Consider the following 57,671-nt stretch of genomic DNA (forward strand, 5'->3'; position numbering starts at 1 on the left):
TTCTGAAATGATTGGTGGATAACAAGGTACTTATTCTCGTTGGGAGAATGGAACTTTAGAGCCTAATTTAGACGCCGTTGTCAAATTAGCAAAATTATTTGATACCACGACAGATTATTTACTAGGAAAAACGATTTACAGTACTCTAGATGGTATTTCTCATCCAATCACTAGAATTGATGTGAAGAAGTTAAAAGAGTTTAATAAAACTGAACTTAATGATTTGAAATTTGCGCTTGTTATGAATGGAATAAAAAAACATTTCACTGTATTTGACTATATGGATGAGCTAGTTTCTGAATATAATTTAGACAAAGAAGAACAAGGAATATTGCCGACTCTCTTTAAAGAGGTTTATGATTATTTTAATGCAGATTAATAGTTTATAAGATTAATCCTCAATAGATAGAGAATAATATATTCTTGTTGAGTGATTCTATTTTATGAAGGTTGTTTGTAGTTGAAGGGGGAAATAGATGGACTCTAAAATTGATACAGCTTGGAACTTGTTTCTAGAAGGAAAAATATCAGAAGCTAAAAAGTTAGTTGAGCAAGATTTTTCCATTGATACCTGTACGGATTTTAGTCTTTTAAATTTGATGGGATATTTATTGTTAGCAGAAAAAGACTATGTTTCATGTACCCATATCTTTGAGAAATACATTTTATTGGCGCAACAAAATGAAGATAAAGAAAATGAACACATTGGCTTACATCAATTAGCTATGATCTACAGAGATCAGGGTGATTTTCATAAGGCTTTAAAACTCATTGAAGATGAAGAGAAGATAGTTGAAGAGCATTTTCCAAATGATAATTTAAAGAAAGCTGTGAATAACTACGAACAAGGTTATGTGAGATTAAAATTAAACAACCTTGATGAGGCTCTTACATTCATGAATCTGTCATTGGTACAATCTTTAGAGACGGATGATGTGATTTCTCAAGCTTGTAGCTATAGAGGGTTAGGTGAGATCTATTTAGCCTTGGAAGATACGGAATTATCCAACACACATTTCAAACGAGCTATAGAACTTTTCGAAAATGTTGGAGAATTTGAAGGGATAAAGGAAATTGAGGAATTGATTAATGAATGATTTTTACATTTAGATTTTGTTATTAGTTTGCTTTATCTTAAAGAATGTAGATATGCAATTGACAGTCTAGATAATATTAAAGTGAGAGAGTGATATGTTATTTTGGATTTGTTTAATATCAACAATTATATTGGCTAATTTTGTTCGCCTGAAAGAGTAATCAAAGATACAGGTAATTGGTCTGATTCAATGGGAATGATTTCCAGTTGACGCAAGCTTAAAAAAACGTTATAATAAGAAAGTTGAGAATTGATTTTCAGTAGTCTTAGTCCAGAGAAATGGCGGTGCTGCGAGCCATCTAAGCTAGGAAGTCATGCTACTCAATCATACAATTGCATAAGAATAAGAGAATGACAAGTTCATTGAATGAAGGTGGTACCGCGGTTTTTCGCCCTTCGTGATATGAGCTTGTCTTTTGATTTTTTGGAGGTGTTGATGAAAACATTTCTTGTCAAACAAAAGTTTCGTCTTGGAGGCGAACGCTTCGCTATCAAGGATGACAGGGGAGAAATTGCCTATCAGGTGGAGGGATCATTTTTTAAGATTCCCAAAACTTTTACCATCTATGATGCGACTGGTGAACAGGTTAGTCAGATCAGTAAAGAAATCTTGACCTTGCTTCCTCGTTTTGAGATTCAGCTTCGGGATGGCTCGAGTTTTGTCATTCGTAAGAAGTTGACCTTCTGGCGAGATAAGTATGAGTTTGATAATCTAGGTCTTCGTATCGAGGGCAATATCTGGGATTTGGATTTCAAATTGCTGGATGATCGCGATCAGCTGATTGCGGAAATCAAGAAAGAACTCTTCCATCTGACCTCTACCTATAATGTAACGGTCCTTGAGGACGCTTATGCAGACCTAGTCATTTCCCTCTGTGTCGCGATTGACTATGTGGAAATGCTGGAAAGCCAATCACATTAAACAAGTAAATAAGGAGACAATATGAAACAACTATCTAGTGCACAAGTACGCCAAATGTGGCTTGATTTCTGGGCGACCAAAGGTCACTCGGTAGAACCATCAGTGAGTTTGGTTCCTGTAAATGACCCAACACTTTTGTGGATCAACTCTGGTGTAGCAACCCTTAAGAAATACTTTGACGGGACTATTATCCCTGAAAATCCACGTATTACCAATGCCCAAAAAGCTATCCGTACCAACGATATTGAAAACGTAGGGAAGACTGCACGTCACCATACCATGTTTGAAATGTTGGGGAACTTCTCTATCGGGGATTACTTCCGTGATGAAGCTATCACTTGGGCTTATGAGCTTTTGACAAGCCCAGAATGGTTTGACTTCCCTGCTGAAAAACTTTACATGACCTACTATCCAGACGATAAAGATTCATACAACCGCTGGATTGAAGTGGGAGTGGATCCAAGTCACTTGATTCCAATCGAGGACAACTTTTGGGAAATCGGTGCGGGACCTTCTGGACCTGATACAGAAATTTTCTTTGACCGTGGAGAAGCATTTGACCCAGAAAATATCGGTATTCGCCTGCTTGCAGAAGATATCGAAAACGACCGTTATATCGAAATCTGGAACATCGTTTTGTCACAATTTAACGCAGACCCTGCTGTTCCTCGTAGCGAATACAAGGAATTGCCACACAAGAACATTGATACGGGCGCTGGTTTGGAGCGTTTGGTAGCGGTTATCCAAGGTGCTAAGACTAACTTTGAAACAGACCTCTTCATGCCGATCATTCGTGAAGTGGAGAAATTGTCTGGTAAGGTTTATGACCAAGATGGCGACAACATGAGCTTTAAGGTCATCGCAGACCACATCCGTTCACTTTCATTTGCCATCGGTGATGGTGCCCTTCCTGGAAATGAAGGTCGTGGTTATGTCCTTCGCCGTCTTCTCCGTCGTGCTTCTATGCATGGTCAAAAATTGGGTATCAACGAGCCTTTCCTATACAAACTCGTTCCAACTGTTGGAAAAATCATGGAAAGCTACTACCCAGAAGTACTTGAAAAACGTGACTTTATCGAAAAAATCGTTAAGAGCGAAGAAGAGTCATTTGCTCGTACCCTTCACTCAGGTCAACACTTTGCCCAAGGCATTGTAGCTGATTTGAAAGAAAAAGGACAATCTGTCATTGCTGGTTCAGATGTATTTAAACTTTACGACACTTATGGATTCCCAGTTGAATTGACTGAAGAAATCGCTGAAGAGGCTGGTATGACCGTGGACTGTGAAGGATTTGAAGCAGCCATGAAAGAACAGCAAGAACGCGCGCGTGCATCAGCCGTCAAGGGTGGCTCAATGGGTATGCAAAATGAAACCCTTCAAAACATCACTGTAGAAAGTGTCTTCAACTACAATGCTAGCCAATTGTCTTCTAAATTGGTGGCTATCGTGGTGGACAATGCAGAAGTAGAAGCTGTATCAGAAGGAACTGCCTCACTTATCTTTGCAGAAACACCATTCTACGCTGAAATGGGTGGACAGGTAGCTGACCACGGACAAATCTTGGATGAGTCAGGTAAGGTCGTGGCTACTGTAACAAATGTTCAAAAAGCACCAAATGGACAAGCTCTCCACACAGTTGAAGTCCTTGCACCGCTTGCCTTGAACCAAGAATATACCTTGGCAATTGATACAAATCGTCGTCACCGTGTTATGAAAAACCACACTGCGACTCACTTGCTTCACGCTGCCCTTCACAACATCCTTGGAAACCACGCAACACAAGCAGGATCTCTTAATGAAGTTGAATTCCTTCGCTTTGACTTTACGCATTTCCAAGCAGTAACTGCAGAAGAATTGCGTGCGATTGAACAGCAAGTTAACGAGAAAATCTGGGAAGCTCTTGAAGTGAAGACAGTTGAAACGGATATTGACACTGCCAAGGAAATGGGAGCCATGGCCCTCTTTGGTGAGAAATACGGCAAGGAAGTTTGTGTCGTGACTATCGGCGACTACTCTATCGAGCTTTGTGGTGGTACCCATGTTGGCAACACTTCTGAGATTGGACTCTTCAAGATTGTCAAAGAAGAGGGGATTGGATCAGGAACTCGCCGTATCTTGGCAGTGACTGGTAAGGAAGCCTTTGAAGCCTACCGCGAACAAGAAGATGCTCTTAAAGCTGTCGCAGCAACCTTGAAAGCACCTCAAGTCAAGGAAGTACCTCACAAGGTAGAAGGACTTCAAGAACAACTTCGTCAACTTCAAAAAGAAAATGCTGAGTTGAAAGAAAAAGCCGCAGCTGCAGCCGCAGGCGATATCTTCAAGGATGTTAAGGAAGTCAATGGTCACCGTTACATTGCTAGCCAAGTATCTGTATCTGACGCTGGTGCCCTTCGTACCTTTGCAGATAACTGGAAACAAAAAGACTACTCTGATCTTCTTGTCCTAGTTGCCGCTATCGGTGACAAAGTCAATGTCCTTGTAGCAAGCAAGACAAAAGACCTTCATGCAGGAAACCTTGTCAAAGAATTGGCACCAATCGTCGATGGACGTGGTGGTGGTAAACCAGACATGGCCATGGCGGGAGGAAGCAATCAAGCTAAAATCCAAGAATTGTTGGATGCAGTAGCAGGTAAATTGTAAGAAAATAAAGATCTATCCATTTGGGTAGGTCTTTTTGTGACTACAAAAAAGCCAAATCCGATTGGACCTGGCTTGGTTATTATGAACTATTAGATTGTATTGGCTACCCAGACACTTACCGAAGCAGCTGAGACTGGGAATTGTCCATAACCTTCCTCATCAATTGTAATTTGACCTAGGTGGTTTTTAAGTAAATCTACAAAGGTTTGGTTAGCCCATTCTTGGCCGACAAACATGGATTTGCTGTTTTCTTGGTCATTTGAGATGAGGACTGCGATTGGAGATTGATTTTCAGCACCTGAACGTACCCAACCGATACAGTTAGCATCATCAAAGTAGTCATTTTGTTCTCCATAGGCCAAATCTTTTCGGATGGCTAGGAGGCGGTCAAGGACTTCTTTGAAATCTTGTTGAGCATACTGTCCTGAAATACCATAGTAGTCTCCGTAAAAGACACATGGAAGGCCATCTTGGCGTAAGAGAATGAGGGTATAGGCTGCTGGCTTGAACCATTCTTCAACAGTTGACTCAAGAGCCTGACCACGTTGAGTATCGTGGTTGTCGACAAAGGTTACAGCCTTGTCAGGTTTGAGTTCAACCAAGCTATCTGTGAAAATGCCACGAAGGTCATAGTTTGCGCCAGCTTGACTGGCTTCAAAGAGATTCTGGTGGAGACGAACATCAACAAGGTCAAAGCGTTCTTCCGTTTTTTCAAGATAGTCTAGATTGGCTTCCTTGTCAGGATTCCAAAATTCACCAAAAACATAGAAATCCTCACCGTATTTTTCCTTCATATCACGGATAAAATTGCTCATGAAGAAAGAGTCAATGTGTTTAACGGCATCCAAGCGGAAACCAGCTACACCAGTCGTTTCCATGAACCAGTCAGCCCAGTCATAGATATTTTGGATGACTTCAGGATGTTTAAAGTCTAGGTCGGCATACATGAGGTAGTCATAGTTACCGTTTTCATTATCGACCAATTCCTCATTTGCCCAACCCTTGTTGTCTCCTTGAATCAGATAAATCCCAGACTTTCGGCGTTTGGCATCATAGTCTGTACCGGTGAAGTGGTACCAGTGCCAGTGGAAGTCATTGTAGGTATCTTGGCGACCATCGAAGGTAAAGCTAGTCCAGCCATTGATGGTGAAGGGTTCCCCAAGTTCAACTGTACGGTCTACAGGATCCACTTCGATAACCTGAAAGGCTTCCATGTGATCAGCAGCAGCCTTGTGGTTGAGCACCACATCGGCCATAGGTTGAATTCCCTGTGCTTTTAGAGCTTGAATGGCTTGAAGATAGTCTTCTTTAAAACCATACTTGGTGCGGACAGTCCCTTTTTGGTTGAACTCTCCTAGGTCAAACAAGTCATAGACCCCATAGCCTACATCTTTTTCGTTGGTGGCCTTGAAGGCTGGTGGCATCCAGACATGACTGATACCGAGATCAGCTAGGTATGGAGCATCTTCAGCCAGACGCGTCCAGTGCTGACCGTCGTGGGACAGATACCATTCAAAGTATTGCATGAGTGTTTGATTTTGCATGATTTTTCCTCTTACTTGTCAATCTTGTTCTTTATTCTATCATAAAGTATCGGTTAGCTCAAACGTTTGCGTAAAACTGAATAATAAGTTTTTGACTATTTTATATAAAATGTTGATTTTTAAAATGAAAGCACTATAATTATAGTAAATTACATAGATAAAGAGAGGAGATTTCTCATGATTGAATTTCAAAATGTTAGTAAGTTGTATGGTGATAAAGAGGCCTTGAGCAATCTCAATCTGCAGATTGAAAATGGAGAGATTATGGGCTTGATTGGCCATAATGGGGCTGGAAAATCGACCACCATAAAGTCTCTAGTCAGTATCATTTCACCAAGTAGTGGTCGTATTTTGGTAGACGGTCAGGAGTTATCGGAAAATCGCTTGGCTATCAAACGAAAGATTGGCTACGTAGCAGACTCGCCTGACTTATTTTTACGCTTAACAGCCAATGAATTTTGGGAATTGATTGCTTCATCCTATGATCTGACTAGCTCTGATTTGGAGACTAGTCTAGCTAGGCTATTGAACGTTTTTGATTTTGCTGAAAATCGTTATCAGGTTATTGAAACCCTTTCTCACGGAATGCGTCAGAAAGTCTTTGTAATTGGGGCACTCTTGTCTGATCCTGATATTTGGGTCTTGGACGAACCCTTGACTGGTTTGGATCCTCAGGCTGCCTTTGATTTGAAGAAAATGATGAAGGAACATGCACAAAAAGGGAAGACGGTCTTGTTTTCAACTCATGTCCTAGAGGTAGCTGAGCAAGTCTGTGATCGGATTGCCATTTTGAAAAAGGGGCATTTGATCTATTGTGGTAGCGTAGAGGACTTGAGAAAAGACCACCCAGACCAGTCTTTAGAAAGTATCTATCTTAGCCTTGCTGGTAGAAAAGAGGAGGTTTCAGATGCGTCTCAAGGTCATTAAAAAATTAGTTGATATCAATATCCTCTATTCATCTCAAGAAGCTAATCTGGCTAACCTACGAAAGAAGCAAGCTAAGAATCCTGGAAAAAAAGTAAATGTTTCCGCTAGAGTCCTAAGTTCTTACATTTTTTCCAGTCTTTTATTACTTATCTTTTTTAGTAATATAGCCTTTCGTTTTCCTTTTGAGGAAAGTCCTGTTCATTTTAGTTTCATGGTTGCTATTTTTCTAGTGCTTGCTTTTTCAACTTCTTTCACTGCATTTTACAATGTCTTTTATGAGAGTAAGGACTTGGCATCTTATAGGCCCTATGCTTTTAAAGAATCAGAGATTATAATTGCTAAAGGACTGTCTGTCCTCTTGCCAGCTCTAGCAGGAATTGTACCAATCCTAGCTTATTTTCTAGCCCTCTACATTAGGCTAACTCCTTCTCTTTGGCTGGGTTTTCCTTTGATGCTACTGTCCTTGACCTTATTATTTGTCTCTGTCACTTTAGTGATGGTAGTGGCAGTACATTTCTTGGCTCAGACTACGGTCTTCAGAAAGTATCAGTCTATTTTTTCGAATGTGATGATTGGGATAGGAGTTCTCATACCTTTAATATTTGTCTTCTTTCTACAGTCGACTTCTGGAGTTATAGTTGACAGAGTTAGAGACATTCCACCTCTTCTTTATCCTATTCATCTCTTTTACAAAATAGCAGTGGAGCCTTTTTCGACAGAAGCCATCTTGGGTTTGCTCGCTTGGATAATTCTAACTCTTTTCTTGCTTTACCTGACCAAAAAGAAGGTTTTGCCTCGTTTTTATGATGTGATCCTACTTAATAGTGAGGAGAAGGTCAAAAAAGAACGTCGCAGTAAGGAGGGGCTTTCAACTACTAAAAAGGGATTTTTCCGTATGGTTTTACGCTACCACCTCACCCTTTTAGGACAGGGGACTGGCGTGATTACAGTGCTTTTTACAAGTGCTTTCCTTCCTTATCTCATGATGATCGGTCTGATTTCCAACATCCGAGATTCTCAGATAGTTCCGGACATTCATCCTCCATACTGGTTACCCTTGTTTTTTATAGCTCTTTTTATATCTGTTGTCAATAACAATATTACCAGCCTGCATTCAATAGCCTTATCCTTGGAGAGGGAAAATGTTGATTTTCTTAAGAGTTTACCTTTTGACTTTGCTCGCTATGTGAAAGTGAAATTTTGGATTATATTTGCTGTCCAGTCCTTTTTACCAGTTTTGATTTTACTTGGTCTTTCTCTATATCTAGGCTTGCCCATCCTTTCGATGATTTACCTTCTTGTAGTCTGGACCCTTGCCAGTGTCATCCTTTCTTGCCACCATTATTTTAAGGATGTGAAGAATCTGTCAACCAATTGGAGTAGTATTACTGATCTAGTGAATCGTTCAAATGGTATAGTCAAAATTGTTTTACTCTTAATTTATTGTGGTATCTTGTCGATTTCAGCCCTTGTGAGCATATTCTTGGTTCGGTCTCTATCTACTATCCTTGCCATCAGCTTGGGAGTAGGAGCTCTTATCCTCTTACTTGGTCTTGCTATTTTTAGCTATCGTTACTACCTGTCACGCATATTAGCAGAAGTAGAAAAAAGATGAGCTAGTTGGTCGCTTGCTTGATAAATTCAATACGACAAACGCTTTTATAGTTTGTTAGAATGTGGTTGTAAATGATTAAGATTGGTAATCAAAAATATAGGGAGGAATGTTTTGAATAAGAAATATAACATAGTTCTATTATTGTTGTTTATAGTTTATTTATTTGGATATTTTTCAATTTCAAAAACGTTAATTCCTATAATGTGTCTTTTTCAAGTATTTTTGATAGAACATATATTTAGAGTTCGAAATAGGATTATGCAGATAGGTGAAATTATAATTATTGTTGCTTCTATAATATTATTTATTGATAGTATATTGAGTTTGTAACAAAAGGCTTCTCTATAAAATCAAATTTTCCAGATATCTGATGAAGCTGATTTATATCCTCATATTTCTTCTACTATCTTCGTCACTAAATTTGACAGACATATATTGCTGATACAACCTCTCTACCTACAATCTAGTAGTAGGCTAGTTTCTTCTTTGATTTTCATTGAATTTTATTTTATAAAAAGAAATGCTCCTCCAAGACGGAAGAGCATTTTTTATTGTGATTTTGATTCGGTTTCTGCCGACTCTGGGTGGAGTTCTTGGTAACTTGGAGCTTTGAAAAGGTCAGCACTGGTTTTACCTTGTCGTTGGCTAAAGAGACTGGTTGATTGACTACCTTTTTCCTGCTCAATCTTTTGCAGAATTGGTAAAGAATTGAGGTAAGAAATACTTTCTGTATCAACTTTTCCAAGATGATCTGCTTGGTAGAAACGTATCAAATCACCAGTTTGAATCTGGTCGCTGATTTTCAGCTGTTGAATAGCTGCTTGCCGAACGCTTTCTAGTTCAGTTTGAGCTTGTTCATCAAGATTGCTGATTTCAAGACCGCTCTCAGTATAGTAGGTTCGTCCGTCATAGCTAGTATATTTTGGTGTGACGAAGGAATTGGCAGTCCGAAAGGCAACGATTTCTTGATGATCTGGAGACAGAAGGTCTTGGCCGACTTGAAGGAAGGAATTGGACTCAATACCAAAGAGGTGTTCGAGAGTCGGTAAGATATCGATTTGTCCACCGTAGGTATTGATGATTTGTCCTTTTTCATAGCCAGGCATGACCACCATAAAAGGCACTCGTTGCAACATGGCATTGTCGTAATTCGACCAGTTCTCAGAAGTCTTTCCAATCAAGGGTGCCAGCTCAGGATTGCGGGAATTGGAAATGCCATAATGGTCTCCATAGATGACGATGATGGATTTTTCATAGAGGCCACTTTCTTTGAGATAGTCAAAGAAGGCCTTGATAGCACTATCCAGATAGTTAGCTGTTTGGAAGTAGCCATTGATGGTTTCATCTTTGGTTTTAGCCAGTGGGAAACCAAGCTCATCGCCTGTCAGATTGCTAGCATAGGGATAGTGATTGGACACCGTGATATACTTAGCATAAAAAGGCTGCTGCAAGTGCTCTAGATATTGGATAGAATCTTTCATCATGATTTTATCATTTAAACCATATTGGAAAGAATTGCTACTGTCTTGCTTAGTAAAATAGGAAGCATCAAAGAAGTATTGGTAGCCCCACTGTTTGTAAGTTGTATTTCGATTCCAGAAGGTCCCAATATTACCATGAAAGACAGCACTCGATTGGTAGCCATTTTTTGATAGGATAAAAGGCGCAGCTTGCTGGGTATTGGTCCCACCGTAATTGACCATAAAGGAACCTTGGTCAAGTCCAAACAAACCAGTCTCCAGCATGGTTTCCGCATCTGAGGTCTTACCAGTCTTGACTTGGTTAAAGATATTCGAAAAGGCTAGGGTTGCTTGCGAATGGTAGAGGGAATTAAGGAAGGGAGTGACTTCATGCTCAGTTCCATCTAGGTTGAGTTTATAGTCAAGTAGAAATTGCTGGAAACTCTCCAAGTGGAGATAAATTACATTTTTCCCTTTGGCCAAGCCAAAATAGTCTGGATTAGGCTTAGCAGCATGTTCTTGAATATAGTCTGTGATAGGTTGAAGATCAGTCTCAGAGGCCTTGGCACGTTCTTTGTTGGCACTGTAGGATTGGTTGGCACTATAGCCTAAAAAGGCTGGCAAACTAAGGGCGCGGACAACATAATAATTCGAAAATCCTCGCGATAGGAGATCGGGACGTTCGATTTCAGCCAAGAAAAGATTAGCAGAAAAGAGCAGGGCTGAGAGAGCAGTGATAGCAACACTGGAGCGGAATTTGAAAGGTCTCCTGTCCAGCTGGATGATCTTTTTATAGAGAAGATAAGCCAGCAGTGGGAAATCCATAAAATAGATAAAATCCCAAAAGCGCAGTAACTCTAGTTCCGCAGTACCAACAGATACCTTGCTGACCACTTTCATGGTATTGGCCGTGATAAAGTCACTAAATTCTCGATAGTAAAAGATATTGGAATAAAGCCAAATGAACAAAAGGCTATAAATAGCTATACTCAGGCCATAAAAGATCTTGGTTGACCGAGCATAGAGGGCTAGAGCCAGCAGGAGCAATCCCAAGGGAAGGGGATTGAAAAAAGCGATAAAGGCAAGGTAATTCCCTTGCAGCTTGCCCAATTGAATATCTAAATTAAAGTCAACGGCATAGGCTAATAAGGTTTTGAGCCAATAGAGGATTAAAAGGGTTAGGACAAAACCCAGTCTGGTACCCATGGCTTTTTGGATTTTGTTAAAATTGATTCTCACACAATTACTTCCTAAGTTTTTATTAGTATTAGTATACCATTTTTTAAAACTAGAGTAAAAAAGCAAGGGTAGTTTCTTTTTTGAGAATTGTCACAAAATTTGCTATAATAGGGACTATGAATAAAATAAGAGTCAGCAAAAGGGTTGAAAAAAAGCTTTCAAAGGGACTAGTTTTACTAGAAGCCAGTGATCTTGCAGATGTTCATCTCAAGGATCAGGAAGTAGAAGTTCATAGTCAAGATGGAAACTTTCTTGGTACTGCCTACCTTTCTCAGCAAAACAAGGGCTTGGGCTGGTTTGTTAGCACAGACAAGGTGACCTTCAATCAAGCTTTCTTTGAAGCACTGTTTAGACAAGCTAAAGAAAAGAGAAAAGCCTACTATCAAGACGAATTGACAACTGCCTTTCGTCTCTTCAACCAAGAGGGAGATGGCTTTGGTGGTCTGACAGTGGACCTTTATGGCGACTATGCTGTCTTTTCTTGGTATAACTCTTATGTTTATCAGATTCGCAAGCTTATCTCAGAAGCTTTTAGACAGGTTTTTCCTGAGGTGTTAGGGGCCTATGAGAAGATACGCTTTAAGGGTTTGGACTATGAATCTGCCCATGTTTATGGTCAAGAAGCACCTGACTTTTTCACTGTTCTGGAAAATGGTGTTCTGTATCAAGTCTTTATGAACGATGGCTTGATGACAGGGATTTTCCTAGACCAGCACGAGGTTCGTGGTAGTCTAGTGGATGGGTTGGCTATGGGTAAATCCTTGCTCAATATGTTTTCCTACACAGCAGCCTTTTCAGTAGCTGCGTCCATGGGAGGAGCAAGCCAGACTACTTCGGTTGACCTAGCTAAACGTTCACGAGAATTGTCTCAAGCGCATTTTCAGGCAAATGGAATCAATATAGACGACCATCGTTTTATAGTCATGGATGTTTTTGAGTATTTCAAGTATGCCAAACGAAAAGACTTGACCTATGATGTGATTGTCCTAGATCCGCCTAGCTTTGCTCGGAACAAAAAACAAACGTTCTCTGTGGCCAAGGATTATCACAAGTTGATTTCCCAGAGTCTTGAGATTTTAAATCCGGGAGGGATTATCATTGCTAGTACCAATGCTGCCAATGTTTCCCGCCAGAAATTTACAGAACAAATTGATAAAGGCTTTGCAGGAAGAAGTTACCAGATTTTAAACAAATACGGTCTTCCAGCAGATTTCGCCTATAATAAAAAAGATGAAAGTAGTAATTACCTCAAGGTGATTAGTATGAAGGTTAGTAAATGAAATTAATCGTTTCAGTAATGCCAAGAAGTTTAGAGGAGGCCCAGGCTCTGGATGCCACGAGGTACCTGGATGCCGACATCATTGAATGGCGTGCCGACTATCTGCCTAAGGAAGCGATTTTGCAGGTGGCTCCAGCGATTTTTGAAAAATTCGCAGGTCGTGAGTTGGTCTTCACGCTACGAACTCGCTCTGAAGGGGGAGAAATCGACCTTTCTCCAGAAGAATATATCCATCTAATCAAGGAAGTGGCACAACTCTATCAACCAGACTATATTGATTTTGAGTACTATAGCTACAAGGATGTTTTTGAGGAAATGCTGGACTTTCCCAATCTCGTTTTGAGTTACCACAATTTCCAAGAAACACCTGAAAATATGATGGAGATCTTGTCAGAATTGACGAGCCTAAATCCAAAACTTGTTAAGGTTGCGGTGATGGCTCACACGGAGCAGGATGTGCTAGACTTGATGAACTATACACGAGGCTTTAAAACCCTCAATCCTGAGCAGGAATATGTGACCATTTCTATGGGCAAGGTGGGCAAGGTCTCTCGTATCACTGCGGATGTGACGGGTTCTAGCTGGTCTTTTGCTAGTCTAGATGAGGCAAGTGCTCCAGGTCAGATTTCCTTAGCTAACATGAAAAAAATTCGGGAGATTTTGGATGAAGCTTGATGGCTATACACGTTTAGCTGCCGTTGTTGCTAATCCTATTAAGCATTCTATTTCCCCATTTATTCACAATAGCGCCTTTGAGGCGACAGCTACCAATGGTGCTTACGTGGCTTGGGAGATTGAAGCGGGTGACTTGGCAGAAACAGTGGCCAATATTCGTCGCTACCAGATGTTTGGCATCAACTTGTCCATGCCCTATAAGGAGCAGGTGATTTCTTATTTGGATGAATTGAGTGACGAAGCGCGCTTGATTGGTGCGGTTAATACGGTTGTCAATGAGAATGGCAATTTAATTGGATATAATACAGATGGCAAGGGATTTTTTAAGAGCTTGCCTTCTTTTACAATTTCAGGTAAAAAGATGACCCTGCTTGGTGCAGGTGGTGCGGCTAAATCAATCTTGGCACAGGCTATTTTGGATGGTGTCAGTCAGATTTCAGTCTTTGTTCGTTCAGTTTCCATGGAAAAAACAAGACCATACCTAGACAAGTTACAGGAGCAGACAGGTTTTAAGGTGGACCTGTCTGCTTTAGAAGATGTTCCTGAACTGCAAGCAAGGATTGCTGAGTCGGATTTACTGGTCAATGCAACTAGTGTAGGGATGGATGGTCAATCCTCTCCAGTTCCTGAAAGCATAGTCTTACCAGAAACTCTTTTAGTAGCAGATATCATTTACCAACCCTTTGAAACACCATTTTTGAAATGGGCCAGAAGGCAGGGCAATCCAGCGGTCAACGGTCTGGGAATGTTGCTCTATCAAGCTGCAGAAGCTTTTCAACTGTGGACAGGCAAGGAAATGCCGACAGAAGAAATTTGGCAGTCTTTAACAGAAAAATACCAATAAAGAAAGGGAGATTCTCCTATGAAAATCAGAATCGATATTCCTCATCATCCTTATGATATTCAGATTGAAAAAGGTTGTCTGGCTCAGGCTGGTCAATGGTTGCGAGAACTCTGGCAACCACAAAAAGTGGTTATCATAACAGACAACCATGTAGCCTCTCTCTATGCGGAGAAGGTCAAGCTCAGCCTAGAAGATGCTGGTTTTCAGGTAGCAGTTTTTGACTTTTTAGAAGGGGAAGAAAGAAAGAATTTAACCACTGTCCAGAAAGTCTATGAATTTTTAGTCAAGCAAGGTCTGACTCGTAGCGATGGAATCGTGGCTCTTGGTGGTGGTGTCGTTGGGGACCTGGCTGGTTTCGTAGCCTCTACCTATATGCGAGGTATTCATTTTGTTCAGATTCCGACTAGTTTGACAGCCCAAGTGGATTCTTCTATCGGTGGAAAGACAGGTGTCAACACTCCATTTGCTAAGAATATGGTGGGGACCTTTGCCCAACCAGATGGGGTTCTGATCGATCCGCTTGTCCTTGAAACGCTCGGAAAAAGAGAGTTGATTGAAGGGATGGGAGAGGTCATCAAGTACGGCTTGATTGAGGATCCAGAACTGTGGGCTCTCTTGGCAGAGCTGGATGGTTCTGTGGAGAGCATTCTGGAACATGCAGAGACCTTGATTGAACATTCTTGTCAGGTCAAGCGCAAGATGGTAGTTGAGGATGAGTTGGACAATGGTGTTCGCCTTTACCTCAATTTTGGCCACACTATTGGTCATGCTATTGAAGCGACTGCCGGTTATGGCAAGGTCATGCATGGAGAGGCTGTAGCCATGGGCATGGTTCAGATTTCCAAGGTAGCTGAGGAAAAAGGCCTTATGCCAGCTGGTATTACCCAATCTATCACAGAGATGTGCCAGAAGTTTGGTTTGCCTGTTGACTATGAAAACTGGGATGTAGATAAGCTTTATCAAGCTTTGACTCATGACAAGAAAGCGCGTGGCAATACCTTGAAATTGGTCTTGGTACCAGAGCTTGGTTCAGCGACTATTCACCCAGTTTCTCTGGAAGAGATGAAAGACTACTTGGTAAAATAAGGAGAGTGTATGAGATATTTAACAGCAGGAGAATCACACGGTCCTCGTCTGACGGCTATCATTGAGGGAATTCCAGCTGGACTTCCCTTGACAGCAGAGGACATCAATGAGGATTTGAAACGTCGTCAGGGTGGATATGGCCGCGGTGGTCGTATGAAGATTGAGAGTGACCAAGTTGTCTTTACTTCGGGTGTTCGCCATGGGAAGACTACTGGGGCTCCCATTACTATGGATGTCGTCAATAAGGACCATCAGAAATGGCTGGATATCATGTCTGCGGAGGACATTGAAGACCGCCTTAAAAGCAAACGGAAAATCACCCATCCACGTCCAGGTCATGCCGACTTGGTTGGGGGCATCAAGTACCGTTTTGATGATTTGCGTAATTCCTTGGAGCGCTCATCTGCTCGTGAAACAACTATGCGGGTGGCAGTTGGCGCAGTAGCCAAACGCCTCTTGACTGAGCTGGATATGGAAATTGCCAACCATGTCGTAGTCTTTGGTGGCAAGGAAATCGATGTTCCTGAGAATCTCACAGTTACTGAGATTAAGGAAAGAGCTGCCCAGTCTGAAGTTTCTATTGTCAACCAAGAACGGGAACAGGAAATCAAGGACTACATTGACCAAATCAAACGTGACGGTGATACCATCGGTGGGGTTGTGGAGACAGTCGTTGGAGGTGTTCCAGTTGGTCTTGGTTCCTATGTCCAATGGGACAGAAAATTAGATGCCAGACTTGCCCAAGCAGTTGTCTCTATCAATGCCTTTAAAGGGGTAGAATTTGGTCTTGGCTTTGAAGCAGGTTACCGTAAAGGCAGCCAGGTCATGGATGAAATTCTCTGGTCTAAAGAAGACGGCTATACTCGCCGTACTAACAATCTGGGCGGCTTTGAAGGTGGTATGACCAATGGACAACCTATCGTTGTTCGTGGCGTTATGAAGCCCATTCCTACTCTCTACAAACCACTCATGAGTGTGGATATTGAAACCCACGAACCCTACAAGGCAACTGTTGAAAGAAGTGATCCGACCGCTCTTCCAGCTGCAGGTGTAGTTATGGAAGCTGTTGTGGCAACGGTTCTGGCACAAGAAATCCTTGAAAAATTCTCATCAGATAATCTAGAGGAATTAAAAGAAGCGGTAGCTAAACACCGAGACTATACAAAGAACTATTAAGGAGTTCCTATGGCAAAAACAGTCTATATCGCAGGTCTTGGATTGATTGGAGCCTCTATGGCCCTCGGGATTAAACGCGATCATCCAGATTATGAAATTTTAGGTTATAATCGCAGTCAAGCTTCGAGAGATATTGCCTTGAAAGAAGGCATGATTGACCGTGCAACGGATGATTTTGCCAGTTTTGCTCCTTTGGCAGATATCATTATCCTTAGCTTGCCAATCAAACAAACCATTTCCTTTATTAAGGAATTGGCCAACTTGGACTTGAAAGAAGGCGTCATTATTTCAGATGCTGGTTCGACCAAGTCAGCTATTGTGGATGCAGCGGAACAGTATTTGGCTGGCAAATCTGTTTGCTTTGTCGGGGCCCATCCCATGGCTGGTAGTCACAAGACAGGGGCTGCTTCTGCAGATGTCAATCTCTTTGAAAATGCCTATTATATCTTTACACCTTCGAGTCTGACGGGTCAGGACACGCTTGAGGAAATGAGGGACTTGCTTTCAGGTCTTCATGCCCGTTTTATCGAGATTGATGCCAAGGAGCATGATCGGGTGACTTCTCAGATTAGCCATTTTCCTCATATTCTGGCTTCCAGTCTCATGGAACAGACCGCGGTCTATGCTCAAGAACATGAGATGGCAAGGCGCTTTGCGGCAGGTGGTTTTCGAGATATGACTCGGATTGCGGAAAGCGAGCCAGGTATGTGGACGTCCATTCTCTTGTCCAATCGTGAGACTATTCTAGACCGCATTGAGGATTTCAAGGAACGTTTAGATGAGGTTGGACAAGCTATCAGCAAGGGAGATGAAGAGCAGATTTGGAACTTTTTCAACCAAGCGCGTGAGCAACGGCAGGCCATGGAAATTCATAAGCGTGGTGGTGTGGATAGCTCTTATGATCTCTATGTTGACGTTCCCGATGAAGAAAACGTCATCCTGCGGATTTTGGAACTGCTACGTGGAACTTCCTTGGTTAATATTCACATCAATGAGGAAAACCGTGAGGATATTCACGGGATCCTACAAATTTCATTTAAAAACGCTCAAGACTTGGAAAGAGCCGAGCATCTCATAACAGAAAATACCGACTACACAGTCGTTGTCAAATAAGGAGAAAATCATGTCAAATATTTACGATAGTGCAAACGAACTTAGTCGCGGTCTACGCGAATTACCAGAATACAAGGCTGTTAAAACAGCTAAAGATGCGATTTCAGCAGATTCTGAGGCAAGCAAAATCTTTACAGAATATGTTGCTTTCCAAGAGGAAATTCAAAGACTAGCCCAGACAGGTCAAATGCCAGACGCTTCCTTTCAAGCTAAGATGGAAGGTTTTGGTAAACAGATTCAAGGAAATAGCCTCTTATCAGAATTCTTTACTAAGCAACAACAATTGGCCATTTATCTTTCTGACATTGAAAAAATTGTTTTCGAACCAGTTTCAGAATTGCTAAAATAAGAACATTATTTTGTTCATTACTTATAGGTATTTTCTTAAGCGTATGATTATTATTGATAACTACTGTATTAGTTAGAGTTATTAGCGTGGTTCGTTTAAGAATGACTGTGGGGATGAATGTCTTTACTAATAAACAAAATACAAAACAAATTAAATAGGCTATTGAAAATCATAACTATAATACAAAATGAATTTGAAAGTTTATAACTGTTATTTTCTACTTCAATTGATAAGTTAGAAATTGTTGATGAGATAATAAATATAGAAACAATTATGAAAGAGAATGAAATTTTTATTATCGATAAATAGTAGATAAATGATGAACAATAGAAAATAGGAAAAAATATGTCAAAAAAATTAATTGCTCTAATAGGAATTCCTGTAGGAATTATCTTCATCAGTATTATAGTGTTGGCAGGTTCGTACAATAGTCTTGTTAGCAAAGAGGAATCTGTGAAACAGGCTAACTCGAAGATTGAAGTGGCACTTCAACGTAGAGCTGATTTAATTCCAAATGTTGTAAATTCTGTAAAAGGATATATGAAGCACGAAGAAGACATCTTTACAAAGATTGCGGATGCTCGTTCTAAGATTGGCTCAGGAAATAAAGAAACAAAAAGTGAAGGGGAGAGCGAATTAACGTCAGCTATTTCTCGATTGCTAGTTGTTCAAGAAAATTATCCGGAGTTAAAAGCTGATACACAAGTGTCTTCTCTAATTTCAGAGCTTGAGGGAACTGAAAATCGTTTGTTTGTCGCTCGTAAAGATTATAACGATACTGCAACAGAATATAATAAGACCATTAGACGTTTTCCTACTAGTGTGATAGCTAGTTTGTTTGGTTTCCAAAGAGCTGAGTTAATTGAAGCAGAGAAAGATGCAAAGGTTGTCCCTAAAGTCAATTTAACTGATTAGTCTTGTGGGGTATCCCTATGAAAAAGTTACTTTTACTCTTAATTGCCCCTTTATTCTTTTTTATGCCTCTTGTTGCGGCTAATATAGCTGTTCCAGATCGTCCTTTAAATGGTATTTACGATCCTAACGGTTATTTAACCACTAGTGTTGCAGAAACGTTAGAGAGTATGAATGCTGGAAGTGAAACCCAAGTAGGTATTTACATTGTAGATACTCTGGACGGTTCCAGCATCGAAGAGGTAGCCAATGAGGTTGCACGCAAATGGAAAGTTGGGAAACAAGATTCCAACAGTGGAATTCTAATTGCTATTGCTATAAAAGATAGGAAGTTTCGTATTGAAACATCCAACGAAGCAGCAATTTGGCTTACTGACTCTAAGGCCAGTTCCTTACTAAATGATTCTAAGCCATACATGAAAGAAGGGAAATATACTGATGCCCTTAACAGAATTCTAGTAGGCATTTCTAAAGCGGAGTCTAGAAAAGCTGAAATCATAAACAAGAAGGAAAATAAGAATAAAAATACTCGGCTTCCAGAAAGTTTAACTCGGCTTCCAAAAAGTTTACAATATGTAGTAATAATTTTGAGAATCCTTAAGGTATGCTTTAAGTACATGATGTTATTTTTCTTGGTTTATGCACTTTTAGAAACTTGGTTCCATTACTTAAAAAGACGCCGCTTTTCTAAGTATGATTACGAGGGAAAGGGCAAGTTGTATCCAGATTTTCTTGACTTTGTACCTAACGATACGTGGACTGAAGAACGTAAATCTGACTATAAAAAAAATAAGCGTTTAATTAGGTCTCGATATCAGTACGAAGGATATAACAAGCTATATCCAGACTCAAAAGGTTTTCTACCTAATGACACTTGGACTCCATTACTTATAGAAGCATACTACGCAGAAGTTGAAAGAAAGCAACTAGATAGGCTCAATCGCTCTCAATACTCTTATAATGGGAAGGGGAAACTCTACCCAAACGATAACGATTTTGTGAGGAATGCTTCTTGGACTTCCGAGCTCACAAAAAGCTACTATGCTTCACAAAGAGCACAGTCAGATTCTTCTTCCTCTAGATATGATTCTGGTAGTTCTAGTTCATCTTGGTCTTCAGATGATTGGGGTGGCGGTGGATTTGATGGTGGTGGTTCTTCAGATAGTTGGTAAATTGAAAATGAAAAAGAATTGCTAAAATAAGAAAATAACAATCCTAAAGTCAGGAATTTTTAAGGAATTTCTGGCTTTTTATGATAAAATAGGTAAAAGTATTGCAAGTATGAGGTCTAGTATGAAACTAAAAACAAACATTCGCCACTTACACGGCAGTATCCGAGTTCCAGGTGACAAGTCTATTAGTCATCGTTCCATTATCTTTGGAAGTTTGGCTGAGGGTGAGACCAAGGTTTATGATATATTACGTGGCGAAGACGTCCTTTCGACCATGCAGGTTTTTCGTGACCTTGGTGTTGAAATTGAGGACAAAGATGGGGTTATTACCATTCAAGGTGTAGGCATGGATGGCTTAAAAGCGCCGCAAAATGCCCTTGATATGGGAAATTCTGGAACCTCGATTCGTCTGATTTCAGGTGTCCTTGCTGGTGCAGATTTTGAAGTAGAGATGTTCGGAGACGACAGTCTTTCCAAACGTCCTATGGACCGTGTGACTATTCCACTGAAAAAAATGGGCGTCAGCATTTCAGGGCAAACTGCACGAGACCTGCCTCCTTTGCGTTTGCAAGGGACGAAAAACCTAAGACCTATTCATTATGAGTTGCCAATTGCCTCTGCCCAAGTCAAGTCAGCCTTGATGTTTGCAGCCTTGCAGGCCCAGGGGGAGTCCGTTATTATCGAAAAAGAATGCACCCGTAATCATACTGAAGATATGTTGCAACAATTTGGTGGTTATTTAAGTGTGGACGGCAAGAAAATCACAGTCCAAGGGCCTCAAAAACTGACTGGACAAAAGGTGGTCGTACCAGGAGATATTTCCAGTGCAGCCTTTTGGTTGGTCGCAGGTTTGATTGTTCCAAACTCTCGTGTGGTGCTTAAAAATGTGGGCATCAACGAAACGCGTACAGGTATCATTGATGTCATTCGCGCCATGGGTGGAAAATTAGAAGTTACTGAAATTGACCCAGTCGCTAAATCTGCAACCTTGACTGTTGAGTCTTCTGACTTAAAAGGAACAGAGATTGGTGGCGCTTTGATTCCACGCTTGATTGATGAATTGCCCATTATCGCTCTACTTGCGACCCAAGCTCAAGGTGTAACAGTTATTAAGGATGCTGAGGAACTTAAAGTCAAAGAAACAGACCGCATTCAGGTGGTGGCAGATGCTTTAAATAGCATGGGTGCGGATATCACACCTACAGCAGATGGAATGATTATCAAAGGAAAATCAGCCCTTCACGGTGCTAGAGTCAATACTTTTGGAGACCATCGTATCGGCATGATGACGGCTATCGCGGCCCTCTTGGTTGCTGATGGAGAAGTGGAGCTTGATCGTGCAGAGGCCATCAATACCAGCTATCCTAGCTTCTTTGATGATTTGGAGAGCTTGATTCATGGCTAAGGTATTACTAGGATTTATGGGAGCTGGCAAATCGACTATTGCAAGAGGCTTGGACCCTAATTACCTTGATATGGATGCTCTGATAGAGAAGCGCCTAGGTATGTCCATTGCGAATTTTTTCGCTGAAAAGGGCGAAGTGGCCTTTCGTCAGGTAGAGTCAGAAATCCTAGCTGAGTTACTACAAAGAGACAAAGTTGTGTCAACTGGTGGAGGAGTGGTTATTTCTCAGCGAAATCGTGACTTACTAAAGACAAATTCTGATAATATCTATCTGAAAGCTGATTTTGAAACCCTCTACCAGCGCATATCAGCAGATAAGGACAATCAGCGTCCGCTTTTTCTAAATAATAGCAAGGAAGAACTTGCAGCTATTTTTCAAGAAAGACAGGCTTGGTATGAGGAAGTAGCTAATCGGGTTTTGGATGTGACCGAGTTAAGCCCAGAGGAAATTATAGAGGAACTGAGATGAAAATTGCTTATCTAGGTCCCAAGGGATCATTTTCACACCACGTTGTGCAGACAGCTTTTCCTCAGGAGGAATTGCAGGCCTTTGCCAACATTACAGATGTCATCAAGGCCTATGAGCAAGGCTTGGTGGACTATTCTGTGGTGCCAGTTGAAAATTCTATTGAGGGTAGTGTTCATGAAACCTTGGACTACCTTTTTCATCAGGCTCGCATTCAAGCAGTTGCAGAAATCGTTCAGCCTATTCATCAGCAGTTGATGGTGGTTCCAGGCCATACTAAGATTGAAAAGATTTTTTCTCATCCACAGGCCTTAGCTCAAGGAAAGAAATTCATCGATGAACAATATCCAGAGGCTCAAATCGAGGTAACAGCTAGTACAGCTTATGCGGCCCGTTTTATTTCCGAACATCCAGACCAGCCCTTTGCAGCCATTGCACCTAGAAGTTCTGCTGAAGAATATGGCTTGGAACTGATTGCCGAGGATATTCAGGAAATGGAAGCCAATTTCACAAGATTCTGGGTTTTGGGAGCTAAAAAGCCTTCTATTCCCTTGCAAGCACAAAGGGAGAAAATGAGTTTGGCCCTGACCTTACCTGACAACCTTCCAGGTGCACTTTACAAGGCTCTTTCGACCTTTGCTTGGCGAGGAATTGACCTGACAAAAATTGAAAGTCGTCCACTCAAGACAGCACTGGGTGAATACTTTTTCATTATCGATGTGGATTATGCCGATAAGGACTTAGTCCACTTTGCCCAAAAAGAATTAGAAGCCATCGGAATCCAGTATAAGGTTCTGGGTGCCTATCCTATTTATCCAATATCAGACCATGGAAAGGAGAGAAGATGAGTAAAGAAAATCCTTTAAGTCATCACGAGCAGTTGCGTTATGACTATCTCTTTAAGAATATTCATTACCTTAATGAGCGAGAGAAAAAAGAGTTTGCTTACCTGCAAGGTAAGTTAAATATGGCTAGTGGTAGTGAAGCTTCACCAGAAATTCATAGTGAAAATCATGATATGGAAGAGTCTTTCATGGAACCAATCAATCAGTCTCCTCTTCCATCCTATGGTAACCGTAGTCGTGCAAAAAAATACCAGAAAAGCCATTCTCTTCCAAAGGTTAAGTCCAAGAAACGTAAGATTCGTTGGGGGCGCATTTTTGCAGGATTGCTTGCTCTTCTAGCCTGTGTTGGTTTTGGTATGATTTTTATGTTCCTAAAAGGTTATTCAAATGCGGATCCAACCAAACCTGCCAATGCTAAGGCAGCTCAAGTAGAAGTTTTTCATGGTCAAGATACCAAGGATGGGGTCAATATTTTGATTATGGGGACGGATGGACGGATTGGCCAAAACAGTGCTGAGACGAGAACAGACTCTATTATGGTATTAAATGTTGGAGGCTCAGATAAGAAAATTAAGCTGGTCAGCTTTATGCGTGACAATTTGGTTTATATAGATGGTTATAGCCAAGTCATTAACGGTAGAAAGCAGTCTGATAATAAGTTAAATGTGGCCTATGAACTAGGGGAACAAGAAGGCCAAAAAGGGGCTGAAATGGTCCGAAAAGTCCTAAAAGACAATTTTGACTTGGATATTAAGTATTATGCCTTGGTTGATTTCCAGGCCTTCGCAACTGCTATTGACACTCTCTTCCCTGATGGCGTGACGATTGATGCAAAATTCTCAACCTTAGAAGGTCAACCTTTAACCGAAGCTACAGTCGGAGATGATTTACATGCTACGGAAACAGAGTCACCAACCCAGACTATTAAAGTTGGGAAACAGCAGATGAACGGTTCAACCTTGCTCAATTATGCACGTTTCCGTGATGATGATGAAGGTGATTACGGTCGTACCAAGAGACAACAGCAAGTGCTGACAGCTGTTCTGCAGCAACTCAAGGATCCAACCAAACTCTTTACTGGATCAGAAGCACTTGGTAAGGTCTTTGGCATGACCTCTACGAATGTTCCTTATAGTTTCTTATTGACCAATGGTTTATCCTTCCTAGATGGAGCGCAAAATGGTATTGAGAGATTAACAGTTCCAGAACTAGGTGATTGGGTCGATGCCTATGATGTTTATGGAGGACAGGCACTCTTAGTAGACCAAAATAAATATCAAACCAAGCTATCTCAAATGGGAATGAGATAAGATAGAAAAATCAAAGTTTGAAGGCTATTTATCCAGCAGTCAGGCTTTGATTTTTTACAGTCTGCAATAGATTTTCATCCCTTATTTGTGGTATAATGGAACGATACGATAGAAAGAATAATGAACAATATGACTGATTTAAAAGCAATTCAGGCTCGAAGTCTGGAGATGGCTGAATATTTTGTTGCTTTTTGCAAGGAACATGATTTGCTTTGTTATCTCTGTGGAGGAGGTGCTATTGGCGCCCTTCGAAACAAGGGGTTTATTCCTTGGGACGACGACCTAGACTTTTTTATGCCCCGTAAGGACTATGAAAAATTAGCAGAATTATGGCCTCGTTATGCAGATGAGCGTTATTTCTTGTCAAAGAGTAATAAGGATTTTGTCGACCGCAATCTTTTTATTACCATTCGTGACAAGGAAACGACCTGTATCAAACCTTATCAGCAGGATTTGGATTTGCCACATGGTCTGGCCTTGGATGTTTTACCTTTGGATTATTATCCTAAAAATCCAGCTGAGCGGAAAAAGCAGGTTCACTGGGCCTTGATTTATTCTCTTTTTTGTGCGCAAACTATTCCAGAAAAACATGGCGCACTTATGAAGTGGGGAAGTCGCATTTTACTCGGTTTGACGCCGAAATCTCTTCGTTATCGCATTTGGAAAAAAGCTGAAAAAGAAATGACCAAGTACAGTCTAGCTGAGAGCGATGGAATCACGGAATTATGCTCGGGTCCTGGTTACATGAGAAATAAGTACCTAATCGAATCTTTTGAAGATAATCTCTTCTTGCCATTTGAAGAGACAGAGATGCCTATTCCAGTCGGCTATGATGCTTATCTCAGCACTGCTTTTGGGGATTATATGACACCTCCACCAGCAGACAAGCAAGTACCACATCATGATGCTGTCATCGCTGATATGGATAAGTCTTATACAGAATACAAGGGAGAATATGGTGGCTAAGAAAAAAATATTATTTTTTATGTGGTCTTTTTCTCTCGGGGGTGGAGCAGAGAAGATTCTATCTACCATTGTTTCAAATCTAGATCCAGAAAAGTATGATATTGATATTCTTGAAATGGAACATTTTGACAAGGGGTACGAATCTGTGCCCAAGCATGTAGGCATTTTAAAATCCCTTCAGGATTATCGCCAAGCCAGATGGATTCGAGCTCTTTTGTGGAGAATGAGAATTTATTTTCCAAGATTGACTCGTCGCTTGCTTGTAAGAGATGACTATGATGTTGAAGTTTCTTTTACTATTATGAATCCTCCACTTTTGTTCTCTAAAAGAAAAGAAGTCAAGAAAATCTCCTGGATTCATGGAAGTATCGAAGAATTTATTAAGGATAGCTCCAAAAGAGAATCACATAGACGCCAGTTGGATGCTGCGAATACCATTGTAGGAATTTCGAATAAAACCAGCAATTCTATCAAGGAAGTCTATCCAGACTATGCTTCGAAATTACGGACAGTTTACAATGGATATGATTTTCAGAGCATTCTAGAAAAATCTCAAGAGAAGATCGATATCGAGATTGCGCCTCAAAGTATCTGTACCATTGGACGGATTGAGGAAAATAAGGGTTCTGACCGTGTGGTGGAAGTGATACGACTATTACACCAAAAAGGAAAAAACTACCACCTTTACTTTATAGGTGCTGGTGATATGGAAGAGGAACTGAAAAAACGGGTCAAAGAGTATGAACTTGAGGACTATGTTCATTTCCTTGGTTATCAAAAAAATCCTTATCAGTATTTATCTCAGACGAAAGTTCTCTTGTCTATGTCTAAACAAGAAGGGTTTCCTGGAGTGTATGTGGAAGCCTTGAGTCTGGGACTTCCTTTTGTCTCTACGGATGTTGGAGGGGCTGAGGAATTATCCCAAGAAGGACAATTTGGACAAATCATTGAGAGCAATCAAGAGGCAACTCAGGCAATTACGAACTACATGGCCTCTGCCTCAAACTTCGATGCCAATGAGGCTAGCCAATTCATTCAACAATTCACAATTGCCAAACAAATCGAACAAGTAGAAAAACTATTAGAGGAGTAGCATGGAAACTGCATTAATTAGTGTCATTTTGCCAGTCTATAATGTGGCGCAGTACCTAGAAAAATCGATAGCTTCCATCCAGAAGCAGACCTATCAGAATCTGGAAATCATTCTTGTGGATGATGGAGCAACGGATGAAAGTGGTCGCTTGTGTGATTCAATCGCTGAACTAGATGATAGGATGTCAGTGCTTCATAAAAAGAATGAAGGTTTGTCGCAAGCACGAAACGATGGAATGAAGCAGGCTCACGGAGATTATCTGATTTTTATTGACTCAGATGATTATATCCATCCAGAAATGATTCAGAGCTTATATGAGCAATTAATTCAAGAAGATGCGGATGTTTCGAGCTGTGGTGTCATGAATGTCTATGCTAATGATGAAAGCCCACAGTCAGCCAATCAGGATGAGTATTTTGTCTGTGATTCTCAAACATTTCTGAGGGAATACCTCATAGGTGAAAAAATACCTGGAACGATCTGCAATAAGCTAATCAAGAGAGAGATTGCAACTGCCCTATCCTTTCCAAAGGGATTGATTTATGAAGATGCTTATTATCATTTTGATTTGATCAAGTTGGCCAAGAAGTATGTGGTTAATACCAAACCCTATTATTACTATTTCCATAGAGGAGATAGTATTACGACTAAACCCTATGCAGAGAAGGATTTAGCCTATATTGATATCTACCAAAAGTTTTATAATGAAGTTGTGAAAAACTATCCTGACTTGAAAGAGGTTGCTTTTTTCAGATTGGCCTATGCCCACTTCTTTATTCTGGATAAGATGTTGCTAGATGATCAGTATAAACAATTTGAAGCCTATTCTCAGATTCATCGTTTTTTAAAAGGCCATGCCTTTGCTATTGCTAGGAATCCAATTTTCCGTAAGGGGAGAAGAATTAGTGCTTTGGCTCTATTCATAAATATTTCCTTATACCGATTCTTATTACTAAAAAATATTGAAAAATCTAAAAAATTACATTAGAACGGGGGTGAGCAAGTGATTGATGGAAAACGATTATTATTTAGTTTGACCATAGTCAGCTATGCCTTGACACTAGTAAGTGGAATTGTGTATCTGTTTAATAATAACAATGTTAGCTTGCTTTCTACTTTATTGTTCTTACTGGTTAGTAGCTTAATTGCTTGTTGGAATGATATCAAGTATTACTTAATCCATTTTATTTTCTTTTTAACTATTTTTGTATTTCTGGTATCAAGGCCGACCATTGATTATTTTAGGGATGGTGCTTTAGATACCTATCATCCCATAGCCTATCGCTTTGCCTTTATAGTCGTCATGGTTTCGATATTGGGATTGACCACAGGGGGGCTCCTAGCTCGCTATTTTATAGCTAGAAAGAAAATACAAGTACCCAAGATAGGAAGTTCTCTAAAAGAGGTTTACATCAAGCGGTTGCGCTTTGTATCGCTAGGAGTTTTTCTTCTAACCTATCCTTTCTATTTCATTCGCTTATTTGAACGACTCATGTATCGCTTGCAGACTTCCTACTATACCTACTATGCAAACTTTGAAAGTAAACTGCCCTATTTTACCTATATCTTATCAACATTTACGGTCTATGCAATGTGTATGTATTTGGCAACCAAGCCAAAGAAATGGCAGGCAACAGCAGTGCTTGTCTCCTTTATTGCAGCTAATACCATTCATTTGGCAATCGGAACACGAAATCCCTTTATTTTAAGTATTTTATTTGCTTTTGTTTATTACTTTATGCGGGAGCAAACTGAAAAGGGAAAATGGATTGGGTTTAAAGAGAAGTTAGCGATTTTTGTAGGGTCTCCTATTCTCATGTTAGCGATGGGAGTGCTCAATTATGTACGGGATAATGTCCAGGTTTCCCATACAGGTTTCTGGGATATCCTGCTCGACTTTATCTATAAACAAGGAACCAGTTTTGGTGTTTTGGCTCGAGGCTTTCTATTTAACAGTAGCCTCCCTTACCGAGATTTACGCAATTTTACTTTTGGTCCTGTCCTTGATTATTTTGCAAGGGGAAGTTTAGGGGCCATTTTCGGAGGAAAAGCCTTTGAACATACAACCAATAGTGTGGAACTAGCTATTGATAGTAATAGTTATGCCCATAATCTATCCTATCTTGTCTTGAACAAGGAATACTTGAAAGGACATGGTATCGGAAGTAGCTATATTATGGAGTTGTATACCGACTATGGTATGATAGGAGTCTTTCTACTTAGTCTCTTGCTAGGTATGTTATTCATAGCCATGCTACAAGTAGCCTATCGTTCAAGAACAATCCTATTTGCCTTGTCCCTACTCATCTTGAATAATCTATTCTTTATGCCAAGAAGTAGCTTTTCAGAAAGTTTCTTCAATTTATTTACAATGCAATTCTGGGGAATTGTTCTTGTGATTATATTCGTAGCGAAAATGCTTACAAAAGAGAACCAGTATCTACTAAACAAAGGAGAAAAAAATCATGTTTGAACATTATTCAGTAGCGGATTTATTTGCAAATCTATACAAAAAACGAAAAGCAAATATTCTAGCTCTCATCGCTTTATTTGCTCTCATTGCTGTACCATTTACAATTAAAGCAGTTAAGAATAAAAATACTGTCAAAGACACAACAAGTTATTCAACTTATATCAGCTATAAAATCACCCCTCCAGAAGATTCAGCTAAAACGATTTTGAATCATCAAATTGGTGGTTATAGTGATTTCTACGGAAAATTGATTGATGGGAATTTGAATGGAGCTTATCTTTTCAATGATGTAGAACCGAGTGAGTTGAAAAAAATTGCCAGTGAATTGGATACGACAGAGACAACCTTGAAAAATTCTACAAGTGACTATTGGTGGAAAAAACTGACTGTCTACTATATGATTGACGATGCAGGGGTTGGTGTGAAAATTTTGACACCAAGTAAAGATGCTAATGACTTGTTGGAGCGAAAAATTGATGGATTGATTGAGAAATTTAAACACACTTATGCAAATGTAAAAATTGAAAAATTGGAAACCATCAACTCTAAAGAATTGAATGCAAATGGTGAGACAGCGCTTGGATTGAATGTGAAAAACTTGATTCTACGTTTAGCTGTTATTGGAGTAGTCTGTGTGATTTTGGTTGTGATGGGAAATGTATTGGTTTATCTCTTTAATCCAACAATCAATAGAGCAGGTGATTTTTCTCAGTATCAAATTGATTTTGTAACAGAGATTACAACAATTGCCAACCTAGCAGATATTCTATCATACAAAAATGCTGGACAAGAATTGACTATTGTTAGCTCAAATAAAGCTATCCTAGATAAATTAAAACAAAATCAAGAGGCTTTGAAAGGAATGCATTTTGTAGATTTACAAGATGTACCATCTCTTTTAGAAAGAGATACCGTCCTTCTTGTTGAAGAATACGGAGTGACTCGTTATAAGAAATTTGAGCAAAGTCTTCAAATTCTCAGAAACTTAAATCGTTCTATCCTCGGTGTAGCAACCTTTAAACTATAAGCTTTCTGATGTATTAGGTCTTCAAAGTTGGCTAAGAGCCGATTTTGAAGGCTTTTTCTATTTGTCTGCAGAAATTTTCTTTTATACTAAATGAAAATCAAAAAGCAAACTAGGAAGCTAGCCGCAGGTTGCTCAAAGCACCGCTTTGAGGTTGTAGATAAAGCTGACGTGGTTTGAAGAGATTTTCGAAGAGTATTAGAGTCTTCTAGAGAAGTTACCTTATGGAAAATCTATCCCGACAGAGGAGCCTTCTTTTGATAAAATCGTAAAAATCTAGTATAATAGATAGAACTGAAAGTATGAGGTTACTAGCAATGAAAATGAAACAAATCAGTGATACAACTTTAAAAATCACGATGTCTTTAGAAGATTTGATGGATCGAGGAATGGAGATTGCTGACTTTCTCGTTCCTCAAGAAAAAACAGAAGAGTTTTTTTATGCCATCTTGGATGAGTTAGAGATGCCTGAGAGCTTTTTGGATACAGGCATGTTGAGCTTCCGTGTGACTCCAAAACCTGATAAGGTAGATGTCTTTGTAACCAAATCAAAGATTGACCAAAATCTAGATTTTGAAGACTTATCGGATTTACCAGATATGGAAGAATTAGCCCAAATGTCGCCAGATGAATTTATCAAAACCTTGGAAAAAAGCATCGCAGACAAAACTAAGGATGATATTGAAGCGATTCAATCTCTAGAGCAAGTAGAAGCCAAGGAAGAAGAGCAGGAGCAGGATGAACAAGAAGTTGAAGGCAAGAAGAAAGAGCCTTACATCTACTACATCCTTTCTTTTTCTAAGTTGGCTGATTTGGTGTCTTTTGCCAAGACAGTGACTTTTGAGATGGAAACTTCTGAACTCTACAAGATGAATGAGCGCTATTATTTGACTATTTTAGTGGATATTGAAAATCATCCAAGTCCATATCCAGCTTGGCTCTTGGCACGTATGCGCGAGTTTGCAGACGATAGTGATATCAGTCGCTCAGTCTTGCAGGAGTATGGTCAAGTCTTGATGAATCACGATGCAGTGCTCAATCTGCAAAAGATTGGATAATCCTTTCTGGAAAGCTATTTCCAGATTTTAAGAAGAGCGAATCATCTGATTCGTTTTTTCTTTTTTAGACTGAAATAGTGATTTACTATAATAGGAATTTTCACAAAATTCTGTTATAATGGCTATATTAGAAAATTTCGAGGAGATAAACATGACAGTTAAAATTGCTTTACTAGGATTTGGTACCGTTGCAAGTGGTGTGCCTTTCCTCCTAAAGGAAAATGGAGAAAAAATCAATCAATCAGCACATTCAGAAATTGAAGTTGCTAAAGTATTGGTCAAGGATGAAGATGAAAAGAATCGCTTGCTTGCAGCAGGGAATGACTTTAACTTTGTAACCAATGTGGATGACATTTTATCAGACCAAGACATTACGATTGTAGTGGAATTGATGGGGCGTATCGAACCAGCTAAGACCTTTATCACTCGTGCCTTGGAAGCTGGAAAGCACGTTGTTACTGCTAACAAGGACCTTTTGGCTGTCCATGGTGCAGAATTGTTAGAAATCGCTAAAGAGAATAATGTAGCACTTTACTATGAAGCAGCAGTAGCTGGTGGGATTCCAATTCTTCGCACTCTAGCAAATTCCTTGGCTTCTGATAAAATCACGCGTGTGCTTGGAGTAGTCAACGGAACTTCCAACTTCATGATGACCAAGATGGTGGAAGAAGGCTGGTCTTATGATGATGCTCTTGCGGAAGCGCAAAGACTTGGTTTTGCAGAAAGCGATCCGACAAATGATGTAGATGGGATTGATGCAGCCTACAAGATGGTTATTTTGAGCCAATTTGCCTTTGGTATGAAGGTTGCCTTTGACGATGTAGCCCACAAGGGGATTCGCAATATCACACCAGAAGATGTGGCTGTAGCCCAAGACCTTGGCTATGTAGTGAAATTGGTCGGTTCTATCGAAGAAACTCCTTCAGGAATTGCTGCAGAAGTAACTCCAACCTTCCTACCCAAAGCACACCCACTTGCTAGCGTGAATGGCGTGATGAACGCTGTCTTTGTAGAATCTATCGGTATTGGTGAGTCTATGTACTACGGACCAGGTGCTGGTCAAAAACCAACTGCAACAAGTGTTGTAGCAGATATTGTCCGTATCGTTCGTCGTTTGAATGATGGTACCATTGGCAAAGACTTCAACGAATATAGCCGTGACTTGGTCTTGGCAAATCCTGAAGATGTCAAAGCTAATTACTACTTCTCAATCTTGGCTCCAGACTCAAAAGGTCAGGTCTTGAAATTGGCTGAAATCTTTAATGCCCAAGATATTTCCTTCAAGCAAATTCTCCAAGATGGAAAAGATGGTGACAAGGCGCGTGTTGTTATCATCACACACAAGATTAATAAAGCCCAGCTTGAAAATGTTTCAGTTGAATTGAAGAAGGTTTCAGAATTCGACCTCTTGAATAGCTTCAAGGTGCTAGGAGAATAAGATGAAGATTATTGTACCTGCAACTAGTGCCAATATCGGGCCGGGTTTTGACTCGGTCGGTGTAGCTGTAACCAAGTATCTTCAAATTGAGGTCTGCGAAGAACGAGATGAGTGGCTGATTGAACACCAGATTGGCAAATGGATTCCTCATGACGAGCGTAATCTCTTGCTCAAAATTGCTTTGCAAATTGTACCAGACTTGCAACCAAGACGTTTAAAAATGACTAGTGATGTTCCCTTGGCACGTGGTTTGGGTTCTTCCAGTTCTGTTATTGTTGCTGGGATTGAACTAGCCAACCAACTGGGCCAGCTCAACTTGTCAGACCATGAAAAATTGCAGTTAGCGACCAAGATTGAAGGGCATCCTGACAATGTGGCTCCAGCCATTTATGGTAATCTCGTTATTGCAAGCTCTGTTGATGGACAAGTTTCTGCTATCGTAGCAGACTTCCCAGAGTGTGATTTCCTAGCCTACATTCCAAACTATGAATTGCGTACTCGCGACAGTCGTGGTGTCTTGCCTAAGAAATTGTCCTATAAGGAAGCTGTTGCAGCTAGTTCTATCGCCAATGTGGCGGTTGCGGCCTTGTTGGCAGGAGACATGGCGACTGCTGGACAAGCAATCGAGGGAGACCTCTTCCACGAGCGCTATCGTCAGGACTTGGTGAGAGAATTTGCGACGATTAAGCAAGTAGCCAAAGAAAATGGTGCCTATGCAACCTACCTCTCTGGTGCTGGGCCGACAGTTATGGTCTTGGCTTCTCATGACAAGATGCCAACGATTAAGGCAGAATTGGAAAAGCAACCCTTCAAAGGAAAGCTTCATGACTTGAAGGTTGATACCCAAGGTGTCCGTGTCGAAGCAAAATAAAGAATAGAAGATAGGATGGGGAAACTCTCGACCAGAGGGCTTCCTATCCTTTTTTTGAAAAGAATTCGAGTTAAAAACTTGATAAAGGAGAAATAAAGATGGCAGAAATTTATCTAGCAGCTGGTTGTTTTTGGGGTCTAGAGGAATATTTTTCACGCATTTCTGGAGTGCTAGCAACCAGTGTCGGCTATGCTAATGGACAAGTCGAAACGACCAATTATCAGCTGCTCAAGGAAACAGACCATGCAGAAACGGTTCAAGTGATTTACGATGAGAAGGCAGTGTCACTCAGAGAAATTTTGCTCTATTATTTCCGAGTCATCGACCCTTTATCCATCAATCAACAAGGGAATGACCGTGGACGTCAGTATCGGACCGGAATTTATTACCAAGATGAAGCTGATTTGCCAGCTATCTACACAGTGGTGCAGGAGCAGGAGCGCATGCTTGGAAGAAAGATTGCAGTAGAGGTGGAGAAACTACGTCATTACATTCTGGCTGAAGATTACCATCAAGACTATCTTAAGAAGAATCCTTCAGGTTACTGTCATATCGATGTGACCGATGCTGAGAAGCCATTGATTGATGCCTCTAACTATGAAAAGCCTAGTCAAGAAGTGTTAAAGGAAAGCTTAACTGAAGAGTCCTATCGTGTCACCCAAGAAGCTGCTACAGAGGCTCCATTTACCAATGCCTATGACCAAACCTTTGAAGAAGGGATTTATGTAGATATCACGACAGGTGAGCCACTCTTTTTTGCCAAGGATAAGTTTGCCTCAGGTTGTGGTTGGCCAAGTTTTAGCCGTCCGATTTCCAAAGAATTGATTCATTATTACAAGGATCTCAGTCATGGAATGGAGCGAATTGAGGTTCGTTCTCGGTCAGGCAATGCTCACTTGGGTCATGTTTTCACAGATGGACCGCGTGAGTTTGGTGGCCTCCGTTACTGTATCAATTCTGCTTCCTTGCGCTTTGTGGCCAAGGATGAGATGGAAGAAGCAGGCTATGGCTATCTACTACCTTACTTAAACAAATAAATCAGAGATGGTGGGTGCTTCCCACTTTCTTCATTTCTAGAAAACGAATAGAAGGGATTTATGAAACACTTACTATCTTACTTTAAACCCTACATCAAGGAATCAATTTTAGCACCCTTGTTCAAGCTACTTGAAGCTGTGTTTGAGCTCTTGGTTCCCATGGTGATTGCTGGGATTGTTGACCAATCCTTGCCCCAAAGAAATCAAGGTCATCTCTGGATGCAGATTGGCCTGCTCCTTATCTTTGCAGTAATTGGTGTTGTAGTGGCCTTAATAGCCCAGTTCTACTCAGCTAAGGCTGCGGTAGGTTTTGCCAAGGAATTGACAAACGACCTCTATCGTCATATTTTGTCTTTACCTAAGGACAGCAGAGACTGTTTGACAACTTCTAGCTTGGTGACTCGCTTGATTTCGGATACCTACCAGATTCAGACTGGTATCAATCAATTCCTACGTCTCTTTTTGCGAGCGCCTATTATCGTTTTTGGTGCCATTTTTATGGCCTATCGAATCTCAGCTGAGCTGACTTTCTGGTTCTTGGCCATGGTTGTCATTTTGACCATTGTTATTGTAGGCCTTTCTCGGTTGGTCAATCCTCTCTACAGCAGTCTGAGAAAGAAAACGGACCAACTAGTTCAGGAAACACGCCAGCAATTACAAGGAATGCGGGTTATTCGTGCTTTTGGACAAGAAAAACGAGAGTTACAGATTTTTCAAACTCTTAACCAAGTTTATGCCATATTGCAAGAAAAAACTGGCTTTTGGTCCAGTTTATTAACACCCCTGACCTATCTGATTGTAAATGGAACTCTCCTCGTTATTATCTGGCAAGGCTATATTTCTATTCAAGGAGGATTGCTGAGTCAAGGTGCTCTCATTGCCCTTATTAATTATCTTTTACAGATTTTGGTGGAATTGGTCAAGCTCGCCATGCTGATCAATTCTCTAAACCAGTCTTACATCTCTGCTAAGCGAATCGAGGAAGTCTTTGCTGAGGCTCCAGAAGATATTCATTTAGAATTAGAGAAAAAGCAAGTTACCAGCAATCAGGTTTTACAAGTTCAAGAACTGACCTTTACCTATCCTGATGCGGCCCAGCCTTCTCTGAGAGACATTTCCTTTGATATGCAGCAAGGGCAAATCCTTGGTATTATTGGGGGAACGGGTTCTGGTAAATCAAGTTTGGTGCAACTCATTCTTGGACTTTATCCAGCAGACAAGGGGAGCATAGACCTTTATCGAGATGGACGTAGTCCTCTTAATTTGGAGCAGTGGCGGTCATGGATTGCCTATGTGCCCCAAAAAGTCGAACTTTTTAAGGGAACTATTCGTTCCAACTTGACTCTAGGTTTCAATCACGAAGTAAGAGACCAAGAACTTTGGCATGCCTTGGAAATTGCTCAAGCCAAGGATTTTGTCAGTGAAAAGGAAGGACTTTTGGATGCTCCAGTTGAGGCAGGAGGACGAAATTTCTCAGGTGGTCAAAAACAAAGACTGTCTATCGCTCGAGCAGTCTTGCGCCAGACTCCGTTTCTCATCCTAGATGATGCAACTTCGGCGCTGGACACCATTACCGAGTCTAGACTCTTGAAAGCTATTCGAGAAAATTTGCCAAATACGAGCTTAATCTTGATTTCTCAACGAACATCGACTTTACAGATGGCAGACCAGATTCTCCTCTTAGAAAAAGGAGAGCTCCTAGCTATCGGCAAGCACGAGGACTTGATGAAATCCAGTCAAGTTTATCGCGAAATCAATGCATCCCAACATGGTAAGGAGGACTAGTATGAGACGACAAACTGCAAACCAGACGCTCAAACGTTTGGCCAAAGATTTAGCAAGTCATCCCTTCCTCCTTTTCCTAGCCTTTCTAGGAACTATTGCCCAGGTTGCCTTATCAATTTATCTTCCTATCTTGATTGGGCAGGTCATTGACCAAGCCATGGTGGCTGGTTCTTCATCAGTTTTTTGGCAGATTTTTCTCCAAATGATCTTGGTGGTCATAGGAAATACCCTTGTGCAGTGGGTCAATCCTCTCCTCTATAATCGCCTAATCTTTTCTTATACCAGAGACTTGCGAGAGCGAATCATCCATAAGCTCCATCGTTTACCGATTGCCTTTGTGGATCGACAAGGAAGTGGAGAAATGGTCAGTCGTGTAACCACGGACATCGAACAGTTGGCAGCTGGCTTGACCATGATTTTTAACCAATTTTTCATTGGTGTCTTGATGATTTTTGTTAGTATTCTAGCCATGCTTCAGATTCATCTCCTCATGACTCTCTTAGTCTTGCTGTTGACGCCACTGTCTATGGTAATTTCACGTTTTATTGCCAAGAGATCCTATCATCTCTTCCAGAAGCAAACAGAGACGAGGGGGATTCAGACACAATTAATTGAAGAATCGTTGAACCAGCAGACCATTATCCAGTCCTTTAATGCTCAGGAAGAGTTTATCCAAAGGCTGCACGAGGCTAATGCCAATTATGCAGGTTATTCTCAGTCAGCTATCTTTTATTCTTCAACAGTTAATCCTTCAACTCGCTTTGTAAATGCGCTCATTTATGCGCTTCTAGCTGGAGTGGGAGCTTATCGTATCATGATAGGCTCTACCTTGACTATCGGGCGTTTAGTGACTTTTTTGAATTATGTCCAACAGTACACTAAGCCCTTTAACGATATTTCCTCAGTTCTAGCCGAATTGCAAAGTGCTCTTGCTTGCGCAGAGCGTGTCTATGCTGTCTTAGATAGCACTGAGCTGGCTGAAACTGGTAAGGAAGTCTTGACCAGTGACCAAGTTAAAGGAGCTATTTCCTTTAAACATGTCTCTTTTGGTTACCATCCTGAAAAGATTTTGATTAAGGATTTATCTATTGATATTCCAGCTGGTAGCAAGGTGGCTATCGTTGGTCCGACAGGTGCTGGCAAATCAACTCTTATCAATCTCCTCATGCGTTTTTATCCTATTAACTTGGGAGATATCTTGCTAGACGGGAAATCCATTTATGACTATAGTCGTGCCTCTTTACGACAACAGTTTGGAATGGTGCTCCAAGAAACCTGGCTTAAGCAAGGGACTATTCATGACAATATTGCCTTTGGTAACCCTGAAGCCAGTCGGGAGCAGGTGATTGCTGCTGCCAAAGCAGCCAATGCAGACTTTTTCATCCAACAGTTGCCACAGGGATACGATACCAAACTGGAAAATGCAGGTGAATCTCTCTCTGTCGGTCAGGCCCAGCTTTTGACTATTGCCCGAGTCTTTCTGGCTATTCCCAAGATTCTTATCTTAGACGAAGCAACTTCATCCATCGATACGCGGACAGAAGTGCTGGTTCAGGATGCCTTTGCAAAACTCATGAAGGGGCGTACAAGCTTTATCATTGCCCACCGCTTGTCAACCATTCAGGATGCGGATATGATTCTAGTCTTAGTGGATGGTGATATTGTTGAGTATGGGAACCATCAGAAACTCATGGCTCGAAAGGGCAAGTATTACCAAATGCAGCAAGCTACAGCTTTTAGCTCTGAATAATCCTTTCTACTTTGAAATCTTATGGACAAAAAAAGTTGCCTTCGGGTGACTTTTTTGTTACAATAGCTAGAAAAATTGTTCACTGTAATATTCAATGAAAATCAAAGAGCAAACTAGGAAGCTAGCCGTAGCTTGCTCAAAGCACTGCTTTGAGGTTGTAGATAAGACTGACGAAGTCATTAACCATATATCTACGGGAAGGTGAAGCTGACGTGGTGTGAAGAGATTTTCGAAGAGTATAAATGATCTTTTAGAAAAGGAGCCTGTAATGAAAGTCTTTCAGCATGTAAATATCGTGACTTGTGATCAAGATTTCCATGTCTATATAGATGGAATCTTAGCTGTTAAGGATTCTCAAATCGTATATATCGGTCAAGAGAAGTCAGAGATTTTAGAGCAAGCTGAGCAGATTATAGACTATCAGGGAGCCTGGATCATGCCTGGTTTGGTTAATTGCCACACTCATTCTGCTATGACAGGTTTGAGAGGGATTCGAGATGATAGCAATCTCCATGAATGGCTCAATGACTATATCTGGCCAGCAGAAGCTGAGTTTACTCCCGACATGACTACCAAGGCGGTCAAAGAAGCTCTGACAGAGATGCTCCAGTCAGGAACAACAACCTTTAATGATATGTATAATCCCAATGGTGTGGATATTGAGCGGATTTATCAGGCAGTGAAAGATTCTAAGATGCGTTGTTATTTCTCACCGACCCTCTTTTCTTCAGAGGCAGAAACAACTACTGAGACCATTACTAGAACACGAGGCATCATCGAGGAAATCTTAGGATATGAAAATCCAAATTTCAAGGTTATGGTAGCTCCTCACTCTCCTTACAGCTGTAGTAGAGATTTGCTGGAAACGAGCTTAGATATGGCGAAAGAACTGAATATTCCAATCCATATCCATGTTGCGGAGACCAAGGAGGAATCAGGCATTATCCTGAAACGATACGGTAAACGTCCACTCGCCTTTCTAGAAGAACTGGGTTACTTAGAGCATCCGTCTGTCTTTGCTCACGGGGTCGAATTAAACGAGCGAGAAATTGAACGTTTGGCAACCTCTCAAGTAGCTATCGCCCACAACCCTATCAGTAACCTCAAACTGGCCTCAGGAATCGCTCCAATCATCCAACTCCAAAAAGCGGGAGTGGCAGTAGGAATTGCGACAGATTCAGTTGCTTCCAACAACAATCTTGATATGTTTGAGGAAGGACGGACAGCAGCACTACTACAGAAAATGAAGAGTGGAGATGCCAGTCAATTTCCTATCGAAACAGCTCTCAAAGCTCTAACGATAGAAGGTGCTAAGGTTCTTGGAATGGAAAATGAAATAGGAAGTCTGGAAGTTGGCAAGCAAGCAGATTTTCTGGTCATCCAACCACAAGGGAAAATCCATCTTCAACCCCAAGAAAATATGCTCTCTCACCTAGTCTATGCAGTCAAATCCAGCGACGTTGATGATGTTTATATCGCTGGAGAACAGATTGTTAAGCAAGGTCAAGTCCTGACAGTAGAACTTTAAAAGAAAAATCACGAAAAAATTTTAAAAAAAGTTTGCAAAAATCTTGCATTCTTTTTTTGACTATGCTATACTTATATACGGTTTGAAAAAACTGCCTAAGACAGTAGGGGAGCTCGACTCATAAGTATCCTACCGAGGACAAAACGTATCATGTAAAAAGAAGCGTATTGTACTTTCGTGTCTAGGTTTGGGCGCGTTTTTCTTTTGGAAAAATTCCCCAAGCAAAATAATAACGGAGGTGAACACACTAATGAGTGAAGCAATTATTGCTAAAAAAGCGGAACTAGTTGACGTAGTAGCTGAGAAAATGAAAGCTGCTGCATCTATCGTCGTTGTAGACGCTCGTGGTTTGACAGTTGAGCAAGATACAGTTCTTCGTCGTGAGCTTCGTGGAAGCGAAGTTGAGTATAAAGTTATTAAAAACTCAATCTTGCGTCGTGCAGCTGAAAAAGCTGGTCTTGAAGATCTTGCATCTGTATTTGTTGGACCATCTGCAGTAGCATTTTCTAACGAAGATGTTATCGCACCAGCGAAAATCTTGAACGACTTTTCTAAAAACGCTGAAGCACTTGAAATCAAAGGTGGTGCAATCGAAGGCGCTGTCGCATCTAAAGAAGAGATTCTTGCTCTTGCAACTCTTCCAAACCGCGAAGGACTTCTTTCTATGCTCCTTTCTGTACTTCAAGCGCCAGTGCGCAACGTTGCTCTTGCAGTCAAAGCGGTTGCAGACAACAAAGAAGACGCAGCTTAATCTTAAGCTACGCAGCGTAGCCTAGCTACGAAAATCTATTATAAATTTAAAACATATTTGGAGGAAATAACAATGGCATTGAACATTGAAAACATTATTGCTGAAATTAAAGAAGCTTCAATCCTTGAATTGAACGACCTTGTAAAAGCTATCGAAGAAGAATTTGGTGTAACTGCAGCTGCTCCTGTAGCTGTTGCTGCAGCTGGTGCTGCTGACGCTGGTGCTGCTAAAGATTCATTCGACGTTGAATTGACATCTGCAGGCGACAAAAAAGTTGGCGTTATCAAAGTTGTACGTGAAATCACAGGTCTTGGACTTAAAGAAGCTAAAGAACTTGTTGACGGTGCACCAGCACTTGTTAAAGAAGGCGTTGCAACTGCAGAAGCTGAAGAAATCAAAGCTAAATTGGAAGAAGCTGGAGCTTCAGTTACTCTTAAATAATAGAGCGACTACATTAGTAGCTTAAAAACATGATTAAACCGCTATTCTTAGGAGTAGCGGTTTTATCTGTTTAGAATGGTAAATCTACCTATAAATTATGCTCTGAACGAAAGTTCTAGGGTAGGGTGTCTTTTTTCTAACAGTTACTAGAATCTTGTTATAAATTCAATTTTCTTCTTGACTCTGACCTTAGGTAAGGGATTATACTAATAGTAGATAAGAAAGGAGATTATTATGCAAATCAATATGATTCGTTCAGATAAAGTTTATCAAGAGATGCTCGAGCTACCTTTAGAAAAGAGAGAAGGTTGCTTTCGAGCTAAAATATTAGCACCTTTTGCAACCAAATATCAAACTCAACACATTCCTCTGAAAGCAAAGTATCCTGGAGGATTTGATGCTCTTTTCCTACTTGGCTTTATGAACCAGTTACCCTCAACTCTCTCAGAAAAGGATAGACCAGCTATCGACTCTCTGAGCTCTGATCAACTCTGGCAGGACTGCCAGGATACCATCAAAAGGAGTATTGGGCTTTTTGAGCAGGCTGGCTATGACTTAGATGTTGAGGATTACCATTTTACTATTTTATTGGGCAATCCAGAAAAACCTATGCTACAGCTCAATAAGGGTTATAGCGGAGATGGCGGAATTCCAGGCTACCTCATGCTTAGTCTGCTACCAAATGACTATACTTTACCACGTGTGCAGGCTGCGTTGGCTCACGAGTGCAATCACAATGTCCGCTTTCAATTTGTCAAATGGAATCAGCAGACGACACTAGCAGACTGGGTAGTCAGTGAAGGCTTGGCAGAGTCTTTTGCTGCTGAACTCTATGGTAAGGAGCTCATCGGACCTTGGGTCACTTCAACCAGTCCAGAGCAATTAGAGAAGATTAAGCCCATCATCTCAAGTCAGCTTCAGCTAACAGGGATGGCGGAAATGGCTCCTTATCTCTACGGTGATGAAATTGCCGAGATTCAAGGTCAAATACCAGTCGGTATGCCTTATGCTGCGGGCTATGCTTATGGCTATCATCTGATACAAGCCTATCTGAAAAAGACTGGCAAGAGCATTATTGAAGCGACAGTAACATCGACAGAAGAGATTTTAGAGGCGACAAAAGACTTTTGGCAATGACATATTTTTGCTTGCAAATCTGCCAGAGTTTGATATAATGAAAGTAATTTTTGGAGGTGACTATATGCACTATAAAAGAGTTGAATTAAAGGTCACAAATCAAGGTATACATGAACGCAAGATCTTTCAAGGTGTTAAGATTTTCAGTCGTAGCAAGTTATCCAAAGATCAGAAAAGCATTCTAACACAGAAGCTTTACCTGACTCCGAAGCACAACATTGTTTACTATCAACGTACAGACGTCAACTATGACCAGAACTGGCATCATAATAAGGACTATTACGAATTAGCTTATGGTCAGATGGATAGAGAGACGGTTTTTAAGGTTTGCCAAGAATTTGATGAACTAAGTTCTTTTCTGGAAAATGAGCTGCTGAAGAAGCTAAAAGAAAAGCTGGTAGCAGGAAAATTTTTTGAAAAATTAGATATATAAAAATCCGACTGCTTTCATAAGCAGTCGGATTTCTTCTAGTTTGATAGTGCTGAAACAATACCTTTACTATCATAGCATTGGCTACATTTTTAAAAGTTGTTTTAGCTGTGTTGAGGATCTTGATTCTGATATCCTCGAGACGACCAGAGTATACTAACATCTATTCATCTGATGAGAGGGATTTTATCATCCAGATATTCATAGCAGGGTGGCCGGCGGCGTTAGAAAGTGGTTCTTGCAGTAATGTAAAACCGTAGTGTTGATAGATGGCCACGGCCGTAGCCAGTTCAGTAGAGGTTTCTAGATAAAGTTGTTCATAACCTGCTAGGCGGGCTTCATGGATTATCCGCTTTATCAACCTGCTGGAATAACCTTTGCCACGGCAATTTTTAGTGACATACAGTTTTTGTAATTCAGCAATCTTATCGGACACAGGTGCAAAGCCACCACAGCCAACCAGCTGCCCTTCATCTTCCAGAACAAAGTAAGCTGCTCTCTCTTGCTGTTGATAATAGTCGGCCAAATGATCTAGATGAGAATCAAAGTAGACAGTTCCTGGTTTGTCAAGCCCAAATTCCTCTAAGCTAGCTCGAATGAGCTGCGCTACAGCTGGATTATCTCTTACTTCCATTGGCCGTAAGTTCATCATTTGTCCTCTGATAGGATGTATCGACTAATTAAACAATACCTTGGGCAATCATAGCGTTTGCTACGTTTTCGAAGGCAGCGATATTTGCTCCTGCAAGGTAGTCGGTACCAAGTCCGTATGTTTCAGCAGTTGTTTTAGCTGTGTTGAAGATGTTGGTCATGATGTCTTTGAGGCGTCCATCAACTTCTTCACGAGTCCATGAGAGGCGAAGACTATTTTGGCTCATTTCAAGAGCTGAAACGGCTACACCACCAGCGTTGGCAGCTTTGGCAGGTCCGTAGAAGATACCATTTTCTTTGTAAACTTTGATGGCATCAAGATCGCTTGGCATGTTGGCACCTTCAGAGACACAGATAACGCCTTGAGCAACCAAGCGTTTAGCTGCTTCACCATTGATTTCGTTTTGAGTCGCACATGGAAGAGCGATATCGTAGTTACCAGCGTAAGTCCATACAGAACCTTCATGATAAGTAGCAGTCGCTTTCTCAGCAGCATACTCAGTCAAACGAGCGCGACGTTTTTCTTTAACATCAACCAAAAGATCGAAGTCGATACCATTTTCATCGATGACATAACCGTTTGAGTCAGATACAGAGATAACAGTAGCACCGAGTTCAGTTGCTTTTTGGAGAGCGTATTGGGCAACGTTACCAGAACCTGAAATAACCACTTTCTTACCAGCAAAGCTGTTACCGTTAGCTTTGAGCATTTCTTCAGTATAGTAAACCAAACCGTAACCAGTTGCTTCTGGACGAATCAAGCTACCACCAAATCCAAGAGGTTTACCAGTCAAGACACCAGCATCAAATTGGTTAAGGCGTTTGTATTGACCGTAAAGATAACCGATTTCACGTCCACCAACACCGATATCACCAGCAGGTACGTCTAGTGATGGTCCGATGTGTTTTTGCAACTCAGTCATGAAGCTTTGGCAGAAGCGCATCACTTCAGCATCTGTTTTACCTTTAGGATCGAAGTCTGATCCACCTTTACCTCCACCGATAGGAAGTCCAGTCAAGACGTTTTTAAAGATTTGTTCAAATCCGAGGAATTTCAAAATCCCTTGGTTTACAGTTGGGTGGAAACGAAGTCCGCCTTTATATGGTCCAACAGCTGAGTTGAATTGAACACGGTAACCGCGGTTGACTTGAACTTTTCCATCACGGTCAACCCAAGGAACACGGAAAGAAATCACGCGCTCAGGCTCAGTAATACGTGCTAAGATATTTTCTTCAATATACTCAGGGTGTTTTTCAAATACAGGTTCCAAAGTGTTGAAAAATTCTTCAACAGCTTGGAGGAATTCAGCCTCGTGCCCGTTACGAGCTTTTACAGTTTCAAACACGCTTTGGATATATTCTTTAGCAGATGTCATATCGTTCTCCTTAAATTCTAATTTAATTATGTGTGTCATTATAGCAGAATTTTTTTTAACTGTAAAGAGAAAAACAAAAATTTTCTAAAAATTCTTTCAATTTGATTTTTGGGGTTGTTTGAAATTGGAATTTTTTGAAATTGGATAAAAAACGAACGTTTTTCTTATAAATGACTTTCTTAAAGAGAAAAGCTGAAAATATGGTATAATATTAGAAATAAATGGAATCCGGAGGATCAGAATCATGGTATCAACGAAAACACAAATTGCTGGTTTTGAGTTTGACAATTGTTTGATGAATGCAGCAGGTGTGGCTTGTATGACGATAGAGGAGCTGGAAGGGGTTAAAAACTCAGCGGCAGGAACTTTTGTGACCAAGACAGCGACCTTGGACTTTCGTCAGGGAAATCCTGAGCCACGCTACAAAGATGTTCCACTTGGTTCCATTAACTCTATGGGCTTGCCGAATAATGGCTTAGACTACTATCTGGACTATCTTTTGGACTTGCAGGAAAAAGAGCCAAACCGAACGTTCTTCCTATCTCTAGTCGGCATGTCTCCAGAAGAAACCCATACTATCTTGAAAAAAGTCCAAGAGAGTGATTTTCGTGGTCTGACTGAGCTAAACCTTTCCTGTCCAAATGTTCCAGGTAAACCTCAGATTGCCTATGATTTTGAGACAACAGATCGGATTTTGGCAGAGGTGTTTGCCTACTTCACTAAACCTCTGGGAATTAAATTGCCACCATATTTTGACATTGTTCACTTTGACCAAGCGGCAGCTATTTTCAACAAGTATCCGCTCAAGTTTGTCAACTGTGTCAACTCTATCGGAAACGGCCTTTATATAGAAGATGAGTCCGTCGTTATTCGTCCTAAAAATGGTTTCGGTGGCATTGGTGGAGAATATATCAAACCGACTGCGCTAGCCAATGTTCATGCCTTTTATCAACGTTTAAATCCTCAAATCCAAATCATCGGAACAGGTGGCGTTCTGACTGGTCGTGATGCCTTTGAACATATCCTCTGTGGAGCAAGTATGGTGCAGGTAGGAACAACTCTTCATAAAGAAGGTGTTGGAGCTTTTGAACGCATTACTAATGAACTGAAAGCAATCATGGGGGAAAAAGGGTACGAAAGCCTAGAAGATTTCCGTGGGAAATTGCGCTATATTGATTAAATTCATAAAAAAATCAGAAGAAAGGAAAGAAGATGCTAGCCATTGAAGAAAGTCAGAAGTTGACTTTATCAAATTTACCGAGCCTGAGCCTATTTACAGGGACAGATCAGGGTCAGTTTGAAGTTATGAAGAGTCAAGTATTGAAACAGATTGGTTATGATTCTGCTGACCTCAACTTTGCCTACTTTGATATGAAAGAAGTAGTATACAAGGATGTGGAACTGGAGTTGGTCAGCCTTCCTTTCTTTGCGGATGAAAAAATCGTGATATTAGACCATTTTGTCGATATAACGACTGCTAAAAAGCGCTTTTTGACAGATGATGAGCTCAAGTCATTTGAGGAATACCTTGACAATCCTTCACCAACAACCAAGTTGTTAATCTTTGCAGAAGGAAAGCTGGATAGCAAAAGACGGTTGGTTAAATTACTTAAGCGTGATGCCAAGGTTTTTGACGCAGTAGAGGCCAAAGAACAAGAACTGCGCCAGTATTTCCAAAAGTGGAGTCAGAAACAAGGCCTGCAGTTTGCTAATCATTCTTTTGAAAATCTCCTCATCAAGTCGGGTTTTCAATTTAGCGAAATCCAGAAAAATCTCCTTTTTTTACAATCCTATAAGGAAGACTCTGTTATAGAGGAAGAGGATATTGTCAACGCTATTCCCAAGACCTTACAGGACAATATTTTTGATTTAACTCAGTTTATTCTGACTAAAAAGATGGACCAGGCGCGTGATTTGGTTAGAGACTTGACCTTGCAAGGTGAAGATGAAATCAAACTGATTGCAGTCATGCTAGGACAATTTCGGACTTTTACTCAGGTGAAGATTTTGGCGGAGTCTGGGCAAACAGAATCGCAGATTGGAAGTAGTTTAGGTAGTTTTCTCGGACGCAATCCTAATCCCTATCAAATCAAGTTTGCGCTGAGAGATTCAAAAGGACTTTCCTTTAGCTTTTTGAAGCAAGCTATTTCTTATTTGATTGAGACAGACTATCAGATTAAGACTGGTCTTTATGAAAAAGGTTTCCTTTTTGAAAAGGCACTCCTGCAGATTGCTAGTCAGGTCAATTGACATTTTTTGAAACTAAAACCCGCGTCAGGATTATCTTGTCGTGGGTTTCTTAGTGATTTGCTTATTCTATACTCAATGAAAATCAAAGAGCAAACTAGCCGCAGGCTATACTTGAGTACGGCAAGGCGACGTTGACGCGGTTTGAAGAGATTTTCGAAGAGTATTATTAGAAAGTATTTCAGTGATTTCTTCATCTATAAGCAAAAAACTTGAAAAAAGTGAATGTTTGCGTTATCATTTTCATATAGAAAGAAAAAGAGGTATTACAGATGGCTATTATCTTACCAGATCTTCCATATGCATACGACGCTTTGGAACCATACATCGATGCGGAAACAATGCACTTGCACCATGACAAACACCATCAAACTTATGTCAACAATGCTAATGCAGCTCTAGAAAAACACCCTGAAATCGGTGAAGACCTTGAAGCCTTGCTTGCTGATGTAGAATCTATTCCAGCTGATATCCGTCAAGCGCTTATCAACAATGGTGGTGGACACTTGAACCACGCTCTTTTCTGGGAATTGATGACTCCTGAGAAAACAGCTCCATCAGCAGAACTTGCAGCAGCAATCGATGCAACATTTGGTTCATTTGAAGAATTCCAAGCAGCCTTCACTGCAGCAGCAACAACTCGTTTTGGTTCAGGATGGGCATGGTTGGTTGTCAACAAAGAAGGGAAACTTGAAGTGACTTCAACAGCAAACCAGGACACACCAATCTCAGAAGGCAAAAAACCAATCTTGGGCTTGGACGTTTGGGAACATGCTTACTATGTGAAATACCGCAACGTGCGTCCTGACTACATCAAAGCTTTCTTCTCAGTGATCAACTGGAACAAAGTAGATGAACTGTACGCAGCTGCTAAATAATGATAGTTGGAGGGAAGAATTGTTCTTCTCTTTTTAAGGTTATATTATTTTGGTCTGACAAAATCGTCAGACTTTTTTCATTTTTATGAGAAACGTGCTAACTGCTAGAAATTATGGTAGAATAAAGTATTAAGTAATCGTGGAAAAAGGATATCTATGCGAAAAGAAATTGCACCTGAATTATACAACTATAACAAGTTTCCTGGTCCTGAGTTTCATTTACACGGGGACAAGGTCGAAACGGAAGGGATAGCTTTTTCCTTGGTGGAAAATAGCAAAGATGCCTTTGATGTGACGGCTTTTAATCAGCGTTTTTCAGAAGTCTTAACCAAGTTTGATTATATCGTGGGAGACTGGAGCAATGAACAGCTTCGCCTACGAGGGTTTTACAAGGATGACCGAACAGATGAAAAACTTGAAAAAATCAGTCGTTTACAAGACTACCTTTTAGAGTATTGTAGTTATGGTTGTGCCTATTTTGTCTTAGAAAATGAAGCCCCTAAGCGAGCGTCATTTGACAAGAAAATGCGTAAGAAGGAAGAAGAACAGCCTTCTAGAAAAGGAAAGAAACCGGCTCAAACTAAACGAAAACCGAATGCAGATAAGAAAAATAGACGTCGTCAGAAAGATCAGCATTCTCAGAAAGAGGACAAGGGACAACGTCATTTTGTCATTCGTCAGAAGTGAGTAGAGAATAAGGAGAAGAAATGAAACCGTCAATTTATAGTTTAACACGTCAAACCATGCAGGAATGGGTTTTGGAGCAGGGAGAAAAGAAATTCCGTGCAGATCAAATCTGGGAATGGCTCTACCGTAAACGTGTCCAGTCATTTGAAGAAATGACCAACCTTTCCAAGGATTTGATTGCTAAGCTTAATGACCAGTTTGTGGTTAATCCATTGAAACAGCGAATCGTGCAAGAATCTGCTGATGGGACAGTTAAATATCTTTTTGAATTGCCAGATGGAATGCTGATTGAGACAGTACTCATGCGTCAACACTACGGTTTATCTGTCTGTGTGACCACTCAGGTCGGCTGTAATATCGGTTGTACCTTCTGTGCCTCTGGTTTGATTAAGAAACAACGTGACCTCAATAATGGGGAAATCGTAGCGCAAATCATGCTGGTTCAGAAATACTTTGATGAGCGTGGTCAGGATGAGCGTGTCAGTCATATCGTTGTCATGGGAATTGGTGAACCATTTGATAATTACAACAATGTCTTGAATTTCGTTCGTACTATCAATGATGACAAGGGAATGGCCATCGGTGCTCGTCACATTACGGTTTCAACCTCAGGTTTGGCCCATAAAATTCGTGATTTTGCTAATGAAGGTGTTCAGGTCAATCTTGCCGTTTCCCTTCACGCACCTAATAATGAACTGCGCTCAAGCATCATGAAGATTAACCGTGCCTTTCCGATTGAAAAACTCTTTGCTGCTATTGAGTACTATATCGAAACAACCAATCGTCGTGTAACCTTTGAGTATATCATGCTCAATGAAGTAAATGACGGTGTAGAACAAGCCTTAGAATTGGCTGAATTGCTCAAGAACATCAAGAAATTGTCTTATGTCAACTTGATTCCTTATAACCCAGTTAGTGAGCATGACCAATATAGCCGTAGTCCTAAAGAGCGCGTCCTGGCCTTCTATGATACGCTTAAGAAAAAAGGGGTCAACTGTGTTGTTCGTCAAGAGCATGGTACAGATATTGATGCAGCTTGTGGACAATTGCGCTCTAACACAATGAAACGTGACCGCCAGAAAGCAGTCGCAGCAGTCAATCCTTAATGATGAAGAAAACTTATAATCATATTTTGGTTTGGGGAGTCATTTTCTATAGCATTTGTATCGTCTATTTTTGCTTTACTCCTCAAGAACATTCTCCCGTGGGAGTGGAAACTCCAGGTATTCAGCATCTTGGACGCCTGGTTTTTCTTTTGACTCCTTTCAATTCTCTCTGGAAACTGGGCGAAGTGAGTGATGTAGGACAATTATTTTGGATTTTTTTACAAAATATCCTCAATGTCTTCTTGCTTTTTCCTCTTGTTTTCCAACTCCTTTATCTCCTTCCAAACTTGCGGAAAACAAAAAAGGTGCTACTTTTTAGCTTTCTAGTGAGTCTTGGAATTGAGTGTACGCAGTTAGTCTTGGACTTTGTCTTTGATTTTAATCGCGTCTTTGAGATTGATGATTTGTGGACTAATACCTTGGGTGGCTATTTGGCTTGGTTCCTCTATAAACAATTACATAAAAACAAGATAAGGAATTAAAATGAGTATTTTAGAAGTTAAAAATCTGAGTCATGGTTTTGGTGACCGTGCAATTTTTGAAGATGTGTCCTTCCGTCTCCTCAAGGGAGAACATATCGGCCTGGTCGGTGCCAATGGTGAAGGGAAATCAACCTTTATGAGTATTGTGACTGGTAAGATGCTGCCAGATGAAGGGAAGGTTGAGTGGTCTAAATATGTGACTGCTGGTTACTTAGACCAACACTCTGTCCTTGCTGAAGGGCAGTCGGTACGTGATGTTCTCCGTACAGCCTTTGATGAGCTTTTCAAAGCAGAAGCCCGTATCAATGACCTTTATATGGAAATGGCTGAAGACGGAGCGGATGTTGATGCTCTCATGGAAGAAGTGGGCGAACTCCAAGACCGTTTGGAGAGTCGTGATTTTTATACCTTGGATGCAAAGATTGACGAAGTAGCGCGTGCCCTTGGTGTTATGGATTTTGGTATGGATACGGATGTAACCTCTTTATCAGGTGGACAAAGAACCAAGGTTCTTTTGGCTAAACTCCTCCTTGAAAAGCCCGATATCTTGCTTCTGGACGAGCCGACCAACTACTTGGATGCTGAGCATATTGATTGGCTTAAGCGCTATCTCCAAAACTATGAAAATGCATTTGTCCTTATTTCACATGATATCCCATTCCTGAACGATGTGATTAATATTGTCTACCATGTGGAAAATCAACAGTTGACACGATACTCTGGTGACTACTACCAGTTCCAAGAAGTCTATGCTATGAAGAAATCTCAGCTAGAGGCTGCCTACGAACGTCAGCAGAAAGAGATTGCGGACCTCAAGGACTTCGTGGCTCGAAACAAAGCGCGTGTTGCAACACGAAATATGGCCATGTCTCGTCAGAAGAAATTGGATAAGATGGATATTATCGAACTCCAAAGTGAGAAACCAAAACCATCCTTTGATTTCAAACCGGCTCGTACGCCAGGGCGCTTTATCTTCCAAGCCAAGGATTTGCAAATTGGTTATGACCGTCCTCTTACTAAGCCTTTGAATCTTACCTTTGAACGCAATCAAAAGGTTGCTATTATCGGTGCCAACGGTATCGGGAAAACAACTCTCTTGAAGTCTCTCTTGGGGATTATTCCGCCAATTGCTGGGGAAGTTGAACGCGGTGATTATCTAGAACTTGGTTATTTTGAACAGGAAGTAGAAGGCGGTAATCGCCAAACACCACTAGAGGCTGTCTGGAATGCCTTTCCTGCCCTTAACCAAGCAGAAGTCCGTGCAGCCCTTGCTCGTTGCGGTTTGACAACCAAGCATATTGAAAGCCAAATTCAGGTCTTGTCAGGTGGGGAACAAGCCAAGGTTCGTTTTTGTCTCTTGATGAATCGTGAAAACAATGTTTTAGTGTTGGACGAGCCAACCAACCACTTGGATGTGGATGCCAAGGATGAACTCAAACGCGCTCTAAAAGAATACAAGGGATCGATTCTTATGGTCTGTCACGAACCAGACTTCTATGAAGGCTGGATGGACCAAATCTGGGATTTTAACAATCTAACTTAAAAATGAAGATAAAAGAAATACAGTACCGAATGTGGATACTGTATTTTTTTGGTTTTTAAGATTTAAAATCGTAGTCTTTCACCACTTCGATGCTATCGATAGTAATAGCAGTCGTTGGCTTTTCTTTTTCATCTTTTTCGGCTTTAGCAATCTTATCTACAACATCCATACCGTCAATCACTTGACCAAAGACTGGGTGTTTACCATCTAGACTAGGATTTCCCCCTTCTTTGTAGGCTTCGATGATTTTCTTTGGATACTTGCTTGTAGGGAGCTTAGCAGAGGTATCAGTAGAGTTTTGGTTGATAAAGAACTGGCTGCCGTTGGTGTTTGGTTGACCAGTATTAGCCATAGCAAGAGCACCACGGATGTTATAGAGATAAGGAGTAATCTCGTTCTTGAAACCAGTTCCCTTGTCTTTGGTTTTATCCTTGTCATGCCAGATAGATTGACCACCTGTACCGTCCCCTTTTGGATCTCCAGTTTGGACCATAAAGCCATCGATGACACGGTGGAAGGTAATACCGTTATAGTAGCCTTCTTTGGCATGAGTGAGGAAGTTTTCAACCGCTAGAGGAGCGAGTTTAGGGAAGAGTTTAATACGGATATCCCCTTGACTTGTGTGGAGAATTACTTCAGCCTCGTCTACAGCAACTTCTTTAGATAGTTGTGGGAAATTTGCATTTTCGTTTGTCAAAGCATCGTTTAACTCCTTGGCAGATTGGGCTGCTGCTTTGGAACTTTCTTCAGCAGCCAAGCTAGAATCTACATAGTCATCGCCACGCAAACTACGTTGGATGTTGCTACATCCAGCTAGGGCTACAGTGGATAGTAAAAGAAGGGTTGCTAGTTTTTTCATTCTATTCCTCTCAAAAATTCATTTCTACCATTGTACCCTAAAAGGAAGTGGATTTCAAATGTTAGTGACAAGACAGTTTAAGAGGAAGTCAACCTGAAGGTCGCTTGTTTAGAGGTATCAATACCATAAGTGTACTCGAAGTATTTAGGAAACCAGGTCTTAAGAAAGCTCGTAAAGCTTCACAATTCTCAAAACGTTAATCAATACGATACTATCAACGTTTCAAAGCACTCAAGAGTTTACCTCATGGGTGCTTTTTTTATGTTTTTTGAAAAAGTTCACCTCAAAGTTTACCTTATTTTCACCTTATTGTTTTAGAGACCTTAAGGCAAATTCACCGACTGCCATAGGGACTACATTAGAAGTATTGACATAAATCTGTGTTGTACCTGTGTCGCTATGTGTTAGAGCTTCGGAAATGGCTTCTAAGCTCATTCCAGCCTGTTTAGCGAGCGTTGCTCCTGTATGTCGCAGTTTATGTGGTGTAGCGTGTGCTAGTTCTTTATGTCGCTTTCTAATACTTTTCATTTTATTGTTCAGATAGTCAGCATGTAAAGGCTTGTTGATGTTTCCTTTTGTGTCGATATATGTAAAAACAAATTGTTCTGGATTACTGATGATGCCGAACTTTGCTAATTCATATCTTTGTTGTTCTTTCCAATTTTTGAGCAATTGGAGTAAGTCACCTGAAACAGAAAAGACAGTTTTCTTGTTGCTTTTTGTTGATTTTACTTCTCCATATCTATCTAATGCTTGGAGTAATTGAATTTGCGATTTATCAAAGTCGATATGTTTCCATTGAAGAGCATAGGTTTCAGATTTTCTATCGCCTAAGAAAAAAGTAAGATAAAATAGGACATAATCTTTAAGGGTTATTTTATCATTGTCTAAATCTTCTTGAAATGCTGAGAACCATTCTTGGAGTTGTTCATGAGTTAGATATAAATCTTCCTCTCTCTTGGACTCTGCAAGTTGAATCTTTTTAGTGGCCTTTATTCTTCTTAATATTTTTGCAACTTTATTAGCTTCTATATATTCAAGTTCTTCTGCCCAATCAAAAATGGAAATCACATAGCTACGTAAAGATTTGAAGTTCGCATATTCATCAGCTTTAGATGTCATTAGATTTAGGATAACTTGCTTATTTTGATTTAGAAACTGTATCGTATAGTTTCCAAGAAGTGGTAGTATATGTTTTTCAAAACAGGTTTTGGTATTTGCAACTGTTGACCTGCTTGGTGGCTTAGAAGTAGATGTAGTTTGTCCTGCTTTATAAGAGTCCCACCAGATATTGTTATAGAAGTCTGAGAAAAGAATATCTCCTTTTGCAAGTCCTGAAAATTCATTATCTTCTATTTGATTTAACTTGGTAAGCAAGTCTATCTCAGCTTGTCTTGCCTCCTTTCTAGTTTTAAATCGCTTATCGTAATAGTTGCTATTGACAATTCCAAGTGGCATTCGTGCTTCAATTGGGATATAGATTTTTAAGCGATAAGTTCCGTTTTTTGTTTTAGTGATAGTCATGATATTCTCCTTGTGTATCGAACCAGAAAATATCATGACTATTATAAAACAAAAATCTTGATATTTCTAGTTATGTAAGTTTAGCCATTGATCGATAGCGTCTTTATGGAATCGAATCGTTTTACCGATTTTGATTTTGGGTAAGCCTTTTACAATCCAAGAATCCAGTGTATTATTTGATATACCTAAATAGTTACAAGCTTGTTGTTTGTTCAAATAGGGACTATCGATACCGCTCTTGTCTAATTGCTCTCTGATTTCTTTCTTTATAAGATTAGAGAGTAAAAGTTGAATTTGATGAATTTGTTCATCTGGTAAGATTACTTGCATAGCTTTTCCTCCGTTATACTTCTATTAAAGTAGAGTCTGATATGATGTCTCTAGTTTTATTAGGAGTATTCGTCAAGGGAGCTTTTGATGAAGTTATTTTGCTTTTATCTGTACTATACCTTCGTGAATCTAAATACTTGGCAAAAAAGTAAGTTTTATCTACGATAAGTCTTAATAAGGTCGGATTTTCTTCTCTCGCATACCTAACCAGATGATTAAATTCAGTGAAATTATTCTTGTCTATCACGTCAATAATAGTTGATAGAAAATCATCGTTGTTATGGTTTATGAGGAATTTATCCAATTCAAATCCGCATCCAATTTCTATATCTTTGATATCGTACGGACTTTTCTCAGGATTCTCCGCATGGACAAAGTAGTCATACATCCCTTTTGGAGACATAATAGGTTCTACATGAGCAGGTCCCTTTAATTTATCCTTGATGAGTTCAGATACTTGAGAATAACTTTTGAGTGAATCGAAGAAAAAGGCGCCATGCTTATGAGCTTTTTTAAGTTCCCCTGTTCTTCTATTAACGTCTTTATCGTGCCAAGGGGATAAGATAAAGGGAATATGAAGGTCTTCAAGGATTTCTAAATAGTTTTCTGGGGCGCTCTCTCTGTAGAAAAGAAAAGCCCACTTGTTGGAACGTTGTTCTTTTGACATATACAACATACCTCGCTTTCAAATTGTATTTCTATCTATAAGGAGATTTAGAAGGGTTCTTTCGGAAGGTGGAAGACGCTTTTTTGATATTTCTGTGATTATTGATTATTGGACTAACGGGGTCGTAGTAACCCGTTAGTCCATATACCAAGCAGACGGGCGCTAGGTGGCGCTTACTTCGTGCGCCATAGCGCCCGTCCTATTATTTACGTCTTGTTCCGATAAAGTAGAAGTCCATGCCCTTTCTTTCAGGTCTTGAAAAATAATAGTCAGGATTGCGACTAGAAATTTCTTCACTGATGATTGTTTCCAAATCTTTTAGAATTCTAATGGCTTGTTGCGATTTGGGGACAGGAATAATCAATGTTGTGCTTTCCTCTCGTATATCTACAAGCACTTTCTGAATCGCTTTATTGAACTGTTTGTTGATAGGGTTGTATCTCTTTGTGTTTCCTTGCTCGCTTGTGCTTACAGTTTCTGAGTACTCTCTTTGAATCAGAAATAGACGAAGAGAAAAGGTCTGTGTAATGGACTTAAAGAGGTTTGATATTTTATCTTCTCTGTGGCGTATCTTAATTTCATAGCCAACTAATCCAAGTAATAAGAGAAGGGACAATAAAGAAATAGATGAGCTGATAAAGTGAAGCAAGCGCAGGAAATCAAACAGAGATGTGAAATAGATACTGTTTTCCAAGGGATTCATTCCAAGCCTCAATAAGATTGAAATAAACATAGATAGGATTCCCATTATAAAAAAGGTAGTTGCTGGATGAATGGTTTTTTGAAAATTCGTTTTTCTCATAGTCTATAAAATTCCTTTCTTGGTGTAATAGGTGGGACAGAGGAGGGGGAAAACTTGATAAGGATGTTCGTTATCAATAATCTGTATAAGTCCTGTTCCTTTGCCTATCGGAATAACGATGCCCTCAGGGTCGAGGTCGGGAAACAAAAACTGTGTGGTCTTTTTATTAATGTTTCCAATCTGTATCAGAACATTCAATTGTTCCCGAACGGATACGGGGATAGTTGTATGGTCAAAGCGTTGACTGACTAGAAGTAAATGAACACGTGTAGCTCGTCCCAGTAGTGCGATTTGAGACAATAAAGAGAAGAAAGAATCTTTGATGGTTCTGTTGACTCCTTCTGACAAGGCTAGTACTTCATCAATAACAATGGTTAGATGTTTAAATTCATGACGTGGATTTTCAAACAAGATGGCTTGCCTTTTATGAATGATGGTCATACACTTGCTCAGGTTTTCATTAATTTCTGAAACAAAATCAGATTTAGAGCGGTTTTCATGGGGGTGAATAACGGGAGTTTGGTGTTCTCTTGCCCAGCGTGATGGTGTATCAAACTTAGGGTCAATAATAATTAGGTCAGAAATGTTTTTCAGGACACTAAGTAGATAAGTCAAAGCGTAACTTTTCCCACTACCGGAATTACCAGCAATAGCCAAAGAAGTTACCTTATCATAGTTAATGGCTAGATTTTTCATGATAGGAATATTATTACCCTTTAGAGACGAGGTAAATATCTCAAGGTCTGGAATGACCAAGCGCTCCGAAACTCCTTTTTTCCATGGAAAGAATAAGCCACGCTGAACATGAATATCCTCTGACTTTAAGGCGATAAAGTAAGCAGAGTTTTGTTTCAATAGCGTATATTGAGGATAGAGGGAGGCGTTTGCGATTAGAAAAATCTTCTGATACAAGTCATCATCAATGATAAAGCCACATGGTAGACGAGGGACAAAGATAAAGCCGTCTTCTCGGACAAGAATGTTAAAAGAGTTGGTGTAGGATGTTTCACCCTGTAATACAGAGCCCAAACCCATATTTAGGCTCTGTAACAGGTATTGTTCCAACTCTCTTTGTGTGAGAGTTGAAACCATTAGTTCACCTCTTTCAATCCGTCAGCTTTGAAGTAGACATTGTAGTTAACTTCGCATGCCATTAGACCTTCAAATGAAACCAGAGATAGGTAGTCTGGCAGTTCAGGTGCTTCTGTAAATTTCACTTGAAAAGGCGGAAGTCCTTTTTGTCCGAACCAAGGCTTATAAGCGACAATTTCCCCTGTTGGTTTGTTGTTTTCGTACTTTTGTTGGGGTTCGAGTTCGTCACTCAGTAAGTAGATAGGAGCGTTGAGGTCAACGTATTGTTGAGCGATATGGTTTGAGTAACCGCCTTTTCGGTGTTGTGGTTTGATTTTCATATGGATATACCTTTCTATATGAAGCTTAAAAACTAAGAAGAGACAAGCTCGGTTTGAGGTCATGAGCTGGACTTTTAAAACTACCTCCTAATTAATGGACAAAATTAAGGGTAGTTGAACCATTTTTGAGCAAAAAAGGCCTAATTTTTTTGTTCAATTATTCTGTGAGTCTTTCTTTTATATAAGACATTATTTTCGGTATCTTACGTTGGATTTTACGATAGTCCTCATTTAATCTTCTACCCATTTCTCTGAAAGAAAGTTTCTTGTAGTTTATATAGGTTTCCCCCCTATACGTATATTCATATTCTTCAAATGAATGGCAAAGTAAGATAATGTCTCTGTCAAGTTCATCTAATTCAGATAGAACCTTTTTTAATCTTGGCAATTGAGCTAAGGTAAATTCTTCATCTTCTGTCTGAATGAGAAAGTCAAGAGGATTAGGGGAATCATCTATAAACAAGTCAAGTGGAGTTGTTTCGTTATTTGTTCTTCCATTGTTTATTTTGGAGTTTAGACTTATTTCTTTACGACGACATTGGCGAGCATAACTATTTTCATGTCTATCACTCTCATTTAGCCATTCAAGCCAGAAAGATTGCTCTTCTGGAGTTAGAGATTTAACGAGTTTTTCATTTAATTTCTTTTTAGAAATTTCTTCATATATATTATTCATGTTGGTTCCTTTCTGTCCTTAGGACGGAAAGAAACTTCAATGAGCCATACTGAATACCGATAGATGTGAAAAGGGCACACCAAATAAACGGATAAACAGATATATGCAGAACTCGACCGTTATCGTCTGAGTTTTCATATTCGTTTCAATCCGTCCATTTGATGGCCATCAATTAGGACTAATATTATTATTCTGAAGAAAACGCTTGTGAAATTTGATATAATAGAATCAAATATACATTTGCCTTATCTTCAAACTTTATTATGAAGTAGATGGAGTTACTTGTAAATGTAGATAAAGTAGATAAAGTTACCAAATAAAGTAAGAGGAGTTAAAAAATGTCATCTAACGTTCCACGCCTAACAGGAGGGATACTCTTTGGGCTTATTCTTGAAGCTAGAAATACTAGAAGAAGAGTACGTAGTACAAGAGTACGTGGTGTTGTAACTGATAAAAGTGATGGTTTAAATGAAGATGATATGATGTTATCGTTCATCGAGAACTTTACAGGGGAATCCCTTTTAAAAGTTAAAGGGACATCATTTAAAAAGAATGTGTCTGAATATAAAAAATG

At 40.3% G+C, this 57,671-nt stretch carries 55 protein-coding genes and 1 other annotated feature (1 of these 56 cut by a window edge); of the genes, 43 read left to right on the forward strand and 12 right to left on the reverse strand.

The features are described from left to right. Positions 1-181 precede the first annotated feature (181 nt). The 4 genes from STYK_RS10325 (at position 182) to alaS (ending at position 4,658) form a co-directional block, all read left to right on the forward strand. Positions 182-379 carry a hypothetical protein gene (locus STYK_RS10325; protein WP_253275431.1) on the forward strand — a complete coding sequence of 66 codons (198 nt, stop codon included), beginning with the start codon at positions 182-184 and terminating at the stop codon, positions 377-379. A 97-nt stretch (positions 380-476) separates the two neighbouring features. Continuing rightward, entirely contained in the window at positions 477-1,097 is a 621-nt protein-coding gene (locus tag STYK_RS03745; RefSeq protein WP_261015236.1) for a tetratricopeptide repeat protein, read from the forward strand. Between the two features lie 435 nt (positions 1,098-1,532). After that, a complete protein-coding gene (locus tag STYK_RS03750; RefSeq protein WP_125431121.1) occupies positions 1,533-2,018 on the forward strand; it encodes an LURP-one-related/scramblase family protein in 486 nt (161 codons plus the stop codon). A 21-nt stretch (positions 2,019-2,039) separates the two neighbouring features. Beyond that, positions 2,040-4,658 carry an alanine--tRNA ligase gene (alaS, locus tag STYK_RS03755; protein WP_261805266.1) on the forward strand — a complete coding sequence of 873 codons (2,619 nt, stop codon included), beginning with the start codon at positions 2,040-2,042 and terminating at the stop codon, positions 4,656-4,658. Positions 4,659-4,747: 89 nt separating this feature from the next. Here alaS and STYK_RS03760 read toward each other — a convergent pair whose 3' ends face one another. Then, positions 4,748-6,202 (reverse strand): alpha-amylase, encoded by a 1,455-nt coding sequence (locus STYK_RS03760; protein ID WP_261805267.1) that lies wholly within the window; start codon positions 6,200-6,202, stop codon positions 4,748-4,750. A gap of 177 nt (positions 6,203-6,379) precedes the next feature. Between STYK_RS03760 and STYK_RS03765 the strand changes: the two genes are divergently transcribed. Together STYK_RS03765 and STYK_RS03770 are read left to right on the forward strand one after the other, a co-directional pair. Beyond that, positions 6,380-7,129, forward strand: coding sequence for an ABC transporter ATP-binding protein (locus STYK_RS03765; protein ID WP_084923975.1), 750 nt, complete (start codon positions 6,380-6,382; stop codon positions 7,127-7,129). Continuing rightward, on the forward strand, positions 7,110-8,744 hold the full coding sequence (locus STYK_RS03770) for a hypothetical protein (RefSeq protein WP_125411208.1): 1,635 nt from the start codon (positions 7,110-7,112) through the stop codon (positions 8,742-8,744). Before STYK_RS03765 ends, STYK_RS03770 begins: the two co-directional genes overlap by 20 nt. Before the next feature lie 548 nt (positions 8,745-9,292). On the opposite strand, the gene STYK_RS03775 is transcribed toward STYK_RS03770, so the two are convergent. Beyond that, positions 9,293-11,410, reverse strand: a complete 2,118-nt coding sequence (locus STYK_RS03775) for an LTA synthase family protein (protein WP_261805377.1) — start codon at positions 11,408-11,410, stop codon at positions 9,293-9,295. Positions 11,411-11,559: 149 nt separating this feature from the next. Between STYK_RS03775 and STYK_RS03780 the strand changes: the two genes are divergently transcribed. The 29 genes from STYK_RS03780 to STYK_RS03920 all read left to right on the forward strand — a co-directional run bounded on the left by STYK_RS03780 (position 11,560) and on the right by STYK_RS03920 (position 41,860). Then, positions 11,560-12,723 carry a class I SAM-dependent rRNA methyltransferase gene (locus tag STYK_RS03780; RefSeq protein ID WP_261805268.1) on the forward strand — a complete coding sequence of 388 codons (1,164 nt, stop codon included), beginning with the start codon at positions 11,560-11,562 and terminating at the stop codon, positions 12,721-12,723. Next, positions 12,720-13,397: a type I 3-dehydroquinate dehydratase gene (aroD, locus tag STYK_RS03785; protein WP_000767765.1), complete on the forward strand. Its 678-nt coding sequence runs from the start codon at positions 12,720-12,722 to the stop codon at positions 13,395-13,397. Before STYK_RS03780 ends, aroD begins: the two co-directional genes overlap by 4 nt. After that, complete coding sequence (locus tag STYK_RS03790; protein WP_261011189.1) at positions 13,387-14,241, forward strand: shikimate dehydrogenase; 855 nt, start codon at positions 13,387-13,389, stop codon at positions 14,239-14,241. Before aroD ends, STYK_RS03790 begins: the two co-directional genes overlap by 11 nt. An 18-nt stretch (positions 14,242-14,259) precedes the next feature. Further along, positions 14,260-15,327 carry a 3-dehydroquinate synthase gene (gene aroB, locus STYK_RS03795; RefSeq protein WP_049542903.1) on the forward strand — a complete coding sequence of 356 codons (1,068 nt, stop codon included), beginning with the start codon at positions 14,260-14,262 and terminating at the stop codon, positions 15,325-15,327. A 9-nt stretch (positions 15,328-15,336) separates the two neighbouring features. Then, complete coding sequence (gene aroC / locus STYK_RS03800) at positions 15,337-16,503, forward strand: chorismate synthase (RefSeq protein ID WP_261805269.1); 1,167 nt, start codon at positions 15,337-15,339, stop codon at positions 16,501-16,503. 9 nt (positions 16,504-16,512) lie between these two features. Further along, the gene (locus STYK_RS03805; protein WP_261805270.1) at positions 16,513-17,616 is read left to right on the forward strand and encodes a prephenate dehydrogenase; all 1,104 of its coding nucleotides are present in this window, start codon (positions 16,513-16,515) and stop codon (positions 17,614-17,616) included. 10 nt (positions 17,617-17,626) lie between these two features. Further along, positions 17,627-17,965: a YlbF/YmcA family competence regulator gene (locus tag STYK_RS03810; RefSeq protein ID WP_261805271.1), complete on the forward strand. Its 339-nt coding sequence runs from the start codon at positions 17,627-17,629 to the stop codon at positions 17,963-17,965. A gap of 345 nt (positions 17,966-18,310) precedes the next feature. Continuing rightward, positions 18,311-18,880, forward strand: a complete 570-nt coding sequence (locus tag STYK_RS03815; RefSeq protein ID WP_070527092.1) for a LemA family protein — start codon at positions 18,311-18,313, stop codon at positions 18,878-18,880. Between the two features lie 17 nt (positions 18,881-18,897). Further along, complete coding sequence (locus tag STYK_RS03820; protein WP_070527096.1) at positions 18,898-20,049, forward strand: TPM domain-containing protein; 1,152 nt, start codon at positions 18,898-18,900, stop codon at positions 20,047-20,049. Positions 20,050-20,170: 121 nt separating this feature from the next. Next, positions 20,171-21,454, forward strand: a complete 1,284-nt coding sequence (gene aroA / locus STYK_RS03825; protein ID WP_049499658.1) for a 3-phosphoshikimate 1-carboxyvinyltransferase — start codon at positions 20,171-20,173, stop codon at positions 21,452-21,454. After that, positions 21,447-21,923, forward strand: coding sequence for a shikimate kinase (locus STYK_RS03830; protein ID WP_261805272.1), 477 nt, complete (start codon positions 21,447-21,449; stop codon positions 21,921-21,923). Before aroA ends, STYK_RS03830 begins: the two co-directional genes overlap by 8 nt. Further along, entirely contained in the window at positions 21,920-22,768 is an 849-nt protein-coding gene (gene pheA, locus STYK_RS03835; RefSeq protein ID WP_261805273.1) for a prephenate dehydratase, read from the forward strand. The genes STYK_RS03830 and pheA overlap by 4 nt, the downstream gene beginning before the upstream one ends. Beyond that, a complete protein-coding gene (locus STYK_RS03840; protein WP_261805274.1) occupies positions 22,765-24,075 on the forward strand; it encodes an LCP family protein in 1,311 nt (436 codons plus the stop codon). The genes pheA and STYK_RS03840 overlap by 4 nt, the downstream gene beginning before the upstream one ends. 120 nt (positions 24,076-24,195) lie before the next feature. After that, the gene (locus STYK_RS03845) at positions 24,196-25,041 is read left to right on the forward strand and encodes a LicD family protein (RefSeq protein WP_141230763.1); all 846 of its coding nucleotides are present in this window, start codon (positions 24,196-24,198) and stop codon (positions 25,039-25,041) included. Continuing rightward, on the forward strand, positions 25,031-26,134 hold the full coding sequence (locus STYK_RS03850) for a glycosyltransferase (protein ID WP_261805275.1): 1,104 nt from the start codon (positions 25,031-25,033) through the stop codon (positions 26,132-26,134). The genes STYK_RS03845 and STYK_RS03850 overlap by 11 nt, the downstream gene beginning before the upstream one ends. A 1-nt stretch (position 26,135) precedes the next feature. Next, complete coding sequence (locus STYK_RS03855; protein ID WP_261805276.1) at positions 26,136-27,122, forward strand: glycosyltransferase family 2 protein; 987 nt, start codon at positions 26,136-26,138, stop codon at positions 27,120-27,122. Positions 27,123-27,137: 15 nt separating this feature from the next. Further along, positions 27,138-28,607 (forward strand): O-antigen polysaccharide polymerase Wzy family protein, encoded by a 1,470-nt coding sequence (locus STYK_RS03860; protein WP_261805277.1) that lies wholly within the window; start codon positions 27,138-27,140, stop codon positions 28,605-28,607. After that, positions 28,600-29,634, forward strand: a complete 1,035-nt coding sequence (gene tarQ, locus STYK_RS03865; protein WP_084923949.1) for a teichoic acid biosynthesis protein TarQ — start codon at positions 28,600-28,602, stop codon at positions 29,632-29,634. The genes STYK_RS03860 and tarQ overlap by 8 nt, the downstream gene beginning before the upstream one ends. 314 nt (positions 29,635-29,948) lie before the next feature. Then, a complete protein-coding gene (gene mecA / locus STYK_RS03870) occupies positions 29,949-30,689 on the forward strand; it encodes an adaptor protein MecA (protein WP_261805278.1) in 741 nt (246 codons plus the stop codon). 151 nt (positions 30,690-30,840) lie between these two features. After that, positions 30,841-32,127 carry a homoserine dehydrogenase gene (locus tag STYK_RS03875; protein WP_261805279.1) on the forward strand — a complete coding sequence of 429 codons (1,287 nt, stop codon included), beginning with the start codon at positions 30,841-30,843 and terminating at the stop codon, positions 32,125-32,127. 1 nt (position 32,128) lies between these two features. Beyond that, positions 32,129-32,998 (forward strand): homoserine kinase, encoded by an 870-nt coding sequence (gene thrB / locus STYK_RS03880; protein ID WP_261805280.1) that lies wholly within the window; start codon positions 32,129-32,131, stop codon positions 32,996-32,998. 98 nt (positions 32,999-33,096) lie between these two features. Then, a complete protein-coding gene (msrB, locus tag STYK_RS03885) occupies positions 33,097-34,035 on the forward strand; it encodes a peptide-methionine (R)-S-oxide reductase MsrB (RefSeq protein ID WP_084923943.1) in 939 nt (312 codons plus the stop codon). 60 nt (positions 34,036-34,095) lie between these two features. Beyond that, complete coding sequence (locus STYK_RS03890; RefSeq protein ID WP_261805281.1) at positions 34,096-35,820, forward strand: ABC transporter ATP-binding protein; 1,725 nt, start codon at positions 34,096-34,098, stop codon at positions 35,818-35,820. Position 35,821: 1 nt separating this feature from the next. Next, positions 35,822-37,570 (forward strand): ABC transporter ATP-binding protein, encoded by a 1,749-nt coding sequence (locus tag STYK_RS03895; protein ID WP_261805282.1) that lies wholly within the window; start codon positions 35,822-35,824, stop codon positions 37,568-37,570. A 268-nt stretch (positions 37,571-37,838) separates the two neighbouring features. After that, complete coding sequence (locus STYK_RS03900) at positions 37,839-39,098, forward strand: TRZ/ATZ family protein (RefSeq protein ID WP_261805283.1); 1,260 nt, start codon at positions 37,839-37,841, stop codon at positions 39,096-39,098. 76 nt (positions 39,099-39,174) lie between these two features. Next, positions 39,175-39,310: a sequence feature (ribosomal protein L10 leader region), on the forward strand. 38 nt (positions 39,311-39,348) lie between these two features. Then, the gene (gene rplJ, locus STYK_RS03905) at positions 39,349-39,849 is read left to right on the forward strand and encodes a 50S ribosomal protein L10 (RefSeq protein ID WP_001287277.1); all 501 of its coding nucleotides are present in this window, start codon (positions 39,349-39,351) and stop codon (positions 39,847-39,849) included. Between the two features lie 72 nt (positions 39,850-39,921). Beyond that, the gene (gene rplL, locus STYK_RS03910; protein WP_001196965.1) at positions 39,922-40,290 is read left to right on the forward strand and encodes a 50S ribosomal protein L7/L12; all 369 of its coding nucleotides are present in this window, start codon (positions 39,922-39,924) and stop codon (positions 40,288-40,290) included. A gap of 234 nt (positions 40,291-40,524) precedes the next feature. After that, on the forward strand, positions 40,525-41,427 hold the full coding sequence (locus STYK_RS03915; protein WP_247947397.1) for a DUF2268 domain-containing putative Zn-dependent protease: 903 nt from the start codon (positions 40,525-40,527) through the stop codon (positions 41,425-41,427). A gap of 64 nt (positions 41,428-41,491) precedes the next feature. After that, positions 41,492-41,860, forward strand: a complete 369-nt coding sequence (locus STYK_RS03920) for an EXLDI protein (RefSeq protein ID WP_247947398.1) — start codon at positions 41,492-41,494, stop codon at positions 41,858-41,860. Between the two features lie 160 nt (positions 41,861-42,020). On the opposite strand, the gene STYK_RS03925 is transcribed toward STYK_RS03920, so the two are convergent. Further along, complete coding sequence (locus STYK_RS03925) at positions 42,021-42,506, reverse strand: GNAT family N-acetyltransferase (protein ID WP_247947399.1); 486 nt, start codon at positions 42,504-42,506, stop codon at positions 42,021-42,023. A gap of 31 nt (positions 42,507-42,537) precedes the next feature. Further along, complete coding sequence (gene gdhA / locus STYK_RS03930) at positions 42,538-43,884, reverse strand: NADP-specific glutamate dehydrogenase (protein ID WP_261100700.1); 1,347 nt, start codon at positions 43,882-43,884, stop codon at positions 42,538-42,540. Between the two features lie 244 nt (positions 43,885-44,128). Between gdhA and STYK_RS03935 the strand changes: the two genes are divergently transcribed. The 7 genes from STYK_RS03935 to STYK_RS03965 all read left to right on the forward strand — a co-directional run bounded on the left by STYK_RS03935 (position 44,129) and on the right by STYK_RS03965 (position 50,827). After that, a complete protein-coding gene (locus tag STYK_RS03935; RefSeq protein ID WP_261100699.1) occupies positions 44,129-45,064 on the forward strand; it encodes a dihydroorotate oxidase in 936 nt (311 codons plus the stop codon). Between the two features lie 32 nt (positions 45,065-45,096). Further along, positions 45,097-46,134, forward strand: coding sequence for a DNA polymerase III subunit delta (gene holA, locus STYK_RS03940; RefSeq protein WP_261805284.1), 1,038 nt, complete (start codon positions 45,097-45,099; stop codon positions 46,132-46,134). Positions 46,135-46,403: 269 nt separating this feature from the next. Continuing rightward, positions 46,404-47,009, forward strand: coding sequence for a superoxide dismutase SodA (gene sodA, locus STYK_RS03945; protein ID WP_000974733.1), 606 nt, complete (start codon positions 46,404-46,406; stop codon positions 47,007-47,009). A gap of 156 nt (positions 47,010-47,165) precedes the next feature. Then, positions 47,166-47,696: a YutD family protein gene (locus STYK_RS03950; RefSeq protein WP_261805285.1), complete on the forward strand. Its 531-nt coding sequence runs from the start codon at positions 47,166-47,168 to the stop codon at positions 47,694-47,696. A gap of 20 nt (positions 47,697-47,716) precedes the next feature. Continuing rightward, positions 47,717-48,802 (forward strand): dual-specificity RNA methyltransferase RlmN, encoded by a 1,086-nt coding sequence (gene rlmN, locus STYK_RS03955; protein WP_000804760.1) that lies wholly within the window; start codon positions 47,717-47,719, stop codon positions 48,800-48,802. Then, complete coding sequence (locus STYK_RS03960) at positions 48,802-49,284, forward strand: VanZ family protein (protein WP_125442855.1); 483 nt, start codon at positions 48,802-48,804, stop codon at positions 49,282-49,284. The genes rlmN and STYK_RS03960 overlap by 1 nt, the downstream gene beginning before the upstream one ends. A 1-nt stretch (position 49,285) precedes the next feature. Further along, complete coding sequence (locus STYK_RS03965; protein ID WP_000025378.1) at positions 49,286-50,827, forward strand: ABC-F family ATP-binding cassette domain-containing protein; 1,542 nt, start codon at positions 49,286-49,288, stop codon at positions 50,825-50,827. 55 nt (positions 50,828-50,882) lie between these two features. Here the strand turns inward: STYK_RS03965 and STYK_RS03970 are convergent, their stop codons facing one another. The 8 genes from STYK_RS03970 to STYK_RS04005 form a co-directional block, all read right to left on the reverse strand. Beyond that, the gene (locus STYK_RS03970; RefSeq protein ID WP_261805286.1) at positions 50,883-51,686 is read right to left on the reverse strand and encodes a peptidylprolyl isomerase; all 804 of its coding nucleotides are present in this window, start codon (positions 51,684-51,686) and stop codon (positions 50,883-50,885) included. A gap of 306 nt (positions 51,687-51,992) precedes the next feature. Next, the gene (locus STYK_RS03975) at positions 51,993-53,210 is read right to left on the reverse strand and encodes a site-specific integrase (protein ID WP_261805287.1); all 1,218 of its coding nucleotides are present in this window, start codon (positions 53,208-53,210) and stop codon (positions 51,993-51,995) included. A 66-nt stretch (positions 53,211-53,276) separates the two neighbouring features. Beyond that, on the reverse strand, positions 53,277-53,540 hold the full coding sequence (locus tag STYK_RS03980; RefSeq protein ID WP_001196067.1) for a helix-turn-helix domain-containing protein: 264 nt from the start codon (positions 53,538-53,540) through the stop codon (positions 53,277-53,279). A gap of 13 nt (positions 53,541-53,553) precedes the next feature. Beyond that, positions 53,554-54,207: a replication protein gene (locus STYK_RS03985; RefSeq protein WP_000032482.1), complete on the reverse strand. Its 654-nt coding sequence runs from the start codon at positions 54,205-54,207 to the stop codon at positions 53,554-53,556. Between the two features lie 202 nt (positions 54,208-54,409). After that, a complete protein-coding gene (locus STYK_RS03990; protein WP_001232745.1) occupies positions 54,410-55,009 on the reverse strand; it encodes a hypothetical protein in 600 nt (199 codons plus the stop codon). Between the two features lie 3 nt (positions 55,010-55,012). Then, entirely contained in the window at positions 55,013-56,101 is a 1,089-nt protein-coding gene (locus STYK_RS03995; protein WP_000255253.1) for a type IV secretion system DNA-binding domain-containing protein, read from the reverse strand. Further along, positions 56,101-56,415: a hypothetical protein gene (locus tag STYK_RS04000; protein WP_173277710.1), complete on the reverse strand. Its 315-nt coding sequence runs from the start codon at positions 56,413-56,415 to the stop codon at positions 56,101-56,103. The genes STYK_RS03995 and STYK_RS04000 overlap by 1 nt, the downstream gene beginning before the upstream one ends. Positions 56,416-56,578: 163 nt before the next feature. Beyond that, entirely contained in the window at positions 56,579-57,097 is a 519-nt protein-coding gene (locus tag STYK_RS04005; RefSeq protein WP_001060107.1) for a hypothetical protein, read from the reverse strand. A 338-nt stretch (positions 57,098-57,435) separates the two neighbouring features. Here STYK_RS04005 and STYK_RS04010 point away from each other — a divergent pair, with 338 nt between their 5' ends. Next, a protein-coding gene (locus tag STYK_RS04010; RefSeq protein ID WP_000097855.1) for a hypothetical protein crosses the window boundary here: on the forward strand, positions 57,436-57,671 show its 5' portion. 655 nt of this gene lie beyond the right edge of the window; only the first 236 of its 891 coding nucleotides appear in the window; its start codon is at positions 57,436-57,438; its stop codon lies beyond the right edge, outside the window.

Source organism: Streptococcus toyakuensis (assembly GCF_024346585.1).
Classification (GTDB): Bacteria; Bacillota; Bacilli; order Lactobacillales; family Streptococcaceae; genus Streptococcus; species Streptococcus toyakuensis.

Excerpts from the sequence above, each read along its gene's own strand:
- STYK_RS03830 (WP_261805272.1), top strand. The coding sequence starts at position 21,447 with ATGGCTAAGGTATTACTAGGATTTATGGGAGCTGGCAAATCGACTATT.
- STYK_RS03805 (WP_261805270.1), top strand. The coding sequence starts at position 16,513 with ATGGCAAAAACAGTCTATATCGCAGGTCTTGGATTGATTGGAGCCTCT.
- sodA (WP_000974733.1), top strand. The coding sequence starts at position 46,404 with ATGGCTATTATCTTACCAGATCTTCCATATGCATACGACGCTTTGGAA.
- STYK_RS03935 (WP_261100699.1), top strand. The coding sequence starts at position 44,129 with ATGGTATCAACGAAAACACAAATTGCTGGTTTTGAGTTTGACAATTGT.
- STYK_RS03890 (WP_261805281.1), top strand. The coding sequence starts at position 34,096 with ATGAAACACTTACTATCTTACTTTAAACCCTACATCAAGGAATCAATT.
- STYK_RS03895 (WP_261805282.1), top strand. The coding sequence starts at position 35,822 with ATGAGACGACAAACTGCAAACCAGACGCTCAAACGTTTGGCCAAAGAT.
- STYK_RS03770 (WP_125411208.1), top strand. The coding sequence starts at position 7,110 with ATGCGTCTCAAGGTCATTAAAAAATTAGTTGATATCAATATCCTCTAT.
- thrB (WP_261805280.1), top strand. The coding sequence starts at position 32,129 with ATGAAGATTATTGTACCTGCAACTAGTGCCAATATCGGGCCGGGTTTT.
- aroC (WP_261805269.1), top strand. The coding sequence starts at position 15,337 with ATGAGATATTTAACAGCAGGAGAATCACACGGTCCTCGTCTGACGGCT.
- rplJ (WP_001287277.1), top strand. The coding sequence starts at position 39,349 with ATGAGTGAAGCAATTATTGCTAAAAAAGCGGAACTAGTTGACGTAGTA.
- STYK_RS03900 (WP_261805283.1), top strand. The coding sequence starts at position 37,839 with ATGAAAGTCTTTCAGCATGTAAATATCGTGACTTGTGATCAAGATTTC.
- mecA (WP_261805278.1), top strand. The coding sequence starts at position 29,949 with ATGAAAATGAAACAAATCAGTGATACAACTTTAAAAATCACGATGTCT.
- STYK_RS03980 (WP_001196067.1), bottom strand. The coding sequence starts at position 53,540 with ATGCAAGTAATCTTACCAGATGAACAAATTCATCAAATTCAACTTTTA.
- STYK_RS03815 (WP_070527092.1), top strand. The coding sequence starts at position 18,311 with ATGTCAAAAAAATTAATTGCTCTAATAGGAATTCCTGTAGGAATTATC.
- STYK_RS03765 (WP_084923975.1), top strand. The coding sequence starts at position 6,380 with ATGATTGAATTTCAAAATGTTAGTAAGTTGTATGGTGATAAAGAGGCC.
- STYK_RS03970 (WP_261805286.1), bottom strand. The coding sequence starts at position 51,686 with ATGAAAAAACTAGCAACCCTTCTTTTACTATCCACTGTAGCCCTAGCT.
- STYK_RS03855 (WP_261805276.1), top strand. The coding sequence starts at position 26,136 with ATGGAAACTGCATTAATTAGTGTCATTTTGCCAGTCTATAATGTGGCG.
- pheA (WP_261805273.1), top strand. The coding sequence starts at position 21,920 with ATGAAAATTGCTTATCTAGGTCCCAAGGGATCATTTTCACACCACGTT.
- STYK_RS03960 (WP_125442855.1), top strand. The coding sequence starts at position 48,802 with ATGATGAAGAAAACTTATAATCATATTTTGGTTTGGGGAGTCATTTTC.
- STYK_RS04005 (WP_001060107.1), bottom strand. The coding sequence starts at position 57,097 with ATGAATAATATATATGAAGAAATTTCTAAAAAGAAATTAAATGAAAAA.
- STYK_RS03990 (WP_001232745.1), bottom strand. The coding sequence starts at position 55,009 with ATGAGAAAAACGAATTTTCAAAAAACCATTCATCCAGCAACTACCTTT.
- STYK_RS03915 (WP_247947397.1), top strand. The coding sequence starts at position 40,525 with ATGCAAATCAATATGATTCGTTCAGATAAAGTTTATCAAGAGATGCTC.
- aroB (WP_049542903.1), top strand. The coding sequence starts at position 14,260 with ATGAAAATCAGAATCGATATTCCTCATCATCCTTATGATATTCAGATT.
- alaS (WP_261805266.1), top strand. The coding sequence starts at position 2,040 with ATGAAACAACTATCTAGTGCACAAGTACGCCAAATGTGGCTTGATTTC.
- STYK_RS03760 (WP_261805267.1), bottom strand. The coding sequence starts at position 6,202 with ATGCAAAATCAAACACTCATGCAATACTTTGAATGGTATCTGTCCCAC.
- tarQ (WP_084923949.1), top strand. The coding sequence starts at position 28,600 with ATGTTTGAACATTATTCAGTAGCGGATTTATTTGCAAATCTATACAAA.
- holA (WP_261805284.1), top strand. The coding sequence starts at position 45,097 with ATGCTAGCCATTGAAGAAAGTCAGAAGTTGACTTTATCAAATTTACCG.
- STYK_RS03820 (WP_070527096.1), top strand. The coding sequence starts at position 18,898 with ATGAAAAAGTTACTTTTACTCTTAATTGCCCCTTTATTCTTTTTTATG.
- aroD (WP_000767765.1), top strand. The coding sequence starts at position 12,720 with ATGAAATTAATCGTTTCAGTAATGCCAAGAAGTTTAGAGGAGGCCCAG.
- STYK_RS03875 (WP_261805279.1), top strand. The coding sequence starts at position 30,841 with ATGACAGTTAAAATTGCTTTACTAGGATTTGGTACCGTTGCAAGTGGT.
- STYK_RS03965 (WP_000025378.1), top strand. The coding sequence starts at position 49,286 with ATGAGTATTTTAGAAGTTAAAAATCTGAGTCATGGTTTTGGTGACCGT.
- gdhA (WP_261100700.1), bottom strand. The coding sequence starts at position 43,884 with ATGACATCTGCTAAAGAATATATCCAAAGCGTGTTTGAAACTGTAAAA.
- STYK_RS03745 (WP_261015236.1), top strand. The coding sequence starts at position 477 with ATGGACTCTAAAATTGATACAGCTTGGAACTTGTTTCTAGAAGGAAAA.
- rlmN (WP_000804760.1), top strand. The coding sequence starts at position 47,717 with ATGAAACCGTCAATTTATAGTTTAACACGTCAAACCATGCAGGAATGG.
- aroA (WP_049499658.1), top strand. The coding sequence starts at position 20,171 with ATGAAACTAAAAACAAACATTCGCCACTTACACGGCAGTATCCGAGTT.
- STYK_RS03810 (WP_261805271.1), top strand. The coding sequence starts at position 17,627 with ATGTCAAATATTTACGATAGTGCAAACGAACTTAGTCGCGGTCTACGC.
- STYK_RS03950 (WP_261805285.1), top strand. The coding sequence starts at position 47,166 with ATGCGAAAAGAAATTGCACCTGAATTATACAACTATAACAAGTTTCCT.
- STYK_RS03750 (WP_125431121.1), top strand. The coding sequence starts at position 1,533 with ATGAAAACATTTCTTGTCAAACAAAAGTTTCGTCTTGGAGGCGAACGC.
- rplL (WP_001196965.1), top strand. The coding sequence starts at position 39,922 with ATGGCATTGAACATTGAAAACATTATTGCTGAAATTAAAGAAGCTTCA.
- STYK_RS03840 (WP_261805274.1), top strand. The coding sequence starts at position 22,765 with ATGAGTAAAGAAAATCCTTTAAGTCATCACGAGCAGTTGCGTTATGAC.
- STYK_RS03920 (WP_247947398.1), top strand. The coding sequence starts at position 41,492 with ATGCACTATAAAAGAGTTGAATTAAAGGTCACAAATCAAGGTATACAT.
- STYK_RS03925 (WP_247947399.1), bottom strand. The coding sequence starts at position 42,506 with ATGAACTTACGGCCAATGGAAGTAAGAGATAATCCAGCTGTAGCGCAG.
- STYK_RS03995 (WP_000255253.1), bottom strand. The coding sequence starts at position 56,101 with ATGGTTTCAACTCTCACACAAAGAGAGTTGGAACAATACCTGTTACAG.
- msrB (WP_084923943.1), top strand. The coding sequence starts at position 33,097 with ATGGCAGAAATTTATCTAGCAGCTGGTTGTTTTTGGGGTCTAGAGGAA.
- STYK_RS03975 (WP_261805287.1), bottom strand. The coding sequence starts at position 53,210 with ATGACTATCACTAAAACAAAAAACGGAACTTATCGCTTAAAAATCTAT.
- STYK_RS03775 (WP_261805377.1), bottom strand. The coding sequence starts at position 11,410 with ATGGGTACCAGACTGGGTTTTGTCCTAACCCTTTTAATCCTCTATTGG.
- STYK_RS03845 (WP_141230763.1), top strand. The coding sequence starts at position 24,196 with ATGAACAATATGACTGATTTAAAAGCAATTCAGGCTCGAAGTCTGGAG.
- STYK_RS03985 (WP_000032482.1), bottom strand. The coding sequence starts at position 54,207 with ATGTCAAAAGAACAACGTTCCAACAAGTGGGCTTTTCTTTTCTACAGA.
- STYK_RS03780 (WP_261805268.1), top strand. The coding sequence starts at position 11,560 with ATGAATAAAATAAGAGTCAGCAAAAGGGTTGAAAAAAAGCTTTCAAAG.
- STYK_RS03790 (WP_261011189.1), top strand. The coding sequence starts at position 13,387 with ATGAAGCTTGATGGCTATACACGTTTAGCTGCCGTTGTTGCTAATCCT.
- STYK_RS03850 (WP_261805275.1), top strand. The coding sequence starts at position 25,031 with ATGGTGGCTAAGAAAAAAATATTATTTTTTATGTGGTCTTTTTCTCTC.